56 protein-coding genes and 1 pseudogene (2 of these 57 cut by a window edge) are annotated in these 57,671 nt (G+C 42.5%); 22 read left to right on the top strand and 35 right to left on the bottom strand.

Going from position 1 to position 57,671, the window contains the following annotated elements; genetic code table 11:
* The 3 genes from F957_RS04320 to F957_RS04330 all read left to right on the top strand — a co-directional run.
* On the top strand, positions 1-186 hold the 3' portion of the coding sequence (locus F957_RS04320) for a DUF4951 domain-containing protein (RefSeq protein ID WP_016542093.1). The gene continues 177 nt to the left of window position 1, outside the view; the window shows 186 of its 363 coding nt (coding positions 178-363); its start codon lies beyond the left edge, outside the window; the stop codon is at positions 184-186.
* A 138-nt stretch (positions 187-324) separates the two neighbouring features.
* Positions 325-762, top strand: a complete 438-nt coding sequence (locus F957_RS04325; protein ID WP_016542092.1) for a MarR family winged helix-turn-helix transcriptional regulator — start codon at positions 325-327, stop codon at positions 760-762.
* An 87-nt stretch (positions 763-849) separates the two neighbouring features.
* Positions 850-1,284 (top strand): organic hydroperoxide resistance protein, encoded by a 435-nt coding sequence (locus F957_RS04330; protein WP_016542091.1) that lies wholly within the window; start codon positions 850-852, stop codon positions 1,282-1,284.
* 67 nt (positions 1,285-1,351) lie between these two features.
* On the opposite strand, the gene gspE is transcribed toward F957_RS04330, so the two are convergent.
* Positions 1,352-2,842: a type II secretion system ATPase GspE gene (gspE, locus tag F957_RS04335; protein WP_016542090.1), complete on the bottom strand. Its 1,491-nt coding sequence runs from the start codon at positions 2,840-2,842 to the stop codon at positions 1,352-1,354.
* 93 nt (positions 2,843-2,935) lie between these two features.
* On the opposite strand from gspE, the gene F957_RS04340 reads away from it, so the two are divergent.
* Both F957_RS04340 and F957_RS04345 read left to right on the top strand, forming a co-directional pair.
* Complete coding sequence (locus F957_RS04340; RefSeq protein WP_004655616.1) at positions 2,936-3,757, top strand: hypothetical protein; 822 nt, start codon at positions 2,936-2,938, stop codon at positions 3,755-3,757.
* A gap of 9 nt (positions 3,758-3,766) precedes the next feature.
* Positions 3,767-4,684 carry a mechanosensitive ion channel family protein gene (locus tag F957_RS04345; RefSeq protein ID WP_016542089.1) on the top strand — a complete coding sequence of 306 codons (918 nt, stop codon included), beginning with the start codon at positions 3,767-3,769 and terminating at the stop codon, positions 4,682-4,684.
* Here the strand turns inward: F957_RS04345 and F957_RS04350 are convergent.
* Positions 4,681-7,533, bottom strand: a complete 2,853-nt coding sequence (locus F957_RS04350) for a DUF2339 domain-containing protein (RefSeq protein ID WP_016542088.1) — start codon at positions 7,531-7,533, stop codon at positions 4,681-4,683. The genes F957_RS04345 and F957_RS04350 overlap by 4 nt on opposite strands.
* Before the next feature lie 188 nt (positions 7,534-7,721).
* Here F957_RS04350 and polA point away from each other — a divergent pair, with 188 nt between their 5' ends.
* Positions 7,722-10,487, top strand: a complete 2,766-nt coding sequence (gene polA / locus F957_RS04355) for a DNA polymerase I (protein WP_016542087.1) — start codon at positions 7,722-7,724, stop codon at positions 10,485-10,487.
* Positions 10,488-10,630: 143 nt separating this feature from the next.
* Complete coding sequence (locus tag F957_RS04360) at positions 10,631-11,761, top strand: acyltransferase family protein (RefSeq protein WP_016542086.1); 1,131 nt, start codon at positions 10,631-10,633, stop codon at positions 11,759-11,761.
* A gap of 43 nt (positions 11,762-11,804) precedes the next feature.
* Here F957_RS04360 and F957_RS04365 read toward each other — a convergent pair whose 3' ends face one another.
* The 5 genes from F957_RS04365 to ppx are packed head-to-tail and all read right to left on the bottom strand — an operon-like array spanning position 11,805 to position 16,940.
* On the bottom strand, positions 11,805-12,374 hold the full coding sequence (locus tag F957_RS04365) for a YggT family protein (RefSeq protein ID WP_016542085.1): 570 nt from the start codon (positions 12,372-12,374) through the stop codon (positions 11,805-11,807).
* 16 nt (positions 12,375-12,390) lie between these two features.
* Positions 12,391-13,230 (bottom strand): pyrroline-5-carboxylate reductase, encoded by an 840-nt coding sequence (gene proC, locus F957_RS04370; protein WP_016542084.1) that lies wholly within the window; start codon positions 13,228-13,230, stop codon positions 12,391-12,393.
* Positions 13,231-13,233: 3 nt separating this feature from the next.
* Positions 13,234-14,505, bottom strand: a complete 1,272-nt coding sequence (gene tilS / locus F957_RS04375) for a tRNA lysidine(34) synthetase TilS (RefSeq protein WP_016542083.1) — start codon at positions 14,503-14,505, stop codon at positions 13,234-13,236.
* A 56-nt stretch (positions 14,506-14,561) separates the two neighbouring features.
* A complete protein-coding gene (locus tag F957_RS04380) occupies positions 14,562-15,386 on the bottom strand; it encodes an acetyl-CoA carboxylase carboxyltransferase subunit alpha (RefSeq protein WP_004655633.1) in 825 nt (274 codons plus the stop codon).
* Positions 15,387-15,419: 33 nt separating this feature from the next.
* Positions 15,420-16,940: an exopolyphosphatase gene (gene ppx, locus F957_RS04385; RefSeq protein ID WP_016542082.1), complete on the bottom strand. Its 1,521-nt coding sequence runs from the start codon at positions 16,938-16,940 to the stop codon at positions 15,420-15,422.
* 273 nt (positions 16,941-17,213) lie between these two features.
* Between ppx and trxA the strand changes: the two genes are divergently transcribed.
* From trxA to F957_RS04400, 3 genes are all read left to right on the top strand, one after another.
* On the top strand, positions 17,214-17,540 hold the full coding sequence (trxA, locus tag F957_RS04390) for a thioredoxin (RefSeq protein ID WP_004655637.1): 327 nt from the start codon (positions 17,214-17,216) through the stop codon (positions 17,538-17,540).
* 328 nt (positions 17,541-17,868) lie between these two features.
* Entirely contained in the window at positions 17,869-19,137 is a 1,269-nt protein-coding gene (gene rho, locus F957_RS04395; protein ID WP_004655640.1) for a transcription termination factor Rho, read from the top strand.
* A gap of 389 nt (positions 19,138-19,526) precedes the next feature.
* Positions 19,527-19,772, top strand: a complete 246-nt coding sequence (locus F957_RS04400) for a hypothetical protein (RefSeq protein ID WP_016542081.1) — start codon at positions 19,527-19,529, stop codon at positions 19,770-19,772.
* Between the two features lie 99 nt (positions 19,773-19,871).
* On the opposite strand, the gene F957_RS04405 is transcribed toward F957_RS04400, so the two are convergent.
* The 3 genes from F957_RS04405 to pheS are packed head-to-tail and all read right to left on the bottom strand — an operon-like array spanning position 19,872 to position 23,560.
* Positions 19,872-20,168 carry an integration host factor subunit alpha gene (locus F957_RS04405; RefSeq protein WP_000126166.1) on the bottom strand — a complete coding sequence of 99 codons (297 nt, stop codon included), beginning with the start codon at positions 20,166-20,168 and terminating at the stop codon, positions 19,872-19,874.
* The gene (gene pheT, locus F957_RS04410) at positions 20,165-22,546 is read right to left on the bottom strand and encodes a phenylalanine--tRNA ligase subunit beta (protein ID WP_016542080.1); all 2,382 of its coding nucleotides are present in this window, start codon (positions 22,544-22,546) and stop codon (positions 20,165-20,167) included. Before pheT ends, F957_RS04405 begins: the two co-directional genes overlap by 4 nt.
* Positions 22,547-22,579: 33 nt before the next feature.
* Positions 22,580-23,560, bottom strand: coding sequence for a phenylalanine--tRNA ligase subunit alpha (pheS, locus tag F957_RS04415; protein WP_005239606.1), 981 nt, complete (start codon positions 23,558-23,560; stop codon positions 22,580-22,582).
* 546 nt (positions 23,561-24,106) lie between these two features.
* Here pheS and F957_RS04420 point away from each other — a divergent pair.
* Positions 24,107-25,108 carry a hypothetical protein gene (locus F957_RS04420; RefSeq protein WP_016542079.1) on the top strand — a complete coding sequence of 334 codons (1,002 nt, stop codon included), beginning with the start codon at positions 24,107-24,109 and terminating at the stop codon, positions 25,106-25,108.
* 60 nt (positions 25,109-25,168) lie between these two features.
* Here F957_RS04420 and F957_RS04425 read toward each other — a convergent pair whose 3' ends face one another.
* Both F957_RS04425 and F957_RS04430 read right to left on the bottom strand, forming a co-directional pair.
* Entirely contained in the window at positions 25,169-25,366 is a 198-nt protein-coding gene (locus tag F957_RS04425; RefSeq protein ID WP_004655648.1) for a hypothetical protein, read from the bottom strand.
* A 105-nt stretch (positions 25,367-25,471) separates the two neighbouring features.
* Positions 25,472-25,848 (bottom strand): annotated as a pseudogene (locus F957_RS04430) (hypothetical protein).
* A gap of 52 nt (positions 25,849-25,900) precedes the next feature.
* On the opposite strand from F957_RS04430, the gene F957_RS04435 reads away from it, so the two are divergent.
* On the top strand, positions 25,901-27,070 hold the full coding sequence (locus tag F957_RS04435; RefSeq protein WP_016542077.1) for a hypothetical protein: 1,170 nt from the start codon (positions 25,901-25,903) through the stop codon (positions 27,068-27,070).
* A 25-nt stretch (positions 27,071-27,095) separates the two neighbouring features.
* Here the strand turns inward: F957_RS04435 and F957_RS04440 are convergent, their stop codons facing one another.
* The 3 genes from F957_RS04440 to rpmI form a co-directional block, all read right to left on the bottom strand.
* The gene (locus F957_RS04440; RefSeq protein WP_016542076.1) at positions 27,096-27,647 is read right to left on the bottom strand and encodes an NADAR family protein; all 552 of its coding nucleotides are present in this window, start codon (positions 27,645-27,647) and stop codon (positions 27,096-27,098) included.
* 93 nt (positions 27,648-27,740) lie between these two features.
* Positions 27,741-28,100 (bottom strand): 50S ribosomal protein L20, encoded by a 360-nt coding sequence (rplT, locus tag F957_RS04445; protein WP_004655655.1) that lies wholly within the window; start codon positions 28,098-28,100, stop codon positions 27,741-27,743.
* Between the two features lie 11 nt (positions 28,101-28,111).
* Positions 28,112-28,306 (bottom strand): 50S ribosomal protein L35, encoded by a 195-nt coding sequence (gene rpmI, locus F957_RS04450; RefSeq protein ID WP_004637967.1) that lies wholly within the window; start codon positions 28,304-28,306, stop codon positions 28,112-28,114.
* Positions 28,307-28,542: 236 nt separating this feature from the next.
* On the opposite strand from rpmI, the gene F957_RS04455 reads away from it, so the two are divergent.
* Positions 28,543-29,796, top strand: a complete 1,254-nt coding sequence (locus F957_RS04455) for an MFS transporter (protein ID WP_016542075.1) — start codon at positions 28,543-28,545, stop codon at positions 29,794-29,796.
* A 35-nt stretch (positions 29,797-29,831) separates the two neighbouring features.
* Here F957_RS04455 and F957_RS04460 read toward each other — a convergent pair whose 3' ends face one another.
* The 7 genes from F957_RS04460 to thrS all read right to left on the bottom strand — a co-directional run bounded on the left by F957_RS04460 (position 29,832) and on the right by thrS (position 35,444).
* Positions 29,832-30,257, bottom strand: a complete 426-nt coding sequence (locus F957_RS04460; protein WP_016542074.1) for a YqaA family protein — start codon at positions 30,255-30,257, stop codon at positions 29,832-29,834.
* Positions 30,258-30,321: 64 nt separating this feature from the next.
* Positions 30,322-31,173, bottom strand: a complete 852-nt coding sequence (locus tag F957_RS04465) for an arylamine N-acetyltransferase family protein (RefSeq protein ID WP_016542073.1) — start codon at positions 31,171-31,173, stop codon at positions 30,322-30,324.
* A 119-nt stretch (positions 31,174-31,292) separates the two neighbouring features.
* A complete protein-coding gene (locus F957_RS04470; protein WP_016660520.1) occupies positions 31,293-31,742 on the bottom strand; it encodes a hypothetical protein in 450 nt (149 codons plus the stop codon).
* Positions 31,739-32,359 carry a glutathione S-transferase N-terminal domain-containing protein gene (locus F957_RS04475; RefSeq protein WP_005239641.1) on the bottom strand — a complete coding sequence of 207 codons (621 nt, stop codon included), beginning with the start codon at positions 32,357-32,359 and terminating at the stop codon, positions 31,739-31,741. The genes F957_RS04470 and F957_RS04475 overlap by 4 nt, the downstream gene beginning before the upstream one ends.
* A gap of 126 nt (positions 32,360-32,485) precedes the next feature.
* The gene (locus tag F957_RS04480) at positions 32,486-32,806 is read right to left on the bottom strand and encodes a DUF7709 family protein (RefSeq protein ID WP_016542071.1); all 321 of its coding nucleotides are present in this window, start codon (positions 32,804-32,806) and stop codon (positions 32,486-32,488) included.
* Between the two features lie 158 nt (positions 32,807-32,964).
* The gene (gene infC, locus F957_RS04485; RefSeq protein ID WP_079281829.1) at positions 32,965-33,516 is read right to left on the bottom strand and encodes a translation initiation factor IF-3; all 552 of its coding nucleotides are present in this window, start codon (positions 33,514-33,516) and stop codon (positions 32,965-32,967) included.
* A gap of 5 nt (positions 33,517-33,521) precedes the next feature.
* Positions 33,522-35,444, bottom strand: coding sequence for a threonine--tRNA ligase (thrS, locus tag F957_RS04490; protein WP_005239645.1), 1,923 nt, complete (start codon positions 35,442-35,444; stop codon positions 33,522-33,524).
* Positions 35,445-35,709: 265 nt separating this feature from the next.
* On the opposite strand from thrS, the gene F957_RS04495 reads away from it, so the two are divergent.
* A complete protein-coding gene (locus F957_RS04495) occupies positions 35,710-37,353 on the top strand; it encodes an acyl-CoA synthetase (protein ID WP_016542070.1) in 1,644 nt (547 codons plus the stop codon).
* A gap of 53 nt (positions 37,354-37,406) precedes the next feature.
* Here the strand turns inward: F957_RS04495 and yjgA are convergent, their stop codons facing one another.
* From yjgA to mazG, 9 genes are all read right to left on the bottom strand, one after another.
* Positions 37,407-37,940, bottom strand: a complete 534-nt coding sequence (yjgA, locus tag F957_RS04500; RefSeq protein WP_005239647.1) for a ribosome biogenesis factor YjgA — start codon at positions 37,938-37,940, stop codon at positions 37,407-37,409.
* A 2-nt stretch (positions 37,941-37,942) separates the two neighbouring features.
* Positions 37,943-38,212 (bottom strand): HPr family phosphocarrier protein, encoded by a 270-nt coding sequence (locus F957_RS04505; protein WP_016542069.1) that lies wholly within the window; start codon positions 38,210-38,212, stop codon positions 37,943-37,945.
* Positions 38,209-39,060 (bottom strand): RNase adapter RapZ, encoded by an 852-nt coding sequence (gene rapZ, locus F957_RS04510; RefSeq protein ID WP_016542068.1) that lies wholly within the window; start codon positions 39,058-39,060, stop codon positions 38,209-38,211. The genes F957_RS04505 and rapZ overlap by 4 nt, the downstream gene beginning before the upstream one ends.
* A gap of 21 nt (positions 39,061-39,081) precedes the next feature.
* Complete coding sequence (gene panC, locus F957_RS04515; RefSeq protein WP_016542067.1) at positions 39,082-39,927, bottom strand: pantoate--beta-alanine ligase; 846 nt, start codon at positions 39,925-39,927, stop codon at positions 39,082-39,084.
* Positions 39,928-39,930: 3 nt separating this feature from the next.
* On the bottom strand, positions 39,931-40,740 hold the full coding sequence (gene panB / locus F957_RS04520) for a 3-methyl-2-oxobutanoate hydroxymethyltransferase (protein WP_004655682.1): 810 nt from the start codon (positions 40,738-40,740) through the stop codon (positions 39,931-39,933).
* 39 nt (positions 40,741-40,779) lie between these two features.
* Positions 40,780-41,268: a 2-amino-4-hydroxy-6-hydroxymethyldihydropteridine diphosphokinase gene (folK, locus tag F957_RS04525; protein ID WP_016542066.1), complete on the bottom strand. Its 489-nt coding sequence runs from the start codon at positions 41,266-41,268 to the stop codon at positions 40,780-40,782.
* Positions 41,265-42,719, bottom strand: coding sequence for a polynucleotide adenylyltransferase PcnB (gene pcnB / locus F957_RS04530; RefSeq protein ID WP_016542065.1), 1,455 nt, complete (start codon positions 42,717-42,719; stop codon positions 41,265-41,267). The genes folK and pcnB overlap by 4 nt, the downstream gene beginning before the upstream one ends.
* 140 nt (positions 42,720-42,859) lie before the next feature.
* On the bottom strand, positions 42,860-43,288 hold the full coding sequence (locus F957_RS04535; RefSeq protein WP_016542064.1) for a ComEA family DNA-binding protein: 429 nt from the start codon (positions 43,286-43,288) through the stop codon (positions 42,860-42,862).
* Positions 43,257-44,063 (bottom strand): nucleoside triphosphate pyrophosphohydrolase, encoded by an 807-nt coding sequence (gene mazG, locus F957_RS04540; RefSeq protein ID WP_016660519.1) that lies wholly within the window; start codon positions 44,061-44,063, stop codon positions 43,257-43,259. Before mazG ends, F957_RS04535 begins: the two co-directional genes overlap by 32 nt.
* Positions 44,064-44,164: 101 nt before the next feature.
* Here mazG and F957_RS04545 point away from each other — a divergent pair, with 101 nt between their 5' ends.
* On the top strand, positions 44,165-44,938 hold the full coding sequence (locus F957_RS04545; protein WP_016542062.1) for an SDR family oxidoreductase: 774 nt from the start codon (positions 44,165-44,167) through the stop codon (positions 44,936-44,938).
* 45 nt (positions 44,939-44,983) lie between these two features.
* Here the strand turns inward: F957_RS04545 and F957_RS04550 are convergent, their stop codons facing one another.
* The 4 genes from F957_RS04550 to cysM all read right to left on the bottom strand — a co-directional run bounded on the left by F957_RS04550 (position 44,984) and on the right by cysM (position 50,574).
* Complete coding sequence (locus F957_RS04550; protein WP_016542061.1) at positions 44,984-47,290, bottom strand: RelA/SpoT family protein; 2,307 nt, start codon at positions 47,288-47,290, stop codon at positions 44,984-44,986.
* 31 nt (positions 47,291-47,321) lie between these two features.
* The gene (rlmD, locus tag F957_RS04555; protein ID WP_016542060.1) at positions 47,322-48,731 is read right to left on the bottom strand and encodes a 23S rRNA (uracil(1939)-C(5))-methyltransferase RlmD; all 1,410 of its coding nucleotides are present in this window, start codon (positions 48,729-48,731) and stop codon (positions 47,322-47,324) included.
* A gap of 9 nt (positions 48,732-48,740) precedes the next feature.
* Entirely contained in the window at positions 48,741-49,562 is an 822-nt protein-coding gene (locus F957_RS04560) for a 3'-5' exonuclease (RefSeq protein WP_016542059.1), read from the bottom strand.
* Positions 49,563-49,650: 88 nt separating this feature from the next.
* A complete protein-coding gene (gene cysM / locus F957_RS04565) occupies positions 49,651-50,574 on the bottom strand; it encodes a cysteine synthase CysM (RefSeq protein ID WP_016542058.1) in 924 nt (307 codons plus the stop codon).
* Positions 50,575-50,723: 149 nt separating this feature from the next.
* On the opposite strand from cysM, the gene F957_RS04570 reads away from it, so the two are divergent.
* From F957_RS04570 to F957_RS04600, 7 genes are all read left to right on the top strand, one after another.
* A complete protein-coding gene (locus tag F957_RS04570) occupies positions 50,724-53,534 on the top strand; it encodes a GacS-like sensor histidine kinase (protein ID WP_016542057.1) in 2,811 nt (936 codons plus the stop codon).
* 75 nt (positions 53,535-53,609) lie between these two features.
* Positions 53,610-54,398, top strand: coding sequence for a crotonase/enoyl-CoA hydratase family protein (locus F957_RS04575; RefSeq protein ID WP_016542056.1), 789 nt, complete (start codon positions 53,610-53,612; stop codon positions 54,396-54,398).
* Positions 54,399-54,463: 65 nt separating this feature from the next.
* A complete protein-coding gene (locus F957_RS04580; RefSeq protein WP_016542055.1) occupies positions 54,464-54,871 on the top strand; it encodes a hypothetical protein in 408 nt (135 codons plus the stop codon).
* Positions 54,868-55,734, top strand: a complete 867-nt coding sequence (locus F957_RS04585) for an NAD(P)-dependent oxidoreductase (RefSeq protein WP_016542054.1) — start codon at positions 54,868-54,870, stop codon at positions 55,732-55,734. The genes F957_RS04580 and F957_RS04585 overlap by 4 nt, the downstream gene beginning before the upstream one ends.
* Positions 55,735-55,757: 23 nt before the next feature.
* Positions 55,758-56,552: a hydroxypyruvate isomerase family protein gene (locus F957_RS04590; protein ID WP_016542053.1), complete on the top strand. Its 795-nt coding sequence runs from the start codon at positions 55,758-55,760 to the stop codon at positions 56,550-56,552.
* A gap of 81 nt (positions 56,553-56,633) precedes the next feature.
* Positions 56,634-57,032 carry a ribosome silencing factor gene (gene rsfS / locus F957_RS04595; protein ID WP_004655709.1) on the top strand — a complete coding sequence of 133 codons (399 nt, stop codon included), beginning with the start codon at positions 56,634-56,636 and terminating at the stop codon, positions 57,030-57,032.
* Positions 57,033-57,209: 177 nt separating this feature from the next.
* A protein-coding gene (locus tag F957_RS04600) for an NUDIX hydrolase (protein WP_016542052.1) crosses the window boundary here: on the top strand, positions 57,210-57,671 show its 5' portion. Its footprint extends 159 nt past the window's final position; the window shows 462 of its 621 coding nt (coding positions 1-462); the start codon lies at positions 57,210-57,212; its stop codon lies beyond the right edge, outside the window.

Here is a 57,671-nt window from a genome sequence, read left to right as displayed (position 1 = left end):
GGTGCAAGACAAAGATTAAGTAATATTCGACGTGAAGATGTCGCAGTGATTAAACAAAAAGGGACGACCTTAGACATGATCAAAGCTTGGCAACAGCACTTCGAACTAGAAGCACAAAATAACCTCAGTAACCCAACTGCAATTTATAGAGCGCGACTGATGAAAAAAATTGCTGAGCTGTGGTAAGCACCCGTTGAAATACCGCTTAGAGTGCATAAGTTTTTACGGCTTATGCTTTTTTGATTTGAATTGATACCTAAACTACTTAGGTAATCGATCAGACCACGATATACTGATCCTATTCAATTACCATTTGAGGGCTGCATGGGCGAAGAACATCCACAACTGTTATTAGACAATCAGTTATGTTTTCTGGTTTATTCGACCAACCTTGCCTTGCACCAAGTTTATCGCCAATTACTCACACCACTTGGCTTAACCTACCCCCAATATCTAGTAATGCTGGTGTTATGGGAAAAGGATCAGTTGTCCGTTTCTGACATCGGTGAACGGCTATTTTTAGAATCATCGACACTTACACCATTACTCAAAAAACTTGAAACAGCAGGCTTGATTAGCCGTAAACGTTCTCTTAAAGATGAGCGGCAAGTGATCATTGGGCTTACAACACAAGGACAGGCCTTACAATTACAAGCGGTTGATATTCCAAATCAATTGGCTCAAGCAGCATCCTGTTCACCCACAACACTATTGGCATTAAAAGATCAGCTTTCAGAACTTCGCAGCAATTTAAACAAATAAGTTTAAAATTTACACAACAGCAACTTGTTTTTTCATTTATATCGTGTACGATTTAATTGCATTCAATATTATTCAGGAATAATAATCATGTCTTTAGAAAAAGTGGTGTATCGTGCGAAAGCAAAAGCAACGGGTGGTCGTGATGGACGAGCAACTTCTTCTGACGGTGTTTTAGATGTTCAGTTAGGCGTCCCTAAAGAAATGGGCGGCGCTGGTGGTGCGGTTACCAATCCAGAACAACTGTTTGCAGCAGGCTATTCAGCCTGTTTCTTAGGTGCCATGAAGTTTGTTGCGAATCGCGATAAATTTAAAATCACCAAAGATGCCTATGTTGAAGGTGAAGTCGGTATTGGTCCAATTCCAAATGGTTTTGGTATCGAAGCGACTTTAAATGTGTATTTAATTGGCATGGAACAGGCAGAAGCTGAGCAATTGGTTGCTGCTGCACACATTGTCTGCCCTTATTCAAATGCAACCCGCGGCAATATTGATGTGAACTTTAATATTGTGACGACCGAATAAACATTCAGCTTTCCCAATAAAAAAACAGCATGGATGATCCATGCTGTTTTTTTATACCTGAATTTATTTATTCTTCGGCAGCTTCATTGGTGACACGAAGCACTTCTTCTAAAGTGGTCTTCCCAGCTAATACTTTAAGTAAACCATCATCACGAATCGAAGCAGCATGACGACGTGCATGATTTTCCAATTCATACTCAGCCGCATTGCCATGAACCAAACGGCGCATCGATTCATCTACGGGCACAATTTCATAAATTGCGGTTCGCCCACTAAAGCCGACATGTGAACATTTTTCGCAACCATGCGGCTCTGGTAGCTGCATATATTCATCCACTTTAAGGTGCTGGAACACTTGGCGCTCAAAATCATCAGCCTTACGCCAAGTGACACAATGCGGACATAAAGTTCGCACCAAACGTTGTGCAATGACCCCAATCAAAGAACTCGCCAATAAGAAAGGCTCAATTCCCATATCTTTCAGACGCGTCACCGCACCAATCGCAGTATTGGTATGCAGTGTTGACAAAACCAAGTGACCGGTTAAAGAAGCTTGCACCGCAATTTCAGCTGTTTCCAGATCACGAATCTCACCCACCATCACCACATCAGGATCTTGACGTAACATCGCCTTAAGCGCACGTGCAAAGGTCATATCAACTTTGGTATTGACTTGGGTCTGACCAATACCTTCCAACTGATATTCAATCGGATCTTCAGCGGTCAAAATATTACGAGTATTGTCATTCAGATCGGATAATGCCGCATATAAGGTGGTGGTTTTCCCCGAACCTGTTGGGCCTGTCACCAAAATAATGCCATGTGGACGATGAACCAATTGAGTTAGGCGTTCATAATCGTTCTGCATTAAACCTAAATGGGTCATGTTTAGACGCCCTGCTTGCTTATCCAGCAAACGCATCACTACACGTTCACCATGCGAAGACGGTAAAGTCGAAACACGCACATCCACTTCACGCCCTGCAAGACGCAATGAGATACGACCATCTTGCGGAATCCGCTTTTCGGCAATATCCAGTTTCGCCATAACTTTGATACGTGACACCAACAACGGTGCTAATTCGCGTCGCGGCTGTACAATTTCACGCAATTGTCCATCGACACGCAAGCGTACCGAGAGTTTTTTCTCAAAGGCTTCGATATGAATATCCGAGGCGCCTACCCGAATCGCTTCTGACAACAAGGCATTGATTAGACGCACGATCGGTGCATCGTCCTCCTGATCCATCAAGTCTTCAGCTTCAGGCACTTGATCTGCCAAGCTTAATAAGTCTGGATGATCTTCTAAGCCTGCTGCAACTTGCTGCGACTCCCCAGTATCCCCTGCATAACTGGAACTCAATAAGGCATGAAACTCTTGATCAGTACAAAGTTGATCATGAGCTGATTTCCCCAAAATTCGACGAGCTTCCTGCAAAGCAATACGCGCGGTGTCCTTGCGTCGTACAATAAAAACTTGATCGCCTTCATAACGTAACAAAACGCCATGTCGTTTAGCGAAACTATAAGGAATTTGTATTTGTTTAAGTATTTGCATCACACAAATAATGATAAAAGAAAGCAGTGAGTGTACTCTAAGCAGATTACAGCGTGAAGTCTGTTTAGCATACTCACACAGGAATTTTGCATCTTGTCTCAAAATAATCAATATGAAGCGCCACATTCCAATACTTTGAAATGGTGGGGCGAACAACAATTTGAAATCCAGCAAACCAAAGCTTGGCAATTCGGTTCATTACTGTTTCGTCTGACACGCGGAATTAAAGAGTGGCGTTTGGAATATCATCGCCCACAATCTCAGCACGACTACGAGCAGCAATGGAAAATCCTGAACGATACTGAGTTTGCCATGCCGCCCCCAGCAAAAATTGAACGCTATATGTTTCATAAGACCAATAGTAGCTTTCATTTGATGCCTCGTTTGGCTGATCGTTCGGTGGTGATTCGACCAGTTGATCCAATTTATATTCCTGCGGGTCAACGCGGCACCTTATATATCAGTACGCCATTATGGATTGCAGGGATGGTGGATGGGCTCTCTGAACCTTTATTTGATATCCCTGTGATTCAACCCAAGGACACATGGTTTGGTAAAGATCCGCAGAATGGCGAGATTTGCTATGCTACTTCTGTCGATGGCCGTATTGATTTGAATCTACTTAAACCACGTGCTTTCCGAGCAGTGACACCGATTGAATTCCACAATACTAGTCATCACCAGTTACGCTTTGACCGGATGAATGTGCCCGTCCCTGCACTGCCTTTATTTTATAGTGAGAGTACAGGTCGCTTATGGACCTCACAAATCAAAGTCTATTACGAAGGTACCGATCATCCCGCACGTATCCGAATTGAAAACAAAACGCCAAGCCCTGCGGGTGAAGTGATTTATGTGCATCCACCCCGCGCCCCAGGGAGCACCTTATTTAATATGTTCGATTCATTCTTTTAAGGGGTTGCCATGCCAAATTCAAATATTCCCAAAGATGTTGCTGGCAGCCTAACAAGTGTGTTCACCAACATTAACTTTGAGCGACTTAGTGAAATCGTGGTCGCGATTATTTTATGTTTCATCGGCTTCCTGATTGCACGTTTGGTTTCAAATGCCTTTATCCGCACGGTAGGCAGTCGCTTTAATGCCCACCAACGCCTGTTATGGCGTCGAGGTATTTTTTACTTCATCTTCTTGCTGTTCATTATGACCAGCCTTAGAGAAGCAGGCTTTAAGCTCAGTGTATTTTTAGGTGCAGCTGGGATCTTAACGGTTGCCTTGGGTTTTGCCTCGCAAACCTCTGCCAGTAACTTGATCAGTGGCTTATTTTTAATTGGTGAAGGCTCTTTTGAAGTCGGTGATACCATTCAAATCACTTTAATTCGAGGTCAGACCATCGAAGGTGAAGTGATTTCAATTGATTTACTTTCGGTTAAATTGCTCACACTCGATAATGTCTATATTCGTTTACCGAATGAACAATTGATCCGAACCCCTGTGATGAACTTATCCAAATACCCGATACGGCGTATTCCAATCACCTTGGCGATTAACTTCCATGAAGACATTATTAAAGTGCGACATGTACTGTTAGAAGTGGCAGCCAAATACCCGCTGGTGATGGACGATCCCAAAGCCACCGTCACAGTGACGGCTTTTAGAGAATCCTCCATTGAGCTGTTATTTGCCGTATGGTGTCGTCAAGAAAACTCACTCAAAGTCCGCGATGAAATGCAGGAACGCATTCGTAATGGCTTTCTGGAAAATCAGATCGAAATTCCCGTACCGAAAATGGGTCTGATTGATCGACCCCTCCCTTTAGAGAATGATGAAGTCGATCAATATGCCAATCAAAAAGAACTTAAAAAAGAACAGAAAGAGAGTTAACTTTCTTTCTTGGTTTCACTTAATGCAGGTGGCAATGGCGCTAGATAAGCAATCACCAACATGACCGCACCAGAACCAATAAATGAAATCACACGGGTTAAGGTGCCGCTTTGCGATAAATCTAATAACAACAGTTTCGCTACCACAATGCCTAACAAAGCTGCACCGACAAACCAGATTTGTCGGATGTGGCGGCGACTGGAAAAGGTCATCAGGATAAAGGCCAAGATCACCCAGAGCAGTGTCAAACTAAGTTGCACATCACCATTCGACCAAATTGCTGCGCTCCAGAATGGTGTTCCCAAATAATGGTGCATGGCTCGCACCACCACGCTACTCAACACCAACAAGCCAATGAGAATCGTGGTGACTTTAAAGCCCCATTCCATCGAACGCTCTGTACTAAAGTCATGCTGATAAATCACCCAGATCAGACCTGCAAACACCAGTAAAGACAGTAAGTCAGTGAAGTTAAGTAAAGGTAAGTAATAATATTGCTCAGCTGAATGCAGATCTAGACTGACTAAGACAAGCCACAATAAACTAAGACACCAAACAGGAGATTGCTGTAACAGCTGAGTATTTTTAGTAGCAAATAAAAAGATTGCAAAAAATACTGGAATTATGGCAAAACCAATCAATGGCATAATTGGGAAAAAAGCCAAACCTATAATCGCTAAATTGAGCCAAAAAATCGTTGCCCAAATCCCAAATCTACGCTGATCGACATCAATAACAATAGAAGCCAAAATAATCGTTGCCACAGAAAACTTTGCTTGCTGTAAACCTGTTGGCCAATGTAATTGCTGATAAATATTTACGGCGAAACTTTCAACATAAGCCAACGCAACCAGTGCACCAACAAATAATAGCTGCAAAGCACCCCATTGGGTTCGTGCATAACGCTTTACTACAAGACTAAAAACTGCAAGTAATCCACTTGCAATCATTAGATAAGGGCTCAAACCATGCCCTTGCCAATGTCGAAATTCAACCCCTGCAATCGCGCCTGAATATAGGCCAAGTACCAGAAATACACCACTCAGCATGCGTGCACTGAAATACTTCTCGACTTCTTGGTAATGTAATAAGTAAAAGGCCGAAATAAATTGAGCAAGTGCAAAAATCGCGGTACTTAAAATTGGGAAATGATCATTTGACCAAACTTGGAACAGTAATGCCACTGAGCTTAATAACACCAATGCCACACCAACATAACGGCTTAAACGATATCGTTCAGTCACGCCCCAGACAATCAGTGCCGTTCCCTGAATTACCCAGCCTGTTGAAGTCCAATGTGCCCCTTTGGCCAGTGGGAAAATCAAGGCAACGAAGACCACAGCCAGAATAAAGAAACTTTTTGCCAAGATTGATAATTGTGGATGCTGGCGTTTAATCCAGATATTTAAACTGATATAGACAATCGCAAGTGCAACCGCACCCCAAGTGAGGGCTTGCGTCGAGTTATGCATTAAATAAGCATGTAGCGAAAAGCCCAATACAGGCACACTAAAAATCAGACCAACATCTAAAATCGGTTGTAAACGTTCAGGGGGCTGAGCTGTTTGTTGCTGCGTATTTTGAGCACGTAACATCAGTTGGCTATAACGAATACTGAGCCAAATAAATAACGCCATATGTAACCAGAGAATGATATCCAAAGTATCAAACTGCGTGGTCTTGGCATAAATCCCAATTGTTGCCCCACCAATAAACATAGTGGCAAAGAACGCAATCTGATGCAGGATTTTCCAAGGTTGAATAAAGTTCAACGCTGCCACGGCCAAGTTAATGACAAAATAATAGCCAAACAAGAAAATCACATCAGGATGATTTTGTGGAATCACCAAGGGCGCTAGATAGGCCATGGTTAAAGCCAACATCGCTAAATATAAGGCTTGTTGCTTTAAACTCAGATAGACTGTCGCCGATAATAAAATCACAAATAAAACACTGGCCGTAGCTAAGCTGGCAATGACAGCGAAGTGGTGTGAGAAAATCAAGGTTAAGAAGATCACCGCTAGCCCTACACCTTGTAGAGCGACTGCAAATAATTGATTTTTCTTTTGCAGCAAATAGCCAGCAGCAGTAGTGACGACACCTGCAACTGCTATAAAACTCAGTTTCACGCCGAGGCTGAGTTGCCAATGTTCACTGGCAAAACGTAACAACAACACCACGCCAACCATAAGGACTGCAACGGCAACTCGGAGAATTGGATTACCGTGTATCATCCAGTCCAGTGCAGGTTGCCACCAAGCTGGATGTTTTGGCTCAGAAGGATGGGCAGCAGAGCTACAGTTCTGAAGTATTGGACTTTGAACTGATTCAGGTTGAGCCTGCATCCAAGCAGATTGTTGTTCAAAGTGAGAAGTGTTTGAAGCTGTTGTTTCAACTAATTCAACAGATTCATCAGTACTTGGAGCCTGTTGTTGAGTTTGAGTTGAAATATCAAGGCGTGCTGATTGGGTTGCATATTGCTCTAAATGCAGCAATCGGGTTTGAAAAGTACTAATGGTTTGAACCAAACACAAAAGCAATACCAATAACGCCCCACCCGCAAGCCACATCCATGTATTGGCATAGGCAAATAGCGCGATGAGTGCCGCACTGTATATCACAATTTTTTGTAGACCAATGCCTGCTGTCTGCACAAAATCGCTCGGTGCGGTCTGTTCAAGCTGAGACAAACGTTGATGTATTTCTGACAGAACGTGCACAATAACAACGGTCAATCCAATGCCAGCAGCAACAATTGTGCCTTGCCACTTCAATGCAATTGCAGCCGCAAGCAACACGGTCAAGCCAATTAAAACAACAATGAGTCCCTGTTTGTCTTTTTTATACATAGACTTATATCAATTATGACAGCTTCATTGCGGCTATCTTACTTGATCACTAGATAGGCAGGTATTGTTACATACAAAATACTGCAAATTTTAAACCACACAAGCAGCCGCTCTGCGTCCAGTTCAGATAAGACAGCCACCACTTTTTCACGTAAAATACCGAGTAATTTATAATTAGGATTTGCGCAATGCCACCTTTTGTCTTGGTTGACGGGTCTTATTTTTTATTTCGTGCTTTTCACGCCTTACCTCCATTAACCACGTCGACTGGCTTACATACCAATGCCATTCGGGGTGCAATCTCAGCAATTCAAAAACTGATGCGTCGTACCCAACCGACACATATGGCTGTGATTTTTGATACACCAGAGCCGACCTTTCGTCATAAATTATCGCCAATCTATAAAGGTGATCGCCCAAGCATGCCTGAGGAATTGTCACAACAAATTCCTTATCTGCACGCCTTGATCAAAGCACAAGGGATTCCCTTGTATTTTCTTGCGGGTGCAGAAGCGGATGACATTATTGGGACTTTAACCAAACGTGCTTTGGCTGAAGGTCATCATGTCCTCATCTCGACAGGTGACAAGGACATGGCGCAGTTGGTCAATGAACATGTCAAACTCGAAGACAGTTTTAAAGAACGTGTTTTAGATGAAGCTGGCGTTTTTGAAAAATTTGGAGTCCATCCACATCAAATCATTGATTATCTGACCCTCATGGGCGATGCGTCTGACGGTATTATGGGTGTTCCTGGCGTTGGTGCAAAAACAGCGGCAAAGCTGTTGAATGAATACGGCACACTCAACAATATCATTGCCAATGCTGATCAGCTCAAAGGTAAACTCAGCCAGAATATTAAAGATAATGTAGACAATATCAAAGTTGACCATCAATTGGCCAGTATTGTCTGTGATCTCGATCTTGCTTTGGATTGGCATGACCTGAAACTATCCAACCCAAATGTAGATCAGTTACGTGATCTCTATACCGAATTAGAATTTCGTAACCAATTACAATCATTAGACCATCCAAATAATCCGAATAGTTCTGCTTATCAACAAACCTCTCAAAGTATTGCCAAAGCGGAACAAAAAGCGGAACCTGTGGTTACCGAAGATCATGCCAATCTGTCTAGCCAAGATGATCAACTCGGTGAAGCTACCTATCATACCGTCCTGAATCAACAAGATTGGGATGTTTTATTGCAACGTATGCAGCAGGCCGATCATTTTGCGATTGACACAGAAACCACCAATCTGGATTATCGTTTTGCTGAACTGGTCGGTTTCTCGGTGGCGTTTGATGCCAAAGATGCTTATTACGTTCCTGTTGCCCACGATTATGAAGGTGCACCTGAACAGCTCAATCGCGAACAGATTCTTGCTCAAATCAAACCGATTCTTGAGAATGAGCAAGTCCGGAAAATTGGTCATCATCTTAAATACGATGCACATATCTTTGCCAATCACGGTATTACCCTTCAAGGTTGGTATTTTGATACCATGCTGGCTTCATATGTATTGAATGCTGCGGCAACGCGACATGGTATGGATGACGTTGCTCGGCTTTATCTCAGCCATTTGACCACGACCTTTGAACAAATCGCAGGTAAAGGGGCCAAACAAAAAACCTTTAATCAGATTGAGCTTGAAGTCGCAGCGCATTATGCCGCTGAAGATGCACATGTCACTTATCGTTTGTATGAAGTACTCGCAGCAAAACTGAAAGCCCATCCAGAACTGGTCAATATTCTACATAATATTGAAATGCCTGTCGCACGTGTCCTTACGGGCATGGAAGAAGATGGCATTAAGTTAGATCACGCTTTCCTTGATCAACTCAGTGTTGAATTCTCTAAAACCATACAGAGCCTTGAAGCTCAAGCAGCCGAATTGGCAGGTGAAGCCTTTAATGTCGCTTCACCCAAACAGGTCGGCGAGGTGCTGTTTGAAAAGCTCGGACTCAAAGGGGGCAAGAAAACTGCGACTGGCCAATACAGCACCAGTGAAAGTATTTTAGAAAAAATCGAACATCCATTGGCGGAAGTGATTCTTGAACATCGCAGCTTGGCAAAACTGAAAAATACCTATACCGATCGTTTGATTGAACAATCGCATGATACAACGCATCGTGTACATACCAGCTACCATCAGGCCTTAACTGCAACTGGACGTTTGTCTTCCACTGATCCAAACTTACAAAACATTCCAATCCGCACCCCAATTGGTCGTCAAATTCGTAAAGCCTTCATTGCACCTGAGGGTCGTGTGCTATTGGCTGCCGATTATTCACAAATCGAACTACGTTTGATGGCACATTTCTCTCAAGATGATGCGTTAGTGCACGCCTTCCAGCAAGGTCAGGATGTACATCGTCGTACCGCTGCTGAAGTACTTGGAATTGCCATTGAAGATGTCACCAATGATCAACGCCGCCAAGCCAAAGCGGTGAACTTTGGTCTACTCTATGGCATGTCTGAATTCGGTCTCACCCGTCAGCTCGGCTTTAGCCGTGAAGAATCGCGTAGCTATATCGCACGTTACTTCCAGCGTTATCCGGGTGTATTGGATTATATGGAGCGCACGCGCCAAATTGCACGCGAACAAGGTTTTGTGGAAACCATTTTAGGTCGTCGTTTATATACACCCGACATTATGGCCAGCAATAAAATGATCAAACAAGCGGCTGAACGTGCGGCCATCAATGCGCCACTACAAGGCAGCGCGGCGGATATCATTAAGTTGGCCATGATCGCAGTCGATAAAATGCTACCTAAAGATCAAGCCAAGCTCTTGCTACAGGTGCACGATGAATTGGTATTCGAGGCTGATGCCGCAATCGCAGATGAACTTTCAAAACAAATTGCTGAAGTGATGCAATCTGTATTAGAGATTTCAGTGCCATTTGTGGTTGAAGTTGGACAAGGTCTAAACTGGGACGCTGCCCACTAAGCACTTACGACCGCTCAATAAAAGTTTCTTGCAGACAGGGGGCAAAACTCCCCCTGCGCTACAAGAACGCACATAATAAAGAATATTCGATCAATAAAGAATCCTTGATAAAAATTAATCTTTATAGGAGAAGGGAATGCACAATGTCCTTTAATCAAGTTCAATTTAATCGCCATCACTCAATTGATTCACTGCGTTTTATTTCAATCTGCTTGGTGTTACTGCACCACTTTAATATCCCCTATAAACTGTTTGACACCTCAATTAACTTCCAAATTTTGGGTGAAAATATCACCACACTATTCGCTCGAAATGGCAACTATGGGGTCACCATGTTCTTTGTGATTTCTGGCTACTTAATCACTTCACACACCATCAAGCGCTGGGGTGCACTCAATCAAATCAATACGCGGGATTTTTATATTTCAAGATTTGCTCGCATCATGCCGACCTTGATTTTGCTGATCTGTCTGGTGAACTTGTTAGGGGCATTTGAGCTGAAACCCTTTATGACCCAAGCCCCAAACGGCATTATGGTGGCGCAATCAACGGTCAACTTGGCAGCACTAACCTTTTGGATGAACATCCTGATTATTGAAAATGGTTGGGTCAACTATGCACTTGGGGTGCTCTGGTCGTTATCAGTTGAAGAAGTGTTTTATCTTCTTTTTCCGCTGACAGCACTGCTATTTAAGAAAAAAAACTACTTTCTATTTGCCTGTGTTGCCCTGATTATATTTGCACCGTATTTTAGATATTTACATTATGCTGAAGAAAGTGGTGCCTACCTCTATCATTACTTCTCTAGTTTTGACGGGATTGCTTTTGGCTGTATTGCGGCACTGATCGCACCGCAGCTGAAATTCCAAGCCAAAACTTGGTTAGCACTGAAATATATCGCCATTGCGACCATGTTCATCATTTACTTTTCAGCACCGATTAAACAAAACTGTGTTTGGGGCATTAGTCTATTTGCACTTGCAACCGCCACTCTGATTCTAGCAAACATTGCCAATGAACACGCCATCACGCAGACACAACGTTTCAAGTGGTTACAGGAGATTGGCAAAAATAGTTATGAAATTTATTTATTCCATCTGATTATTTTAGGTACTTTTAAGCTGTTTTATACGCCTGCATTGACTGAGGGCAACATTAAGCTGGTTTTATTGTTGATTTATTTTTTGCTTGCGATTGGGCTAGGTGCTTTCATTGCACGCTATTTCTCCAATCCGTTAAATCGAGCAATTCGACAGCGCTGGATCAAGAAATAAAAAAATGGGCCTTATGCCCATTTTTTTATTGAATCAGATTTGCTTAAAGACCAGTTAAAAGCACTTTAGCCGCTTCATTCATCAGAATCTCAGCCACGTACAAAGCCAAGAACGCCAAGATTGGAGACAGGTCAATCATCCCCATGTTCGGCAATAAGCGACGGAATGGTGCAAGCAATGGTTCAGCCAATTCTTGAATCACTTCGATATAAGGTGAACGTGTCTGAGTAAACATCACCACCCAACTCAGGATAATGGTGGCAAAAATCAAATAACGACAGAAACGAATCAAGTCCTGAATCATAGTCACAAAGGTGGTGATCACCAGATACACCGCACTATGCGGCATCTGTCCAGACAAATACATCAGACCGAACATTTTCAGCAGATAGAGCACCATCAACAACGCAACCGCCGCTAAATTGACACGGCCCTTACCCACTGTTGGGAAAATACGGCTAAAAACATCTACAATCTTGGTGGCTTTCACGGTTGAAAGCACCACAGGATTGTATGGACTCACTGCCGCCAATTGCATTAAAAAACGGAAAAAGACCAATAAAATTGCAACATTGATCAAAACACCAAAAATTAGCGCAGAACTTGCACCCATAATTGTCTTATCCTACTTAAACCGATTTAGTCTTGTCACTCAACTCTTGTGCTAGCTCTTGGCTACGCTTCTGAGCTGCTGCAAGCGCTGCTTGAATATTTTGTGAAATCTGCGCACGATCAAACACTTCTAAAGCTGCTTGGGTTGTACCATTTGGAGAGGTCACATTTTTACGTAATTCTGCGGGAGAATTCGAGCTGGTAATCGCCATTTGGGCTGCACCTAACGCGGTTTGCAGCGTTAATGCAGTCGCGACTTTCTCATCTAAGCCCAAGTTTTTACCTGCACGGATCATACTTTCCATTAAATAGAAGAAATATGCAGGGCCCGAACCAGAGACTGCTGTGACCGCATCAATTTGAGCTTCCGTTTCAACCCAAATGGTTAAACCAGTTGCCGCTAAAATTTGACTGGTTAACTCGCGATCTTGAGCATTCACAGCATCAGATGCATAAATACCATGCGCACCTGTTTGTACCAATGCAGGCGTGTTCGGCATGACACGAACAATACGTTGACTACCACCAATTAAATCAGAAATGGTCTGAATTTCAGCACCCGCAATGATTGAAATGACCAGTTTATCTGACAATAGCCCTTTTAATGGTTGTAATACCGTTGCCAATACCTGTGGTTTTACCGCCAATACAACAACATCCGCATTTTTAATCGCTTCCACATTGTCTGTTGTGGTTTGAATGCTTTTTTCTTCTAAGATGTGACGAATTTGTTCTACAGGATCAGAAACCGTAATGCGGGTTGTGGGTAAACCACGAGACAGCAGTCCACCAATCAAGGCTTGCGCCATGTTACCGCCGCCAATAAAACAAATATTTTGATTCAATGTTGTCGCCATGTCCTACTCATCATGTGAAAAAGACTGCTGAAAAAAGTCATTACAGTCAGAAATTAAACTTGGTTGCCAACCGCCCTGCTCTAAATAATCAGATTGCGCCAACCAAAAACCCTTTGGGCTAAAAACCCCAAGCATAACATTATCTACAACTAATATTTGAATTGTATGACGTAACCAAGGCAAAATCTGCGCCTCTTGAATGGCTTTTTTCAATGGCCAATGACCAACACGTCCATATAGGTGAATTTTTTCACCCCCCTGTCGCAAAATAAGCGTCAACTCTCGATCCAACAATTGAGCTGAAAGCCCCATCGCTTGAGATTCAATCTTAAATTTCCCTGCTGCAAGCGCAAATGATTGCCACATTTGATAACGCTGTGTCTGTACTGGCAAAACAGGGGATCGTTTTTCTGCATAGAACTCATCATAGCTTAAACGATATAACGTCTTCTGATAGCGAACGAAATAATGTTGATTGAAATGCACAGTTGCTTGCGCATCAGGTTTTGCCAGAATTACTTCGTGTTGTAAGCGTTGCACCATGTCGAAACTGGGACGATATTGATCATTTCCTTTCATCCAAGCAGACAACAACTGACGTTGTCGAGCAGCCGAAAGTTGTGCCAATTCGATCAAATCGAGCTGATGATCGGTGGCACATTGTTGCCAATCTACTTGCAACACCTGATCCAGTATTTCAGCTGCATCTTGCATCAAATAACTGCTGCGTGTGACAGCCGCCTGCATTTTAGGAAAACGTTGTTGCAACATCGGCCAGAGCTGTTCTCGACACCATGCCCGATCATAATGGGTATCGTGATTACTTGGATCCGTCACATAGTCAAAACCAAGCTGCACGGTCCATTGCTCAATCTGATCACGACTGAGTTCCAGAAACGGTCGCCAAATGGTTATCTCTTGACGAACATCAAGCTGCTGCATAGCCGCAAGTCCATTGACCCCAGCCCCCGAGAATAACCGTAATAACAATGTTTCAGCTTGATCTTGCTGATGATGGGCTAACACCAAAATCTCATTGGATTTTAAATGCTGCCGATATGCTTGATAACGGGCATCACGCGCCTGTTGTTCTAAGTTTCCTGCCTCGACCGAGACTTTTTGGAGAATACAAGGAATATTGAGTACATCAGCATGCTGTTGAACCAGCCGCCCCCATTCATCACTCCTGCTTTGCAGTTGATGATCGATATAAATCGCACGGGTTCGGCTTGGAAAAAGTTCAGACATCAGATACAGCAACAGCATGGAATCCATGCCGCCGCTACACCCAATCAGGAATTGAGCTTGTTCAGAAAAATGCTGAGTTTGTGCTAAGACGCGATGCCTAAATTGCTGCTGCCAAACTTCATTAAACGTTGATAACGTGCATCGCATCGTTCTTGTGCATCCATCGGTTGCAATTCTTCTAGGGCTTGTTTTAACACATCTTTCAAATCATGCATGACTTTTTCAGGTTGCGTATGTGCCCCCTCACCTTCATCCACAACATATTCGACAATACCTAAAGCCTTAAGTTTGTCTGCGGTTAAAGCCAGCGCCTCACTCGCCTGAGCCGCTTTATCTGCAGTCTTCCACAAAATAGATGCACAGCCTTCAGGTGAAATCACCGAGTAAATACTATGTGACAGCATAATCACACGGTCAGCAACACCAATACCCAAAGCACCACCCGAACCACCTTCACCTAAAATGGTCGCAATCACCGGCACTTTCAAGCTTGAAAGTTGTGCCAAACTGGTCGCAATGGCTTCTGCCTGGCCACGTTCTTCTGCACCTACGCCTGGGTATGCACCCATAGTATCGACAAAAGTAAACACAGGTAAATTAAAACGCTCTGCCATATCAAGCAAACGTTGTGATTTACGATAACCTTCTGGGTTACACATCCCAAAGTTATGCTGTAACTTTTCACGGGTGCTACGGCCACGATGCTGGCCTACAACCATCACCGGTTGTCCATCAAAACGTGCCAAACCACCAATCATGGCACCGTCATCACCAAATAAACGGTCGCCATGAAGGGCATCAAATTCAGTAAAGATTTCACTGACATAATCTAGAAATTGCGGACGTTCAGGATGTCGTGCAATTTGAACCGTAGCCCAAGCCTTGGACTGAGTCGCTTTATTTTTCATAAGTCGTAGATAATCCCTAACGAGGATGTATTGTTAATCAACAAATTTGTCTGACTGAATATTTAACTCAATGTCCCAATGTTTAAATTGCACTTGCTCATCATGCAAATCTGCAACCAATAAAGGCCATTGTTTAGCATCACCAGAAACGCTGAGTTGCCATTGTTGATCATTTACAACACTTAGTTCAATGGCAGGAAGCATCTGATCACTACGACTATGGTTCAGCAAAACAGCAAGACGCAGTAATAGGCAAAGATAGAGTAAATGACTGCCTCCGACCTTTAAAACGTCATTTTTTGCATCTGCGCGTAACTTACGACGATGATGTGAAACCAAATGCGAAAGATGATTTTGATCAATTTGTGAGAAGCCCGGAATATCCGAATGTTGCAATAAATATGCGCCATGGCGATGGTAACCACCGTGGCTGATCGCCAAACCAATTTCATGCAAATAAGCTGCACGACGCAGTAAGTCACTGTCTTCAGTCGTTAAATTCAATGCATTTGCAACGCCGTCGAATAACTCTTGTGCTGTATTGACCACACGTTCAGCTTGTTTTGGATCAGCGTTATAACGCCCCATTAACGCTTGCACACTACGGTCACGAATATCTTCATGTTTAAAACGACCAAGCAAGTCATACATCACGCCTTCGCGTAATGCACCGTCAGAATATGCCAATTTATCGATATCTAAAACTTCAAAAATGGCATATAGAATCGCAAGACCGGCTGGCAAAACTGCTCGACGGTCTTCACGTAGACCATCAAAATCAATTTCAGAAATATGCTTAAATTTGAGCAAGCGCTCTTTTAATTTATATAAACCGTCACGGGTTAGGTTTTCTTGCTCATCACTTAAACCCAGATTCACTGCGATCTGACGACAGGCTTTAATTGTTCCACTCGAACCAACCACGGTATCCCAACCGACAGATTTATAAGTATTGGCAATGGCGGACATTTCTTTACGCGCTGCAACCACCGCTTTATCAAAGGCTTTACTGGTAATTTCACCATCTGGGAAATAGGTTTTACTATAGGCAACACAGCCCATTTGTAAGGATTCAGTATGTAGCGGTTCAAATTCCTCACCAATGATAAACTCGGTTGACCCCCCACCGATATCCACCACCAAGCGTCGACCGCCATTGGCCATGGTATGTGAAACACCGAGATAAATTAGACGTGCTTCTTCACGACCTGCAATAATTTCAATGGGTTTTGGTAAAATTTCGGCTGCTTTTTGGATAAATTCGTGACCATTCTTTGCTTGTCTTAACGCATTGGTTGCCACGATACGTAAACGATTCGGTTGCACTGAGCTCAAACGCCCAACAAAACGGGCTAAACATGCCAGTCCACGCTGCTGTGCAGCTTCAGTTAAATTCTTATTTTCATCAAGCCCAGCTGCTAACTGTACTTTTTCTGACATTGAAGCAACTTTCTTAACTTCACCGTGATCAACACGAGCGATTGCCAGATGGAAACTGTTCGATCCCATATCAATCGCAGCAAGTAATTCTTCATCAATCAGAAAATCAGACATTATTCATATAAACCCATGCTCAATTCACGCATTAGAGTAATTCACATGCTTACAATTTTAAAGTCATTTTAAGCAATAAAAGTCGCGTATTTTCGCTTTTCGTGCATAAATGATTGTAGAAGTCGATGATCAACATCGTGAGCATCCATTAGACTTTTCATTTTCAAACTTGAATAATCAGAACAAACCCTTACATTGAATAAAGTAGCAATGTAATATTCATCGTGATGATGATCAAATTCGCACTTTATTTCTTAAAATTGGAGCAACCTCATGTCTGCGACTATTGTTAATACAACTGATACAAACTTCCAAGCAGATGTTTTAGATGCTGAAACTCCTGTACTTGTTGATTTCTGGGCTGGCTGGTGTGCACCATGTAAAGCAATTGCACCTGTGCTTGAAGATTTATCCAATGAATATGCAGGTAAAGTAAAAATCGTTAAAGTTGACGTGACTGCATGTGAAGATACCGCTGTTAAATACAACATCCGTAATATTCCAGCATTATTGATGTTTAAAAATGGTGAAGTTGTTGCTCAACAAGTTGGCGCAGCACCACGTTCAAAGCTTGCCGCTTTCATTGACCAAAACATCTAATCCAATTGTTTAGAGTCAATAGAAGAAATACGCGATTCATTGAATCGCGTATTTCTTCGTAAAAATTGACAATTTGCTTGATTTCCTCTATATTTCTGGATCAAGAAGCTTTGAATGGAATCTACTTCATTGCGCTTCTTACAAGACACAAAACATAAGATCGCCGCTCGGCAATAAACAATTGTTTTCACATTTCTCTCTGAAACAATGAACCAGACTACTGAATCGTGGTTGTGTAAATACAATTACCTCAGCATGTATGTATGCGGTCGATTTTTATTCTTTCCCTAACGTAGTCCTCCACTTATTCCATTCTGTCTGACCACTTATGAACTTAACTGAACTCAAGAAAAAACCCATTGGCGAACTCATTAAAATTGCGGAGTTTATGGGCCTTGAAGGCATGGCACGTAACCGTAAACAAGATATTATTTTTGCCATTTTAAAACGCCATGCCATGAACGGCGAAGAAATCTTTGGTGATGGCGTTCTCGAAATTCTTTCTGATGGTTTTGGCTTCCTACGCTCTGCGGCTGGTTCATATTTAGCGGGACCAGATGACATCTATGTCAGCCCATCGCAAATTCGCCGTTTTAACTTACGTACCGGTGATACCATTACAGGTACGATTCGCCCACCAAAAGAAGGTGAACGTTATTTTGCTTTATTAAAAGTAAACCAAATTAACTACGATACACCTGAAAATTCACGTAATAAAATCTTATTTGAAAACCTCACACCTTTATTCCCGACTGAACAACTGGTCATGGAACTCGGTAATGGGACCACTGAAGATTTAACCTCTCGTGTTGTCGACTTAATTGCGCCAATCGGTAAAGGTCAACGTTCTATTATTGTTGCACCGCCAAAAGCGGGTAAAACAATGTTATTGCAAACCATTGCGCAGTCGATTGTTCGTAATAACCCTGAAGTATTCTTAATTGTGCTTTTAATTGACGAACGTCCTGAAGAAGTCACCGAAATGGAGCGTACTGTTCGTGGTGAAGTGATTGCATCTACATTTGATGAAGCACCTGCCCGTCACGTTCAAGTTGCTGAAATGGTCATTGAAAAAGCGAAACGTCTGGTTGAACACAAGAAGGATGTTGTGATTCTGCTTGACTCGATTACCCGTCTTGCACGCGCCTACAACACTGTCATCCCTTCATCAGGTAAGGTGTTAACAGGTGGTGTCGATGCACATGCTTTAGAACGTCCAAAACGTTTCTTTGGTGCTGCACGTAATATTGAAGAAGGTGGCTCACTCAGCATCATCTCAACAGCCTTGATTGAAACAGGCAGTAAGATGGATGATGTGATCTACGAAGAATTTAAAGGTACAGGTAACCAAGAGATTACCCTTGACCGTCGTATCGCAGAGAAACGCGTGTTCCCTGCTATGAACATCAAGAAATCAGGTACGCGCCGTGAAGAACGCCTCATGAGTGAAGAAAATCTACGTAAAGTTTGGATTTTACGTAAACTACTTCACCCAATGGACGAACTTGCAGCGATGGAATTCTTATTGGATCGGATGAAAGAAACCAAAACCAATGATGACTTCTTTGATCAAATGAAACGAAAAGCATCAACTTAAGCCTCAGTCAAAAAAGCTACCTTAATGGTAGCTTTTTTTATTTGGTTGACATGCTTACACAACATTTACATTTTTTAAAAAATTTCACTAAAAATACTATTTTATTGATTTATCTATATATTTACAAAATAACTCATTTTATTTCCGCAACTTACCGATTTAAATTTTATTATCCATAGTTATTTTCTATCAAAAAACAGCCAAATTCTGCCCATTTTTGTCGTTTTGTTGGACAGAACAGTAGTAATTCATGAATTGCTTTGATAGGATAGCTACAGACCAGTTAGGCTGCTCCCTGCGTTGTTACCTAAAGCGTTTAGGAATAATAAAAGCACAAACAGACTAACTCTAGGTTTTTTTTAATCTCACAATTTTATGAGAGTGATGCCATGTTATTCAAAAAATTCGCTGTTGCTGCTGCTATTGCTACTACTTTAGCTTTCGTTGGTTGTACTAAGAAAGAAGAAGCGCCAGCTACTGACGCTACTGCTGCTGCTTCTGAAGCTGTAGCTGCTGCTTCTGAAGCTACTACTGCTGCTGCTTCTGACGTTGTTGCTGCTGCTTCTGACGTTGCTGCTGCTGCTTCTGACGTTGCTGCTGCTGCTTCTGACGTTGCTGCTTCTGCTGCACAATAATCTAGTTTCTAGATTAGAAAAAAAAGAGAACCTTTCGGTTCTCTTTTTTTATGCCTATCGTTTACTCAAACCAAGAAGTTTAGGCATAAAAAAAGCAGATCAATCGATCTGCTCATTTCCAACACGCTGTCTAAATTTCTGACCCGCTCGGAACGTCACCACACGACGAGCAGAGATTGGAATCTCCTCACCCGTTTTTGGATTACGTCCTGGACGTTCACGTTTATCACGCAACTCAAAATTACCGAAGCCCGAAAGTTTGACTTGTTCACCCGCAATTAATGCTTGGCTGATTTCGTCAAAAAATAGCTCGACCATTTGTTTTGCTTCACGGCGATTTAAGCTAGTAAGCTCACTTAAATGGTCCGCCATATCTGCTTTTGTTAATGCTGTCATGAGGCCCTCAATGTCGCTTGGTAAGTGTCTTCCAACACTTGAATAATGTTATCCATACCAGATTTAATTTCAGCATCTTCAAGCGTACGAGTTGGATGTTGCCAGAGCACTGCAAAAGCTAAAGAGCGTTTGCCTTGTTCAACTCCTTGCCCCGTATACACATCGAACAACCATGCTGAGTCGAGTAACTCACCACCAGTTTGCTCAATTAACCGCTGAATATCTCTTACCTCAATATTATCAGAGATTAAAAGCGCAATATCACGTCTAACCGATGGAAAACGTGATAATTCTGTAAAATTAGATACATAAGATTGCAAAACTGCCTGCTGATCCAGTTCAGCCACCCAAGTTATACCCAAATCGAGTTCATTTTCCAAAGAAGGATGTAAGCGACCGAGATAACCAATCGACTGTCCATTCACTAAAATCTCAGCCGACTGACCTGGATGTAACCAAGCACGTTGCGTACAAACAAACTCAGCACCGATACGTCCCGCCGCCAAAATTTCTTCAACCTCACCTTTAAAATCAAAGAAATCCATTGCCTGCGGCTTCGCATGCCAAGACTCTGGCGTCCGCGAACCAACAGCGATTAATGCCAAGGTTGGAATCTGTTTTAGATCATGAATGCTTTGAGCATTCTGATAATCAAAACGTAAGCCTAACTCAAAGAAACGAACACGCTGCTGTTGACGGTTCAAATTGTACTGAACACAAGGAATCAAGCTTGATAACAAGGTGCTACGCATCGCCGCCAAATCACTTGAAATCGGATTGGCAAGCATGAGCGGCTGTACATTTGGATTCAATTGTTTTTCAAGTTTAGCATCGGCAAAGCTAAAACTAATTGCTTCTTGGTAGCCTAAAGTCACCGCAGTTTGACGTAATTGTGCAACTTCAAAACGATCTTGGTATTGCTCTAATTTCACATCAATTTTTGGCAAACTGATTTGGATATTGTCATAACCATGAATACGAGCAACTTCTTCAATCAGGTCTTGATAAATTGCCATATCATAGCGATGTGATGGTGGAACGATGCTCCACTCACCTTGTGCTTTGCTTTCCACCACACAGCCCAAACGTGTTAAGGCATCAGCAATAAAATCACCAGCAACTTGATAGCCCAACAGTTGGTCTACTTGTGCTTGTTTTAATGCAATCGCTTCACGCTTTGGCAATAAAGCAACTTGCTCAGCAACCGTAATTGGACCAAACTCACCACCAGCAAAGGCTTGAATCAGCTCTGAAGCACGATGCATGGCGATCATTGGCAATTCAAAGTCTACGCCACGTTCATAGCGCTGTGATGAGTCGGTATGTAAACCGAAACGACGAGCACGTCCTGCAATGGCTAAAGGTGCAAAGAATGCGCTTTCAAGAAAAATATCTTGAGTCTCATCAGTTACCGATGAATCCAACCCACCCATGATCCCTGCAATCGCCAATAGTTTTTGATCATCGGCGATCACCATCATGTCATCTTGCAATTCAACGTCTTGATCATTCAACAGCGTCAGTTTTTCTTGTGGCTGCGCTTGACGGACTTGAATCGAACCTTCGATTTTTGCCAAATCAAAGGCATGCATCGGTTGACCGAGTTCAAGTAACACATAGTTGGTAATATCCACCAAAATACTATGCGTACGAATACCTGAACGTGATAACGCTTGTTCCATCCATTCCGGTGTCGGCGCTTTCACATTGACATTTTTAACAATACGACCTAAATAACGAGGGGTACCTTCTGTACTGATGTTAACCGCTTTCTCATCAGCAATGCTTGCTGTAATAGCCTGAATCTTCGGCTCATTCACTTCAAGCTGGTTAATGACTGCAATTTCACGGGCAATACCACGAATACTAAAACAGTCACCACGGTTTGGCGTGATACTAATGTCAATCACATTGTCATCAAGTTTTAAATATTCACGAATATTCATTCCCACTGGCGCATCAGCAGGCAACTCTAACAAACCATCAATTTTGTCTTCTAAATCAATTTCAGAAGCACCACAGAGCATACCTTGTGACTCAACACCACGGAGTTTGCCTTTTTTAATTTTGAAATCACCAGGCAATACCGCACCAATCGTCGCAACAGGGGCTTTCATACCCACGCGAACATTGGGCGCACCGCATACGATCTGTAAGGGTTCACCAGAACCGATATTAATCGTAGTGACACGTAAACGATCTGCATCGGGATGTTGTTCAACGGTTAGAACCTCACCCACCACCACGCCTGTAAATGGTTTTGCTACAGGCGCTAACTCATCGACTTCTAAACCCAACATGGTCAATTGATCAGACAATGTATCGCTATCAATCGCTGGATTTACCCAGCTGCGTAACCAATTTTCACTAATTTTCATGTGTATAAACCTTCTTTAATCCTGAAAAACTGTTTAGGCAAACTGGCGTAAGAAACGCACATCATTTTGGTAGAACATACGCAAATCATTGATGCCATAACGCAACATTGCAAAACGCTCTACCCCTAGACCAAAGGCAAAGCCTTTGTATTTATCAGGATCAATTCCTGCAGCACGCAATACATTTGGATGCACCATGCCGCAGCCTAACACTTCTAACCAACGACCACGTTCATCCATGATATCCACTTCTGCGCTTGGCTCTGTGAATGGGAAGTAAGATGGACGGAAACGTACTTTTAAATCTTTTTCAAAGAATTCATTGAGTAAGTTAATCAATAAACCCTTTAACTCAGCAAAACTGGTATTTTCAGCAACGTACAGACCTTCGATCTGATGGAACATTGGCGAATGGGTTTGATCCGAGTCACAACGATAAACACGACCTGGACACACGATACGAATTGGCGGTTGACTGGTTTCCATGGTCCGAATTTGCACGCCTGAAGTATGTGTACGTAGCAAATGGGTTGCGTCAAAGTAGAAAGTGTCATGCATCGCACGGGCTGGGTGATGTCCAGGAATGTTTAAGGCTTCAAAGTTGTGATAGTCATCTTCAACTTCTGGACCGTGTGCGACTTGGAAACCAGCTTTAGTAAAGAATTGGCAAATACGCTCTTGTACTTGAGTAACAGGATGAATACTTCCCATGCGCTGACCGCGACCTGGTAAAGTAATATCAATAGTTTCACTTGCTAATTTTTTTGCAAGTTCAGCTTGTTGTAATGTCTGTTGACGCTCAGTCAAAGCTGTATTGATTGCTTCACGCACAGCGTGAATCGCAGCACCTTGTACTTTTCGCTCTTCAGGATCCATTTTTCCAAGTGCTTTCGACTGCTCTGCAAGCTGGCTTTTCTTCCCTGTAAATTGCACACGAACTTGATCGAGTGCGGCAAGGTCTTGAGCCGCTGCAATGGCAGCAAGCGCTTCAGTGGTCAGGGCTTCCAGTGACATAGTAACTCTCAAAGCAACAAAATATAGAAATATAATAAAACGCTATAGTTTATCAGCTTTTTACCTATTTTATGAAGCTAAACCGCTGTTTAAATAGCGTACTTTTTAAAGCTTAAATTTAAAGACAAATAACTAGATTTCCGCATCAATCCTTTAAATTTTCGTAAAAAAAGATCAATAATTGAATAAAATGTATAAGATACTAGGGTCTATTGACATTTCAACCATGCATTGCGTTATCGGCTAAAACGACATAAACAAGGCATGAAACGCAGACAATGGCAAATCCCTTGTCAAGTTTCATAACACAGTTTAGGGAGGTTTTAGCCATAACCTGAGCAAGATCAAAGTACTGCTTTGATCGCAGCGCAAGGACAGATGCGTTATCTTACGCAGCTACGGCGTTATGTCTTATTTATTTAGAATGGCTAAATTACATAAGACATGCCTTGTAGCATCAAAAAAATGTCCACTGTCGCAATGAGAGCTATAGCTCGTAAAGTGAAATATCAATAAACCCTAATTCGTCAATGAGAAAGAATAACGATGGCGCTTGATCAAATCTGGAAACAACAGCTTACACTTGTGACTTATGGCAATGAGTTTCTTGCAGGTGAACTCCATTTTAGCCACTGGATTGAACATCCGATTTTCAATCAAAATCGACTGCTTTTTAGGGACTTACTGTCTCAACACCTGTTGGCACAACATTTCCAGATTTGGCTTGAAGGCTTAAAAAAACAAGGGGTAAAAAAACTCAGCCTACATTTATCCAGCGTACTCAATGATGAACAGAATCCCAATGCCAATGTGGAATTGCTTCCCTTTGCGCATTTTATGGTGAGCCACCAAGGCAATAAAAAAACCGCGTGGATTTGTGGGCAAGAACTGGCTGAATGGGATAACAGTGATCAAGCCTTTGGTATACCGACATCTCAACAAACAACACTCCGCCAAGAAGTGTTTTGGCGTTACGAGTTGAATGATAAATTCGCGAAAAAAATTGATGCTGACTTACAGAAGGTGAATTGGAATCAGGTGGCTATTTTCTTGGAGAAAGAGTTGTTTGACAGCAAATATGCAGAACATTTCTCAGAACCAGAACAACAAGACCTTCCTTTCTATGGCTATGAGTTGGACTCAATCAGTCCACCAAACCAGCCACTCGCCTTGATTCCAACCGATTATCCTGCAGATTGTGCACATCGCCTGTTACATCGTACTCAAGCTTTGGCTGATTATTTACAACAACAAAGACTACATCCTTATACAATGACGGGTGAATTGCTCAGCCCTGAAGAACAAATCAATTTGCGAAACTTCTCCCAGAAGACCGATGATTTATTTGCCAAGCTGATTGTGAAAACAGCAAATCATTATCAAACGGCCCAGTTGACAGCTGAAGAACCTGAAATCATTGACCGAACGATGGAAATCCCGCATCAACTGGATAAAACCCAACAGCATAAGGTTGGTACATCAGGGGTCATTAAACTGATTATTTTGACTGTGATTATCTGTCTACTTGCTTATTATTTTGGTCTATAACAACAGACAGCATGCATAAAAAAACCTAGATCATGCCATCTAGGTTTTTATTTTATCGTTTTAGAAAGTCGGTCGAATTCTGATAATCACTTTATGCCCACCATCATGCTGATTGACAATGTGATGCACATTTTCAATTTCCCCTTCAACTTCAGCATCTGGGCCATAAAAAATTCGGATGGTTTCACCCTTTCTCGGCACAATACTCAGTTCTGTTTCAAATGCACCTTGTTGTAACCCTTCTACGCTCACTAACATATTTTGATCCTGATGCTGTTTTCTTTACTGTAAAAAGATTTCAGGCCAAAAGTCTAATCGAACATGTTTGGGTTATGTAATCATTAAATAAATCAATAAATTGTCTTACTCATCATAATCCAAATCATCTGCATCCATATTGATAAAATTAGGTTCAGGCGTTTGTTCAAATTGCACGGCGAGAATATCTACTTGTTGAAGTAAACAGGCTTTAGCGACACGATGCATCCCATCCATCACACGCCCTTGCGCACATAAAATAATTGGATAGCTCAGATCAGCATCTTGAATCAGTTGAACGTGCTCAATGATTTGTTGTGTTGTTGGAGATTGCTCTGAAAACCAATAGGCTTCGCTTAACTCTTGAATATCAGCCAGTAACACCTTCTTAGGCATCAAGTTTTGGTTAATTCAAGTAAATGATGAACATCCCAGATATATAGATCTTGTCCAATATTGCGAAAATGGTATTGTTTTCTCATCACTTTCCGATCACTCTATCTTCAATTCAAAATGATTATAATAGGAAGAAGAGTGTATCTCCATTTACCCAGAATTTACCGTCAAATCGCATTAGTCAGTTATGGAAATGAATTTTTAACTGGCGGCGTAGATTCCGAGCTTTTAGACCGCCATCCTTTACTCTTCACCCACTTTCCTATTTTACGAAATATTGAGCAAGGTAATTTACTGGCAGGCTCTGCTTCGCATTTTTTAACGTGTTTGAAATCACAAGGCCTAGAAAAAATCAGTTTACATTCGGCATCCGATCTCTCAAATTATTTGAGTGAATCAAAACTTTTTAATTTTACCCAAAGTGATGGTGACTTTTGCCTTGTCTGCCATTTTCCTCAACAACAGTTCAAAGCACTGGTCCATTGTGAAGAAAAATCACTTTGGCAAAGCTATGATAACGATGGATACCCATTATACTCAGACTACAACAACTACCATGACAGCGTTGAAAACTATGTGTTAATCGATCTTCCTGTCGCAGCCATTGCCAGTATTGCTGAAGATTTAAAACCTATTTCCTGGCAAAGCTTTTTCAATGAATATCAAGAACAAATCTATGATTTTGCAGTGGCTCGACGCTTTGGAAGTTACCCTGTTCCGTTGACTGATAATAATTGCTATGAAGGCGATATGTATCAAATAGAAGAACAGTTCCCAGTATTGCCCTATAATCTGAAAAAGAATTATGCCAGTATTTTAATGCTCAATGCTGCTCGCTTAAAAAGTCGCTTTGACAATGAATCTCATATCAAAAATGACAATGGCGATTACTGGCACATGTCTGAAACAGAAAAACTAGAATTTGAAAAAGCACGTAATACACTCGAAGAATTCCACGTACTTATCCTAAAATATACGGCCAACCAATATCAGAACTCAAATATCAGTCATCAGCATGAACAGCACACTGCCTTTAAATTTTCTCCAAAACCTTTAGATCCTATCGACTTTTCAACCACCCCTCCCGCATTAGCAGAGCATGAAACCACTTCATCCGTTGAACCCCAACCCCGTCTTCATTGGTCAGGAATCATAAAATTTCTATGGTCTATGCTATGGTGTTATTGTGCTTTATGGACCTTAGCTTATTTCGCAGTTGTTTGGGGCAATCTGTTTATACTGATTCTTGCTTTTATCTATGCCATATATAGAGTACTTAAAAAATTAGCCGATGAAAAAGACCACTAAAAAAGCGGTCTTTTTCATTTTGTGCCTATAGCAACTGAGCGCGCACTTGCATGAGTGCAAAACCAAGTAAGTTTAATCCCTGCCATTGGCTCGGGTCTTGGATATGCTGGTGATCTTGTGCCAACCCAATCCCCCAAATATTATCGACAGGCGATGCTTCAACCAAAATACGATCATGCGTGGCAAGTAAAAAATCTCTTAATTCTGGATAGTGTGAGAATTTAGCCAAGTTTGCTTGTACCACGATTTCAAAACGCTTGTCCTGCCACAGTTGTTCATCATAGTGCTGTACTTTCCGACCAAGCTGCTTTGCTTCATTCGGATGTGTGACCTTCAAAATCTGATTCAATATCTCTTCATCGTTAAAGAGTCGAGCTTTTTGCGCCATCATATAATGTTCTGCCGTGAGATATTCAACACCATCCTGTTCAAATGGCGATGGAAACCACTGGCTAAAACAACTTTTATCCACATGATTGTTTTGCTTTGGGGTATGTCCCCAGAAATATAAATATTTAAATTGACGCCCTTGTTGGATTTGTTGAATTAAATCATTTAAAAATTGTTCGTCTTGCATTATCTCTCTCTGATTATTATCTATTATTGAAAATCCAATTCATTAAAAATAAAAAAAGACCGCTAAAAAGCGGCCTTCTTTGAATCTCTAAGCTTATGCAGCTAATGCGCCTTTAGCTTTTTCAGCTAAAGCAGCAAATGCAATTGCATCATGCATAGCGATGTCAGCTAATACGCGACGGTCGATGATCACTTGAGCTTTTTTCAAGCCATCGATCATACGGCTGTATGACAAACCGTTTTGACGAGCACCAGCATTGATACGCGCAATCCATAAAGCACGGAATTGACGTTTCTTTTGACGGCGGTCACGGTAAGCGTATTGACCAGCTTTGATTACCGCTTGGAACGCTACGCGATAAACGCGTGAACGAGCACCATAGTAACCTTTAGCGCGAGCAAGAATTTTTTTGTGACGACGATGAGCCACTACACCACGTTTTACACGAGCCATTTATAATCTCCTTAGATGTATGGGCACATAGCACGAACTGATGCAACGTCACTTACGTGAACCATTACACAACCGCGCAATTGACGGATACGCTTAGCAGATTTTTTGGTCAAAATGTGGCGCTTGAATGCTTGTTTGCGCTTGAAACCGTTTGCAGTCGCTTTAAAGCGTTTAGCTGCACCACGGCGAGTTTTTAACTTAGCCATAGTAACCTCTTTTGGGCACCTGTTCGGCACGTTTGCACTATTGCAAATCAACCTGCAGGTAAGGAAGGCAGTATCATATAGTATCTCTACTCAAAACAAAAGCAAAATGCTCATTTTTTGACAGAAATAGCGCTGTTTTCAGCAAACGTTATTTCCCATAATTAATTCTCAAATTATGAGAAACATGCACAAAATCAGCGCATATAATAACAACAAATTCTTAAATCTCTATCTATATGAATATACAGAATGATGCTTTCGCCGCCTTGCGCTATCGGGATTTCTCTATCGTCACCCTCAATCAATTTTGCTTAACGCTGGCCATTTTGATTCAGGAAATTATTGTGGCGTATTCACTCTATCAAATCACGCGTGACCCTCTGACACTGGGTTTTATTGGTCTGGCAGAAGCAATTCCATTCATTACCCTATCCCTATGGGGGGGATATTTCGCGGATAAGCTGAATAAACAAAGCATTATGAAAGTCTGTTTATTCTTTTCCATTCCTTTGCCTTTGGTTCTTTGGGGTTTGTTCCATTTACATGGCTTAGAAAAAATTGGGATTAGCACGCTGTCTTGGGGCATCTATGCCGTCATATTCAGCTTAGGCACTATTCGCGGTTTTTACAATCCATCAGCAACCTCACTGAAGCCCTTTTTGATTCCACGCGAACTGTATGCCAATGGTGCCACTTGGACCACCATCGGCTGGCAAAGTGGTGTCATTATCGGGCCAATGTTGGGTGGTTTTATGTTGGCATTTCTTGGCCGAGAAAACAGTCTGTTTGCCGTAACCGCATTATTGGCAATCTGCTTTATTTTGATTAATTGCTTACAGAAACGCAGCTTTCCAAAAATGGAAACCGAGAATGTCTTGCAAAGTCTGACCGATGGCTTCCGCTTTATTTGGAAAACCAAAATTGTTTTATGGGCAATCTCACTGGACTTGGTATCGGTACTCTTTGGAGGCGTGATTGCACTGTTGCCGATTTTTGCTGAAGAAATCTTAAAAGTAGGTCCCGAAGGTCTTGGCTATTTACGTGCTGCCCCTTCAATTGGTGCCTTGATCACCATGATTGTCCTGACCAAGTTTCCGCCCATGCACCATGCGTGGCGTAATATGCTGTTGGCCGTCGCAGGCTTTGGTCTGTTTACCATTCTGTTCGCCTTCTCGAACCATATGTGGCTGTCGCTCTTTGCTTTAGCCATGACTGGTGCTTGTGACAGTGTTTCCGTGGTGGTTCGCCAAACCATCTTGCAAATTTTCCCACCTGAAAATATGCGAGGCCGTGTCGCAGCAGTGAATGGGATGTTCGTTTCTTCAAGTAATGAACTGGGGGCTTTTGAATCAGGTCTTGCAGCCAAATACCTCGGTACTATTACGGCAACCATTCTGGGTGGATGTATGACCCTTGCTGTAGTGAGTTATTGTTGGTTGAAAACCAATGACTTATTTACCGTTGATATTACCAAAGGAACGGAGCAATAAACTGAATGGGAAAGCTCATCTCACCTTTCCCATTTTTAAAAAATTCCTAAATAGAGTGCGTATAAAGTGAGATAACGTCCACCTTTAGCAATCGTGACAATCAACAAGAATCGCCAAAAGTTCTCTTTCATCAACCCAGCAATCAAGGTAATGGGGTCACCAATCACGGGCGTCCAACTCAGTAGCAGCGAATAAAAACCATATTTATGATAAATCTGTTGTGCTTGCAGCAACCGTTGCTCTGAAACAGGAAACCATGTCTTATCTTTAAAATGTTCAATTTTCAGTCCAAGCCACCAATTCACACAGGAACCCAAGACATTACCAATGGTCGCAACCAAAATTAGATAAAAAGGATTGGAAAGTCCTTGTACCAATAATGTCATTAATACCGCTTCAGACTGTAACGGCAATAAGGTCGCAGCACCAAAGGCTGAGAGAAATAATAAAAAATAGGACATCAAAACAGGATTCACTCAAACTAGGATCAGCACATCATCAAGAGCAGACCATATAACGTGAACACTATGGATTCAAGGCTAATTTTGCCCAAGCTGCTTTAAGCTGCTGTTGCGAAATATTCATTCGAAATACGGTTTTAATCACATGCTCAAACGCGTCAAAAGTGGATAACTCTTTTTTCTCCGATTGTCCTTTGCCATGAATTCGAAGTACACCATCTTTGAGTGTCGTACGTGCATCATTGTTGGCTCTAAACAACATTAAATGCTGGGTAAATAAGGATTCATGTGAGGTGGAAATATACCAATTGGCAACCAAGGCATCTGCGTCTGCAATCTGCTGTTCGGGATTCATCGCATAGACATTCACCCACTGATCATGAAGACAGACTTGCAGCATATATGTCATTTCCGTCAGCACTGTCGCATCCAGACCACTCTGTGCAGCCTCAACAAATCTAAATGGTTCTAGCGGTGTTTGCTGTGTTTCACCGATCAAATCAAGTGATAAAACCGTGGTTGGGGTCATTCCGCCAAACCCAGGATCATACAAAAATAAGTGCTGATCAATACGAACCACTGTGACCAAATGCGTCCGAACAGGCGTACTGATCGGCGTACTCTGATAATAGACCCGCCCCAGCACGTTATAGGCTTCATAGCCCAATTCAGTCAGTGCGATTCTGGTCAAGCTACTCTGTTCAAGGCAATAGCCTTCGCGTCCATCAAGCAATAATTTCTGAGCAAGTTGATTCGGTGCTAAAGAAACCTCCTCTCCAAGAAAAGAGGAAAAATTACCAAAAGGAATCGTTTGTACATGGAGGTTTAACAAAAGCTTTAAGTTTGCCAAAGTCGGTAAAAACTCACCTTCAAAACCAAGCTTGTCTAAATAAAGGGCTGATATTTGAGTTTGCATGATACGTTATCTTTTTGAACTTAAAGCATCGTAGCTTGAACACACACTGATCAGATGAAAAATTACACAATTATAAAACAGCCCTTCTTTCAACAATAAAGATATGGTTTTGCCAAGGATTAGTTTTTGCTTTTAGTTGCTCTCGATCGAATAGAAAAATGCATGACTGAAACAATGAATGGAAAAAGAAATGCGATCCAAAAAGCCAGATCAGACTTAAGCATTTTTTGATACCAGGTCAGCTGTATTTCACCCGCAGAGACTGCTGCCCAGTCAATAGACACAGTTAGGTCAAGATAAATGTATAACACTAAATATACACTTAAAAATCCAACAAACACCCCTGTACTGAAATATGAGTTTCCAGTTTCAAGCTGCAACCAAGCAAATAAAGATGAAAAAATTAAACTGAGACTTCCAATAAAGGCGAAAACAATAAACCCAAAAATATCAATTCCAAGCAAATACTGCATGAGGCTGCATGAAATTGCCGTTATCAACAACAATCCCATCGCAATCACCCAATGTTTGAAGTAGCAACGCCATCCTATCTTTTGATTCAGACTCATCCCACTTTGATCGATAAGGCTTTTTGTATCGCAGGACGAGCAGTAAGACGTTCAATGTAGTCTTTCACATATGGATAGTCTTCGAGTTGAATACCTTGCCATTCATAACGCAATGCCCAAGGCAAGATTGCCATATCGGCAATCGAGTATTCACCCGCCACAAACTTTTGCCCAATCAACTGCTTATTTAAAACAGTATAAAGTCGTTTGGTTTCATTGATATAACGCTCAATGGCATAAGGAATTCGTTCGGGTGCGAATTTATTGAAATGATGATTTTGTCCCAGCATTGGACCAAAACCGCCCATTTGCCACATCAACCATTGTTCCACCTCAACCCGCTCTTGTTCATCTGTTGGATAGAACAGGCCCGTTTTCCGACCTAAATATTGTAAGATTGCACCAGACTCAAACACTGAAATCGGCTCGCCTCGTGGGCCATTTTGATCAACAATTGCTGGAATTTTATTATTGGGAGAAATTCTTAGAAAATCTGGTTGAAACTGATCGTTTTCTAAAATATTGATGGGGAAAATCTGATAGTCGAGTCCCATTTCCTCTAAAGCAATTGTTATTTTATGCCCATTGGGTGTACCCCAATAATATAAGTCAATCATTTATATTGTCCTGTTCATCATTATCTTGACTGTTGTTGCGTTATAGCACATTTCGTCAATATCGATCAGCAAATAAGCACGAAAAGAAACAATAAAGCCGTGTTTTCAAAGATAATGTTATGAGATTCAAGCTTGGCTTTCTAAGAACTCCTTGGCCTTTTCACCGACAAATTTACGACCCGCATTACGACCATTGATCCACTCATCGACAGAGAATAAATCAAACATTCCGACTTTAAATAAGGTCGGCACAGCTAAAATCAATTCGTCTTCGACCGCACCGCGAACGCCTGCATTATAGAGATTGATATTATGCAGCATGGTGGCAACTGTTCCTGTTTGGACACGACTACCATCTTTGAGTTTAACTTGAGGCAGAACCTCACCGTCTTGTACTACTTTTTGATTAATTTCGGAGAGTTGTTCTGTACCTGTAATTGTTGACATATCCTGTTCCTATTTTTAAGTTTTGTCATGTTTCATTTACCCTATCATATTTTGATTCAGATGCTGGTTGATGACACTTATAAAATTTTTAATGAAATAATGCAGTATTGTAGACATAAAAAAGCACCGCCTATTGCGGTGCTTTTTTTAAGAAAAAATTACTTTTTCTTTTTCGGACCAAGTAACATGCCCATCTGACGGCCTTCCATCTTCGGAGCTTGTTCAACAACACCAAACTCAGCAACGTCAGCTTCAATTTTTTGTAATTGAGCTAAACCAAGCTGTTGGTGTGCCATCTCACGACCACGGAAACGCAAAGTGATTTTCACCTTATTTCCTTCTTCAAGGAAACGTAAAATTGCACGCAATTTTACTTGGTAATCACCTACGTCCGTCGCTGGACGTAACTTGATTTCTTTCACTTGCACTTGATGCTGTTTTTTCTTCGCATCTTTTTGCTTCTGTTTCAAGTCAAATAAGTGCTTGTTGTAGTCCATGATCTTACAAACAGGAGGTTCTGCATTCGCCACAATCTCAACAAGGTCAAGATTAGCTTCTTCTGCAGCACGCAATGCTTCATTTAATGAAACAACACCTTTTTGTTCCCCATCTGCAGCGACGAGGCGTACTTCTTTCGCACGGATCTCATCGTTAATTGCAGGACGGTTACTTTTAGCACCTTGTTGTTGGTTACGGTCAGGCTGTTTAATCTTTATTACTCCACGATATACCGGCCACGTTCGGCAACGGCAGATTTCACTAAGTCAATAAATGCATCTACTGACATAGTACCTAAATTTTTTCCTGAGCGAGTACGCACATTAACTGTACCTTCTTCAACTTCTCGATCACCGAGAACCAGAAGGTAAGGAATACGCTCTAGGGTACGCTCACGAATCTTAAATCCGATCTTTTCATTTCTCAAGTCAGAAATGGCACGAAGACCATTTTCTTTGAGTTTTGCGACCACTTGTTCACTTGCTTCCGCTTGTGAATCGGTAATATTCATCACACAAGCTTGGATTGGTGCAAGCCAAGGTGGCATGAAACCCGCATAGTGTTCAATTAGTATACCAATAAAACGCTCGAAACTGCCAAGAATTGCACGATGCAACATGACTGGCTGATCACGATCATTGTCTTCAGTGACATAAGACGCGTCTAAACGGATTGGCAAGTTGAAGTCACATTGAATTGTACCGCACTGCCAGATACGGCCTAAGCAGTCTTTCAATGAGAATTCAATTTTCGGGCCATAGAATGCACCCTCACCTGGTTGTAAGTCCCAAGCCAAGCCAGCATCATCTAAAGCATCCGCCAAAGATTTTTCAGCCAAGTCCCAAAGTGCATCATCTCCAACACGTTTTTCTGGACGTGTAGACAATTTCATTTGTACTTCTTCAAAGCCAAAGTCTTTATAAACATCTAAAGTCAGTTTAATAAAGTCAGCCACTTCTTTACCAATCTGTTCTTTGGTACAGAAAATGTGCGCATCATCTTGAGTAAAGCCGCGAACACGCATAATGCCATGTAAAGAACCTGATGGCTCGTTACGGTGGCAAGAACCAAACTCCGCCAAGCGAATTGGTAAGTCACGGTAAGATTTCAAACCTTGGTTAAACACTTGCACGTGACATGGGCAGTTCATTGGCTTCACTGCATAGTTACGGCTTTCGGAATGCGTCGTAAACATGTTTTCAGCATAGTTTGCCGCATGCCCAGACTTTTCCCACAAAGTGAAATCAACAATCTGTGGTGTCTTGATTTCTTGGTAACCATTGTCTTGCTGAACTTTACGCATGTATTGTTCAAGCACTTGGTAAATGGTCCAGCCGTTCGGATGCCAGAACACCATACCTGGTGCTTCTTCTTGCATATGGAACAGGTCTAAAGCTTTACCAATTTTACGGTGGTCACGCTTTTCAGCTTCTTCAATGCGTTTGATATAAGCAGCTAACTGCTTTTTGTCCGCCCAAGCCGTACCATAAATACGCTGTAGCTGTTCATTCTTCGCATCACCACGCCAGTAAGCACCAGAGATTTTAGTGAGTTTGAATGATTTCAAGAATTTAGTGTTGGGTACGTGCGGACCACGGCACATATCCAAATAATCTTGATGGTAGTACAAGCCCATTTGTGTTTCGTTCGGCATGTCTGCAATCAAGCGTAATTTGTATTCTTCGCCACGTGCTGTGAATTCTGCAATCACTTCATCACGTGGAGTCATCTTTTTGATGACGTCATAATCTTGGTCGATGAGCTTTTTCATGCGCTCTTCGACTGCTGCCATATCATCCAAAGTAAATGGACGTGGCATCCAGATGTCATAGTAGAAACCTTCTTCGATCACTGGACCGATCACCATTTTCGCTTCTGGGAACAATTGCTTAACTGCATGTCCAACCAAGTGCGCACAAGAGTGACGAATGATTTCTAAGCCTTCTTCATCTTTAGGGGTAATAATCTGAACTGTTGCATCTTCTGTGATTAAATCACAAGCATCCACCAAACGATCATTGATACGGCCAGCAACTGTATTTTTTGCAAGACCCGGACCAATGCTCTGAGCAAGTTCCATCACGGAAATCGGATGATCAAACTGTTTCTGATCACCATTTGGTAAAGTAATGATTGGCATAATAAAATCCTTAAGGAGTGATGCCCTATACGAAGGAGCATATCACCGCGAGATTATGTATTGAGGCGCAGCCTCAAAAGATAAAAAACGGCGGATAAAAAAGTATCCAAGATTTTACACGGGTTTAGCTGTGGATGAAACCTCTGAACCAGAAAAACCCTAGATCAGTCGAGATTCATCTCCGACTAAAGCCTAAATGCTTTAGACTCAATGTCAGACTAGCTTAATAGTAATCAATGAAAAGAACAGAAAGGAAGCAATACACATGGTCAGTGCATATGATGAATTACCCAAAACCCCCGCCAATTTTGTGGCCTTGTCTCCGCTACGTTATTTAGAACGCGCAGCTTATATTTACCCACAGCAAGCGGCGATTATTCATGCTGATCGTCAGATTACTTGGCAACAGACGTATCAGCGTTGTCGTCAATTTGCACACCAATTAACAAATTTGGGCATCCAAAAAAACGATACTGTTTCAGTGCTCTTACCCAACATCCCCGCCATGATTGAAGCGCATTTTGCGGTACCAATGGCGGGTGCAGTACTGAATACCTTAAATACTCGCCTCGATGCCAAAACCATTGCTTTTATGCTCGAACATGCAGAAGCCAAAGTCCTGCTGGTTGATCCTGAGTTTCGCCAAGTTGCAGCAGAAGCACTCACGCTGGTACCACAAGACATCATCGTGATTGATGTCTTTGATACCGAATTTGAAGGCGAACAGATTGCGCTTGGACAATATGAGTATGAATCATGGTTAGCCCACGGTGATCCTGAGTTTGAATGGCTACTGCCGCAAGATGAATGGGATGCAATTAGCCTGAGTTATACCTCGGGTACGACAGGCAATCCTAAAGGTGTGGTCTACCATCACCGTGGTGCTTATTTGAATGCAGCCAGTAATATCCTAGCCTGCGGCATGAAGCCTCGTGCGGTGTACCTTTGGACCTTACCACTGTTTCATTGCAATGGTTGGTGCTTTGCTTGGTCAATTGCTGCCAGTGGCGGTACCAATATTTGTTTGCGTCGCGTCGATCCCGCATTAATTTTCAAATACATCGCAGTATATAAAGTGGATTATTTCTGTGGTGCGCCAATTGTGCTGTCCATGCTGATCAACGCACCAAGCGAACAGAGAGCGGCTTTTGAGCATGATGTTGAAGTCATGGTCGCAGGTGCCGCACCACCTGTGGCAATCATTGAGGGCATGCGCAATATCGGCATTAACGTCAATCATGTTTATGGCTTGACTGAAACCTATGGCCCTTCCGCACTATGTGCTTCTCAAGCAGGTTGGAGTGATTTATCCATTCAGGAACAAGCACAACTCCACTCTCGCCAAGGTGTACCTTATCCACTACAGGATAGTATGCGGGTACTTGATCCAGAAACGATGCAACCCGTCCCCAATGATGGACAGACCATGGGAGAAATTATGTTCCGTGGCAACATCGTGATGAAAGGCTATTTAAAGAACCCTCAAGCCACAGCAGAAGCCTTTAAAGGTGGATGGTTTCATACGGGTGATTTAGCCGTCAGTCATGCAGATGGCTATGCCAAGATTACCGATCGCTCCAAAGATATTATTATTTCGGGTGGCGAAAATATTTCATCCTTAGAGGTTGAAGATGTGCTATATCGCCATCCTGCGGTGCTCACAGCGGCCGTGGTCGCTAAACCTGACGCACGCTGGCAAGAAGTGCCCTGCGCCTTTATTGAACTGAAACAAGGCGCATCCGTCTCTGCCGAAGAAATCATTGCGCATTGTCAGAAAGAACTGGCTCGCTTTAAAGTTCCCAAAGATGTGGTGATTACTGAGATTCCCAAGACCTCAACAGGAAAGTTGCAGAAATTTATTTTAAGAGAATGGGCAAAGGAACGGGCAAGCAGCGAGTTTGGAAGCTAGTACTCGTATAAAAAAAGAAGTTTCCTCGGAAACTTCTTTTTTTAACGTTCTAATTACTGTTCAGATAACAATGCGACCTGTTGTACATAGTTCACAAATTTGCGTTTTGACGCCTCTAACTCTTCTTCACTGACTTGCTGTTTGATGTCACGGTGAATTCGCAATACATGCTGACGTAAGGTATGACGTTCCGACGCATTAAACACTTTGCTAAATTCATTAATGATTGGATCACCTTGATCAATCATACGATCCACCCAACGCATCAATTGCATTTGTTTTTTCGCGCCTTGTTGCGGCGTGAGATAAGACAAAATGGTGGTTTCATCTTCATTGCGCAACAACTTACCAACACGTTGAAACTGACGACGACGTGCTTCAAATGAACTGATTTTTTGCACTTCAAGCAATGCATCAATTAAACGTTCATCGACAGGAAGTTTTTGAATCTGCTTGGGGTTTAGTTGAGCCAATTGCTCGCCCAAAGCGGCCATGCGTTGTACGGCTTTCTTTTGCTCGGTTCGACTCGCACGCCCGTCTAATGACTCAAAATCTTCATCGGTATAACGTTGGGGACCACGTGCCACTATTACTCTGCCTCATAAAATTTTGCTGCGAACAGCGTTTGAATTTCTTCCAGTGCTTGCTCTTCATCAGCACCTTCGATGACCAATCTTAATGTGGTGCCCTTACCTGCACCCAACATCAACAATGACATAATATTTTTTGCATCAACCAACTTATCGCCCTTGCCAATTTGAATTGAAGAACGGAACTTGGTCGTCACTTCGATCAGTTTACCAGATGCACGCGCATGTAAGCCGAGTTTATTAATTACATCAATTGTTGTGTCTATCATGACCAGTGCTTCATTTCTCTATGTAAGATTTGGACAGCCCATTTTGCCTCAAGGGCGTGTTTGAGTCTATCCACGATATAAACTGAACGATGCTGCCCACCAGTACATCCCACCGAAATGGTCATGTAATGGCGATGCCCTTCTGCAAAAGCAGGTAACCACTTTTCGAGGAAAGTATAAATATCTTCAAACATCTCATTGGTTTGTTGACTGCCTTCCAAAAAGCGGCGTACAGGTTCATCTAAACCTGAAAAACGGCGTAATTCTAAATCCCAATGCGGATTTGGTAAATGCCGTACGTCAAATACATAATCTGCATCCAATGGAATTCCATGCTTATAACCAAAGGACTGTAAAATGACGATCAAATTATCGGATTGCCCAAGCTTGGACAATAAAATATGTTTTAAATCATGAACACTTTTATCGGTCGTATCAATATGCACTGTAGAACGAAATTGTATCGGAATTAAAAGCTGTTTCTCTTCCTGAATACATTGCAACAAACTATTAAAGCGACTTGCCAAAGGATGAGGACGGCGAGATGCACTAAAACGTGCAATTAAATCCTGATCCTGTGTGGTCAGATAAATAATGTCAACTGTACCATGTCGCTGTAATTGCTGAAAAACATGATCAAACTCTTGCATATCGGCGCGGGTACTTCGAATATCGACCCCGAGTGCGAGCTGCTCCAGATTATTCTCATGATCCAGTTTTGCCACAATTTCAGGCAATAACGCCAAAGGTAAGTTATCTATACAATAATAGCCTAAATCTTCAAGCACTTGTAATGCAGAGGACTTTCCTGAACCGGATTGACCTGTAACGATAAGAATACGCTTCATGGCGTTTTGCCCTTCATTTTTTTATGTTTTAAAGTCGATTTGTAGGTTGTCAATCAACCGTGTTGAACCAAGCTTGGCCGCAATAAATAGCACCAAGTTTTGATCAAACTGCTGAATAGGTTGCAAGTTGGTTTGTCGAGCTTCCACATAATCCACAACAAAACCCGCCTGTGTCAATTGAGCCGAGATATTTGCTAACACTTGTGACAAAGCTTGCCCTTCATGTAGTTGCTGTTCAGCTTGCTTAAGCAATTGGTAAATCGTCGGTGCAACAGTACGTTGCTGTTCAGTCAAATAACCATTACGCGAGCTTAAAGCAAGACCATCTTCAGCACGGACAATGGGCACACCAATCACTTCCAATGACATATTTAAGTCTTGCACCAACTGACGAATCACCGCCAATTGCTGATAGTCCTTTTGACCAAAGAAAGCAAAATCTGGTTGGACGATATTGAATAGTTTGGTCACCACAACCGCAACACCATCAAAATGACCGGGACGTGATTTTCCGCACAAGTCATCGGTAATTTGACCGACACTGATGTTGGTCAATCGTGGTTGCGTGCCATACATTTGCTCAACCGTCGGGGCGAAAATAATATCGCAACCGACATCTGCCAATAAACGGCTATCTTGCTCTAAAGTCCGCGGATAACTGTCAAAATCTTCGCCTGCACCAAATTGAATTGGGTTGACGAAAATACTGACCACGACCACATCACATAGTTTTTTAGCTTCACGCACTAAAGTCAAATGGCCTTCGTGCAAGTTCCCCATGGTCGGTACAAAACCAATCAATTTTTTTGAGCTACGCGCAGGTGCCAATGACGCAGTTAAGCCTTGTATTGTTGTTTCAGTTTTCATGAATTAAAGCTCAACTTGAAAAGTATGTTCCTTGGCTGGGAACGACTGATCTTGCACTGCGGCATGATACGATTTAAACGCATCAACAATTGCAGTTTCACCTGCTTGCTCTTTCATAAAGTTGCGAACAAAACGTGCCACGCGACCAAAGGTCAAACCAAGCATGTCCTGTACCACCAGCACTTGACCATCTGTTTCATTGCCCGCACCAATCCCAATCACTGGCGTATTCGGGAATAATTCAGCAATTTCTTTACCGAGCTGAGCTGGAACACATTCAAGCAATAATACCGCAGCACCTGCATCAACTACTGCTTGGCAATCCGCAATCAATTGATCTGCTGCTTCGCGTGTTCTTGCTTGTAGTTTATAACCACCAAACACATGTACAGATTGCGGGGTTAAGCCTAAATGTACACATACCGGAATCCCATTACGGGTTAACACGGTAACCAGTTCACTGAGCCAAGCCCCACCTTCGATTTTGACCATTTGTGCGCCGACTTGCATCACCGTCTTGGCATTTTTCAAGCCATCTTCAAGTGTGGCATAGCTCATGAATGGCAAATCAGTCATGATTAAGGCATGCGCATTACCACGGCGTACAGCAGCGGTATGGTAAGCCATATCTTCAACGGTGACAGGAAGTGTAGAGTCTCTGCCTTGAATCGCCATTCCTAGAGAGTCGCCGATTAAAATCGTATCAATTTCAGCCAATTCCATCGCTTTCGCCATACTTGCATCATAGCAAGTAAGACATGAGAACTTGCGTCCTTCGGCTTTAAACTTTCTTAAGTCACTTAGACTAATCATGATGATGTCCTCTACAGGCGTTTCCAGAACGAAACAGTCTTAAGCGGTTGCCCAAGACTGGTCTGCTATTACAGTCAAGTTTGCTTGCTGCACCAGTTCTAAATCTTTTAATGAATGACCATTTAATTGCAAATGAGCATCTAAATCCAATAAGGGAAGCAATACAAAATCACGTTGTAAAATACCAATATGCGGCACGGTTAAACGTTCATTTTGGATCTGCTCTTGACCATAGATCAGTAAATCCAGATCAAGGGTACGCTCTCCCCAACGTCGTAAACGGACACGCCCAGACTCTTGCTCAAATTGTTGCAATTGATCAAGTAAAGCAAGCGGTGCTAATGTAGTGTCCAGTTGAACAACGGCATTTAAATAGTGAGGTTGGTCTTGCGGCCCCATCGGTGGACTTTGATAAAGTCGTGATACCTGTACAGTTCCCAAGGTCGCGAGCTTCGCAACAGCCTCACTCAGAATCTGCTGCGAATCGCCTAAGTTACTGCCTAGACCGATATAACTGCGAATGGTCATTGGGTTGGCCCAAAAACAACTTGGCTAAGATCACGTTGAACGCGTTTACGCTTGAGAATCGGGTGGTCCGCATTGATTTGACCTGAAGCCGCAGTTGCTTTTTCAATAAAACGACTGCTTGATTCATCCGCTCTGACACGTTCTTTCTTGGCACGACGGCTTCTTGGTTCAGGTACATTGACCAAAGGCTCAATTTCAGCGGTCTTCGGCTCATCAACTTCAACAGCTTTACGACGCGTCTTACTACGTTGACGGTTGTATTGACGAATCGCGGCCTCTTTTTGATCGGTGGTCATTTCTTGGTAGGTTTCCCACCAAACGCCCATACCTTCAGTACTGCTATCACCTGACTTCTCACGCAACAGCAAAAAGTCAAAGCCTGCACGGAAACGTGCATGCCCAGCCAAAGCTTCAATTTGCTGTGGTTTTGGATTGAGCAAACGGGTTTGCATTTCCCAAACTTCACGAATAAAAGTTTCAGCAAAACGCGGAATGATGGTTCGCGTCGCTTGACGCTTCAACACATCCAAACCTGCTTGTGCACGCGCTTCTGCGGGCACAACCCCTTTGTTCAAATAGAAATCACAGCGTTCCAAGAACGGTTTCCATAACAATACTGCATAGAAAAATGCAGGATTGATGGTTTTACCAATTTGAATGCGTTGATCGGTATTCCGTGCTGCACGGTCGATAAAAGCGGTCAGGTTCGGTGGGATTTCAGCAAACAACTGTTTCCAAACACCAAACTCAATCAACATCGGTAATACACGGGTGAGATGTCCCATGGTGAATAGCTTTTGCGACTCATCATATAAACGATGTGGTGAAACATCACGCAACAGTTGCGTCATCTCAGGATCAAACACATCAAGAATCGATTGATCGATCTGGAAATTTAATTTTGCCGCAAATCGCAAAGCACGCAACATGCGCACAGGATCTTCTTCAAAGCGCTGTGCAGGCTCGCCCAAAAAGCGTAAGGTCCGCGTATTGATATCATCCACCGCATGGCAGAAATCAAGCACGATGCCTTTACGTGGCTGGTAATACAAGGTATTGATCGAAAAATCTCGACGAGCAAAGTCTTGCTCAATCGTTCCCCAGTTATTATCACGAAGAATCATCCCAGAGGCACTGGTGACTGCTTTTTTCGGTGGGGCACGGAAGGTCGCAACCTCAATCAGTTCGCGACCAGAATATACATGTGCTAACTCAAAACGTCGTCCGATAATTCGGCAACGTCGACCAAAAACCTCTTTCACTTGGGCTGGTGTAGCATTAGTAACCGCGTCAAAATCCTTTGGATTAAGACCTAACATCATGTCTCGAACACCACCACCCACAATATATGCTTCGTAGCCTGCTTTAGTCAGACTATCGATCACATCTAAAATTGAGGAAGGAAGTTGAGTTGTGGACAAACCACATTTTGACGCACGCAAAGTTTGCAAAAGACACTGTCTCCTACGTCAGGACGTAAATAACAATTTGTCGCTAATCATAGCTCTAACACACACAAAGGGCAATTTATTCTGTTGGAAGTTTCAACAGTTCAGTCTATCTAATCAATCCGTTTTTTACATTTTCAAGTTTACAACATGAGCTTGCTCTTATTTTTCTCAAGTAGTTTAGGCCCAATCCCTTTGATATTCATTAATTCATCAATGCTTTTAAAAGCACCATTTTTTTGCCGATACTCCATAATCGCCTGTGCCTTTTTTTCACCCACACCACTTAACATCTGTAATTGCTGTAAATTCGCTTGATTCAAGCTGATTTTATCGCCCTGAATATTTACAGATGATGACACTTGCTTTGAAGCGTGTTGCTGGCTTGGACGAGCCAAGTAATAGTTATTGTTCTGCTGTTGCGCCAATTGCTGATCACGTGCTTGCTGCTGCGCCTTCCACTGCTGATAAGATTGATCAAATTGCTGTGCGTGGAGGTGTGTAGCACCTCCCAAACAGAGAATAAAGCCTATAAAAAAATTAAGTTTGCTGCGGAGATGCGGCAACTTCATTGTCTTTCTCCTGAGATTTTAATTGTCGTTTGGCTTGCTCCCAAAGTTCATCCATTTCGGCCAAACTCATGTCTTGCAAGTCCTTCTGTTGTTGTTGAGCTTGTTGTTCTATAAACGCAAAACGGCTTCTAAATTTATGGATGGTTGCCAGTAGTGCGGTCTCACTGGACACCCCCAACTTTCGCCCCACATTAATTAAAGAAAATAAACAATCACCGAACTCTTCTTGAATATGATCAACATTTTGACTTTTTATCGCCTGTTGTAATTCTTCTAACTCTTCATCTAATTTGGCATAAGCATCATCCACACTTTCAAAATCAAAGCCTAATTGGGCTGCTTTGTGCTGAATTTCATGTGATTGCACCAATGCAGGCGCATGTTTAATCTCATCTAACCTTGATCCTATCTTACCTTGTTTTTCTTGTTGTTTGATTTGTTTCCACAAGTCACTCACTTGTTCAGACGTTAGATTTTGATATTTTTCGGCCTCAAAAACATGAGGATGGCGACGAATTAATTTTTCACTAATGGCTTCCACCACATCTTGAAAATTAAATAATCCTTTTTCATCAAACATTTGAGATTGAAAGACCACTTGCAATAATAAGTCGCCCAGTTCATTGCGGATTTCATCCACCTCACCCGAGCGAATTGCAGCCTCAACTTCATATGCCTCTTCAATGGCATATCGTGTCAAACTTTCTGGTGTTTGTTGTTGATCCCACGGGCATTTTTGTCTTAATTCCTGCATGATTGCCAATAATTTTTCCACGATCATCTCCAAACCCAAACAAGCAAATTGTTGCAGCACCAAGCTGCATATGCGTAATATACACGCACGCAAAAATTATCAATATAAAGCAAGGGAAAGTCATGCCATATAGTGTTTTTATTAGTGGCGCCGCACAAGGAATTGGCGCTGAAATTGCACGTCTTTTTCATCAAAAAGGCTTTAAAGTCGGAATTTATGACATCAATGAAGAACAAGCACAGGCTTTAGCTGCAGAACTTGGAGTACATGCCAAAGCAGGTTACCTCGATGTGAGTAATTACGACCAATGGCAAACTGCATTGCAAGAATTTAAAAGTTGGGCCGGTGAACTCAACATTTTGATTAATAATGCAGGAATTCTCTATTCTGGCGCATTTGAAAATACTTCGATCCAATCGCATCACAGCACCATTGATATTAATGTTAAGGGTGTTCTCAATGGCTGTCACACCGCCCTAGTACATCTACAACAAGCCAGCTTTGCCCGAGTCATTAACCTGTCCTCAGCATCCGCGATTTATGGTCAAGCTGATTTAGCATCTTACTCTGCCAGCAAATTTGCAGTTCGAGGCTTAACCGAAGCTTTGGATGTCGAATGGCAAAAATACAATATTCGTGTCTTAGACGTCATGCCGTTGTTTGTACAAACCAATATGGTCAAAGATATGGATGCAGGCAGTATTCAAAATATTGGCGTGGATCTCACTCCTGCCGATGTGGCAAAACAAGTGCTGCATTTGGCACAACAAAAAGACCATGCCTTGCTTCCAACCCACACCCCTGTTGGGATAAAAACCAAACTGATGTATCAGTTATCGAGCATGAGCCCGCAATTTTTAAATCGTCTCACCAATATCTTTTTAGCGAAACGTTAGACACAAAAAAGCTGCATCGAGATGCAGCTTTTTTATACTTATGCTCTAACTTCCTTGAACCAAACGTCTGGCACTGATAATCCCTGGTTGCTGCTCTAAACGAGCCAGCAAACGTGACAACTGCGCTAAACCTTTGACTTCAATCAATAACTTCATATTGGCAATACCATCTGCCTCAGAAATGGTATTGACCTGACGAATATTGATTTGGTCTGAGAAAATCACCTGTGTCAGATCTTTGAGTAAACCACGACGATCATAGGCTTCTACCACGATCTGCACACTCTGACCGCGGGTTGGCTGCATTTCCCAATCGGCTTCAACCGCACGCTCAGGTTCTTGCGTGGTCATACGTAAATAATCAGGACACGCAATCTTGTGAATGCTGACACCACGGTTCAAAGTGATATAGCCGCCAATCGACTCACCATGTACAGGCTGACAACATTGTGCAATATGCAACTCAACATTATCCAACCCATCAATCAAAATCCCATGCGCCGATAAGGTATGGCTAGCACGTGGATTTAACGCAGGTTTTAACACCAGTTCTGGCTCGTCCTGATCCAAGTGCATCTGACGATTTACTTGATTCATCAAGGCATGCAGACTGATATCACCACTGACCAATGCAACCAGAATGTCATCGCCTGCTTTCAGATTAAAATGCGATGAATAATCTTTCAGGTCGATACTTTTCGGGTGAATTGCTAAACGGGCCAACTCTTTATTGAGTAACTCACGCCCAACTTCAACATTCTTACTGCGATCTTGTTGTCTAAACCAATGACGAAGCTTGTCACGTGCACGCGCAGTCTTGATATAGCCCAGCGAGTTTACCAACCAGTCACGGTTCGGTTCTCGATCTTTCTTGGTTAAAATCTCAACCTGTTCACCTGTCTTTAAGGTGTAGGTTAAAGGCACATAACGTTGGTTTACACGTGCCGCATAACACTTATTGCCGACTTCGGTATGCACATGATACGCAAAGTCTAAAACGGTTGAACCCCGTGGTAATTCTTTGATATCCCCATCACGGCTAAACACATAGATCTTTTCAAAATTCTCAAAATCTTGAATTTGATCAATGCCATTCGATTCTTCATCTTCACCATGCGGTGTGGTTTCAGTACGCTCTTGATAGTGCTCAAGCACAGCACGTAATGAATGTAAGCGATCATTAAAGGAATGATCGGTATTCTTAGCACCTTCTTTATAGTTAAAGTGCGAGCACACCCCCAGTTCCGCTTCGTTATGCATCTCAAAGGTACGAATTTGCACTTCCAGAGATTTATTCTCAGCAATCACTGCGGTATGCAATGAACGATAACCATTGGCCTTCGGATTAGTCACATAGTCATCAAACTGGTTCGGAATATGACGCCATATCTGATGTACGATGCCCAAAGCGTGATAACAATCTGGGACACTTTTCACCAAAACACGTACAGCACGAATATCGTAAAGCTGATCGAAGCTCAGATTTTTACTTTTCATTTTTCGATAAATCGAATAAATGTGCTTCACACGCCCGGTGATTTCGGCCTGAATATCATAAGCCGCCAATTCAGTTTTCAATTTATCGATGACAAACTGAATATACTGTTCACGCTCCAAACGCTTCTCATTGAGCAAAGAGGCAATCTCTTTATAGCGTTCTGGGGCTAAATAACGAAAAGCAAGATCTTCCAATTCCCACTTGAGTTGGGCAATCCCTAAACGATGCGCCAGTGGTGAATAAATGGTGAGAATTTCACGCGCAACACGTTCCTGACGTTCTTTACTTGCGGTTGCCAATTCACGCAGCGCATAGGTTCGCTCTGCCAGTTTGATCAATACAACCCGCACATCTTCCGTCACCGAAATCAGCATTTTATAAATGCCGTTTAAGTGTTCACGCTGGTTATTATTAAAGTGATCTTCTAAACGTTTGTTCTTTTCAATCAACTCAGACAGTTTACCCATCGCAAGTGTGCCCTTCACCAGGCCCAAAACTTGCTCGCCAAACTGTTGTTGGATGTCCTCTAAGGTAATCAACCCCTCACGTACACTCCGATATAACACCGCCGCTGAAAGCGTGTCTTCATCGACATGTAAATGGGCCAAAATATCCGCCATACCAATCCCGGTACTAAAGGTATTGATACGATGATTTCCCGTCGCTTGTAACTCTTTTGCTAAGGTCAGCTCCGCAACTTGTTGAAGTTGCTTCAGCTCTGCCCCATCCAAAATACCACGCACTCGATCTAGCCAAGAGACTAGACTACTTTGCGCTTCAGCGGCATGTTCTACAGTCGCTTCCTCAGACAACTCTTGAAGTCGTCCAGGTAACTGCTCACGTACTGTGACCATACCTTTCTCCTCTGGATATGTAACTCATTTTTTAATCGTTTATCTCTTCGATTTTTTCAAGCCGCTCAACTTTTTCAAACAGGGCAATCGATTCAACATGTTCAGTATGCGTAAACATGTCCATGACTGCTGCTTTCTTCAGTTGATAGCCATATTGTGCCAGTACACCTGCATCCCTTGCCAGTGTTGATGGGTTACATGATACATAAACGATTCTTTTGGCTCCAAAATTAGGTACATATTGCATGACTTCAAATGCACCTGACCGTGGAGGATCAATTAATAATGCATCAAATCCTTGTTTCGCCCAAGAATGATGCGAAAAGTCTTTTGTTAAATCTTGTGAAAAGAACACCGCCTGAGACAAATGATTTGCTTGCGCATTCTCAGTTGCTCTGTTGACCATCTCATCACTTGCTTCAACACCGACCACTTGACCTACCTCACCCACACAACGTGCAATCGGGAGTGAAAAATTACCTAACCCACAGAATAGGTCCAGTACTCTTTCCCCTTTCTGTAACTGAAGCAATTCACATGCCAAGTGAATCATCTGTGCATTTACCCCACTATTGACTTGAGTAAAGTCTAAGGGTGAAAACGCGAATTTGACGGCAAAATCATCCAAACTGTAATGCAAACGCATTGCCGCTTGTGAATCATCCACGCGATGTAAGCTATCTGCCCCTTTTGGCTGCAAATATAACTGCCATCCTTTGAGTAACGTAAATTGACGTAATTGGTTGACATCCGACACATTTAATTCATCTAAGTGGCGAATTAATAATGCAACCTCGCTGTCGCCCATTGCCAATTCTATATGACCAATATGCGCTTTGCCTGTAAGACTTTCGAGTAGTTTTTTAAGTTCTGGTAAACATTCAGATAAAGTTTGATCCAGCACATTACACTGCTGAATTGCAGTTAAATGATTGCTGTGGTGCTCACGAAAGCCCATCACCAATCGATTTTGCTTGGCAATATAGCGCACCCCAATTCGAGCACGACGACGGTAATCTGCCTTGACCGAACGAATCGGATCGAGCCATTGTTCAGGTTGTAATCCCGCAAAATGTTCTAAATGCGATTTTAAAACGTTTTGTTTTAACACAATCTGTTCATCAGGATGAATATGCTGCAAGCTACAGCCACCACACACCCCAAAATGTGGACAAATCGGATCAACTCGCCCTTTCGCTGGCTCACTCTCCAGCTTAATCATATCCGCTTCTTCTAAGCGTGAAGTTTGATTGCTAATCTTGGCCTGCACCGTTTCACCAACAAGGGCATAACGGATAAAAACTTTCTTGCCGTGTTTTTCTTTAGGATGATCTGGATGCGTTCCATAATGCGCAATGCCTCGCCCCTCATGAGAAAATGCCTCGATCTGAAAGGTATAGCTTGGATATTGCGTTGGACGTTGTTTCGCTTTGTGTTTCAAAAGATGAACCTAATTTTTTGGCGCAAAAGTATCTGCGGTGAATACAGTATATTGCGATGTTTGCTGCCATACCTGTAAAAAATCTGTTTGTTGCGTTTGCGTTTGTAAATAATCAATGGTGGATTGAACTAAATACTGATGATCTTTTTGATTCAACTGGCCTTTGAGCAACAACCAGCGAAGATAGACCAACCACGTATTCAATACATCACCTTCGCAATAGCTGGTCAATTCTAACCATTGTTTGTTACGAACATATTCAGGCACATGATAGCCTGTTTCACCACGCTTACCTGGAAAACCAAGTAAACAGGCAATATCATCCAGTTTCTGGAAATTACGACCATTAAACATTGCCATCACATCCATCAAATCGACATGACGATGGTGATAACGGTTCTGATAGTTGTTAAAGCGTTTTTGCTGATCAATTTCACCTTGATCAAACAAGCTTGGTGCAGACAAGCCATGGTACATGGCACGAAACAGAATCACAGGCAAATCAAATTGCGAGCCATTCCAGCTGACCAGCGTCGGCTGCTTCTTGTCAAAGATCGATAAGAATTTTGCCAACATCTCAGCTTCGCTGTTCTGTTCCTGGCTAAATGAAAACAGACGATAACCTTTTTCATCAATCCATAAACCAGAAATACAGACGATTTCATGCAGCGGCAAACGTTGAAAGTCCATCCCCGACTCTTGGCGACGAATTTTGGTGAGCGCCTGCTCTACATCTGCTTCGGGTAAATCAAGATGATAAAGATGCGCACCTGCTTTTAAATCGGTCAGGGTCTCAATATCAAAAACTAAAATTGGAAAACGTAAATTCATCTTAAAATCTCTTTAGATCCCTCCCAACCTTCCTTTTATAAAGGGAGGAGTTCCCCCTCTTTTTTAAAGAGGGGGTTAGGGGGAGATTCTAATCTTGAACTGAGAATAATCCCGTCGATAAATAACGATCACCACGATCACAGATAATGCAGACAATCACCGCGTCTGGCTGTTCTTCTGCAATTTTAATCGACGCCCATACTGCACCACCAGAAGACGTTCCCGCACTGATACCTTCAGTACGCGCCAGCTTACGCATGGTTTTCTCCGCTTCAATCTGTGGAATATCAATGATGCGATCGACACGGCTGCGATCAAAGATAGTCGGCAAATATTCTTCTGGCCAACGGCGAATCCCCGCAATGCTTGAACCATCTGAAGGCTGTAAGCCCACAATTTGAATATCAGGATTTTGCTCTTTCAGATATTTAGAGACCCCCATGATGGTTCCCGTTGTCCCCATCGAGCTGACAAAATGGGTAATCTTTCCACCTGTCTGCTTCCAAATTTCAGGGCCTGTGGTGAGGTAATGTGCCTCGACATTATCAGGGTTACCAAATTGATTCAGCACAAAGCCTTTGCCTTCAGCCTGCATTTGTAAAGCAAGGTCACGTGCACCTTCCATGCCTTGCTGCTGAGTGACTTCAATCAGCTCTGCACCATAAGCCAACATTGCATCTTTACGCTCTTGGCTCATGTTGTTCGGCATGATCAGCTTCATTTTATAGCCGCGCATGGCTGCAACCATCGCCAACGCAATCCCAGTGTTGCCACTGGTCGCTTCGATCAAGGTATCCCCAGGTTGAATTTGTCCACGCTTTTCCGCTTGAACAATCATGTTATAGGCAGGGCGATCTTTCACCGATCCTGCTGGATTATTACCTTCTAATTTTGCTAATACCGTGGCTTGGGTATGACACGCTAAACGTTGCAAACGCACCAAAGGGGTTTTACCGACATAGTAATCCAGTAAAAATTCATCTGCTAAAAAATCAGTTTGCGTATTCGTCATGATCGACACCGATATTAAGGTGGCGACTATTGTATGAAAAAAACAGAAATACTGCACCATTTCACTCTGCTTTTTATTGGCAAGCAGATGTCTTCGCTTATCATAAAGCATGCTAAGATGTTGCGCAGAATGATAAATCTGACCGAACTATGTCAAATTTCAATAAGACCATATCGAAACGCTTACGCCTCAATCATGCCTATGGGCAATTGATTGCACTGATTTTAGTGCCGATTGCCATCTTGACAGGTGTTGGCATTCTTTGGGTTTTATCCGAAACGACCAGCTCTGCCAAATCACAACAACGCTCTGATGCTTCTGCAATTTTGGCACGTTACCATCAAACTGCGAATGATCTATTAAAACTGGTCCAAGAACAGCCCGATCAATATGATCGTGCTCAAAACATCATGCAGAAAATGTTTGATGAAAAAAACCTACAGCGTGCGGTACTAATTGACAGTCGCGGCCAAACTTATTTAAGTGTTGGCTACCAAAACAATCGCTTTTGGCCGAATTTCCCAGAAAACAGTAACTTCTTTGGCCCAATTTCGCATAATCACAACAGCATTTATGGTTCGAAACTCGACAGTGGCGACCCTAACGCTGTTTGGCTAATGATTGAATTAGACAATCAACCCCTCGAATTGGCTCGCTATAAAATTCTACTGTCCCTGGTTGTGACGGGACTGATCACCATACTGATTCTCTTGTTCTGTTTAAACGTGTTCTCTCGTCGCTGGCTCGCACCGTTGTATGAAATTCGCATGCAAATGCAACGCCTCAACGCCGACACCCTTGATCAGCATATTGTGGTGAACAGTACAGGTGAACTGCGTTTACTCCAGCGTGATATTGCCAATGTAGTGAAACGCCTACACTTTAGTTTCTTAGAATTAAAAGAACATACTGAACAAACCGAAGAAGACTTACGTCGAACACTGGACACCTTAGAAGTCCAGAACATTACCTACCGCCAAGCACGTGACCAAGCGATTTCATCGAATCAATCCAAGTCTGTGTTTTTGGCCAACATCAGCCATGAACTCAGAACACCACTCAACAGTATTGATGGCTTTATTCACTTATTACTGCGTCAGCAAAACCTGAGCAATGAGCAAAACCTCTACCTGCAAACCATCCGAAAATCATCAGCACATCTATTGGCACTGATTAATGACGTGTTGGATTTCTCTAAAATTGATGCAGGCAAACTTGAGCTCGAAACTGCACCCTTTGACCTTGAAGAAGCCATTTTTGATGTGATGGATATGCTCTCGCCATTGGCAGCGCAAAAGCATATCAATATGGCCTTCTACTATGCAGAAAATATTCCAAAGCATGTGGTCGGTGATGCGCTACGCTTTAAGCAGATCCTGACCAATCTGATTTCCAATGCGATCAAGTTCACCCCTGATGGGGAAATTATTGTCCGTGTGCGTATGGAAGATGATGAAATCGGACAATGCTTACTGCATTTTAGTGTACAAGACAGCGGTATTGGGTTGAGTGGTACAGATCGCAAAAAGTTATTTGAATCGTTCTCCCAGGGGGATGCGTCGGTAACACGTCAATTCGGTGGAACAGGACTTGGTCTTGCCATTTCCAAACAGTTGGTGCATTTGATGCATGGACAAATTGGCTTTGAGGACAACCAAGAACGCGCGCCAACTGAAAAAGGCTCAACCTTCTGGTTTACCGCTTCATTTAAAGTGGAAGAACAAGATGAGTTTGTTGAACATCCACGTTTCGACCATTTGCAAGTGGTGTCTTATCTCGCCCATCCTGCAACAGCCAGCGTACTGCGTTCATATTTAGAGAATTATCATGTCTCTCATATTGAGACCCAATCCATTCTGGATTTATTCAGTCGCTTAAATCATCTGAATCAACAAGAAAACACATGGTTGATTGTCGACCATAGTGGTGATACCGAAGCTTTACTCAAAGAAATTCGTCAACGTTATCATGGCAATTTGGCGGTTTATGGCTATCAGATGAGTCTTGAGCCCAACATGCTGAATGAGTATCGTGCACGTCCATTGTATCAACCGCTAAGTCGTCGTGAGTTGGTACAACTACTCGGCAATCAACCTGTTTTCGAGCAAGAGCCTGAAGACTTTAACGGTCAGGGGTTGCATGTCTTGGCGGTGGATGATCACCTACCAAACTTAATTGTGCTTGAAGCCTTGCTCGGTGAGTTGAATGTCACCACCACCAAAGCGTTGAGTGGACAAAAGGCCATCGACATTATCCAAGAACGGATCGAGCAAAAGTCTCCACCTTTTGACTTGGTGTTTATGGATATTCAAATGCCGGTCATGTCTGGGATTGATACTACGCGTGCCATTCGTTCGCTCGAATCCACACTGGATTCAGGCATGCAACTGCCGATCATTGCACTCACCGCACATGCATTGGCGGATGAAAAACAAAAGCTACTCAAAGTTGGTATGAATGACTATGTGACCAAGCCAATCCAGATGGAGCAAATCATTCAGATACTAACTCATTGGACCAAAAACAATTTCACGACTCAACCAGCAACAACCGAGCCGAAGCGCCCAACCGAATCAATTGATCCACAAATTCTGAACTGGCAACAAAGTGTACAGCTTGCAGCCAACAAAGAGGATTTGGCACAAGACTTATTGAATATGCTGGTCGATAGCTTTGATACTGAACTGGCTGAAATGCAGCAATTGATTGAGATGGAAGATTTCCCTCAACTGGAACATGTGCTACATCGTCTCTATGGTGCAACCCGCTATGTCGGCACGCCGAACTTGCAGCAAGTGTCCGGTGAGTTTGAGCAATTTGTCTCGACCCTACGCAAAGAACGTCGTAAGGCTGATGATGTGTTTATCCGTGAAACCAATCATCGTTTCAATGAGCTCAGCACGGCGATTGAACAGGTTCGACAGGCGGCTAATTTGATCTTGCATAGCTACGATAATTAACGTGACTGCCCTGTCATGTTTCAATGCAGGGACTCATGTTATGCTGCCAAATCAAACACAATAAGAGTAAGGCAGATGGCACTTTTACGCGTTGAAAAGAACAATGGAATCGCAACAGTTTCCCTAAACCGTCCAGATAAACGTAATGCAATGAGCTTTGCCTTACTCAAAGAACTGGTGGCAACTGCAAAAAAAATTGAAAAAGATCGTTCAATCCGTTGTGTCATTCTTACGGGTGAAGCACAGGTCTTTAGTGCAGGCATCGACCTTTCTGATTTAAACAATCCTAAAAATACCGCTTTTGCAGCATGGGAACTGATCAAACCTGGGCAAAGTCTATTTCAAAAAGCATTCTTGATTTGGCAGAACCTACCAATCCCTGTGATTGCAGCAATAGAAGGCTATTGCTTCGGTGCTGGGATGCAATTGGCTCTTGCTGCCGATATCCGCATCGCAACACCAAACACGCAAATGTCGATTATGGAAAGCCGTTGGGGCCTTGTACCTGACATGGGTCTCACCCGTTCACTCAAAGGTCTGATTGGGGTCGATTTGGCTAAAGAGCTGACACTCACTGCACGTATCTTTGATGCTGAATATGCCAAACAAATTGGTCTAGTCACCCATTTAGACAATGATCCATTAGCGAAAGCAAACATCATTGCGGAAGAAATTTTACAACGCTCGCCAGATGCCATTATGGCAGCCAAACGTGTCCTAGATGCGATGGAACACCAACCGGAAAAAGCATTACGTTTAGAAAAACTTTGGCAACTCAAGCTACTCTTGGGTAAAAACAGCAGTCTGGCCCGCAAAAAGGACAAGAACCCTGAAGTTCAATTCTTACCACGTCAATACAAATAATCATAGACATTGAATATCAGATCATTTGAAATCTGATATTCAACTTCTTAAATAATTATCAACTTATGTTTCATTCTAAAATAATCAGCTTAATCATATTCTTTTCCTGTGCACAAACGGTTTATGCGACTCAATGGATTGAGGTTCCTGCCAAAGAGAATGCTTGTAATATTCATGTTTTTTATGATCAAACTTCCGCTCAAAAAAACATTCTGCTCGAAAAATATGATTTTAGTGAAATGAAAGCATGCGATGAAATTTATAAAGGTCAGGCTTACTTAACCTATAAAAGCAAGATGAATTGCATTACCCATGAATTCAGTCCAATAGAACAAACTTTTTATGCAAAGGATGGAAGTCATAAAAATTATCCTGAACGCTTCAATAGTTCTGTTCAACCGATCCCCAATAGTACGCCAGACCGCTTACTTACCGAAGCTTGCCGAATAAAAAAAGGAAATACATCTCCATGATCTTGAATCAAAAAACACCAATCGCTTTCTTGGGTATGGGTTTAATGGGTACACGGATGGCCAGCCGACTCTTACAAGCAGGTTATCCTGTGGCGGTCTGGAACCGTAGTCCGCTCGCATGTGAACCTTTGCAGCAGCAAGGTGCATTACACTTAAAGCTCGATGACATCGGCAGCTATCCTGTTATTTTGACCTGTTTAGCCGATGATCAAGCGGTGCAAAATGTTTTCACCCAAATTCAACCTTATTTGAAAGCTGAGCAGATCATCGTTGATTTCTCTAGCTTATCGGTGTCTGCAACACAGCAATTGGCTCAATCTGCTCAACAACAACAAGTCACGTGGATTGACTCACCCGTATCAGGCGGAACCATGGGAGCTGAACAAGGTACACTGGTGATTTTTGCAGGAGGTGATGCGAAGACGATCGAGCAACTCACCCCGATTTACAATGTACTTTCACAGCGTGTCACCCGTATGGGAACATCAGGTACCGGACAAGCGACTAAAATTTGTAATCAATTAATTGTTGCCGCCAATAGTACCCTGATTGCAGAAGCAGTCGCTCTTGCCGATCAAGCAGGCGTCGACACTGCCTTACTCGCACCTGCACTCGCTGGCGGTTTTGCAGACTCAAAACCCTTTCAAATCCTTGCGCCGCGTATGGCAACACATACTTTTGAACCCGTACAATGGAAGGTGCAAACTCTATCAAAAGATTTAAACAATGCCCTACTTCTGGCACAAAGTTTTAACTTAAAGATACCCGTAGCACAAAAAGCTCTATTACAGTTACAAGCTCACCAAGAAAATGGCTTTGCTGATAAGGATTTAGCGACTATCATCAAAATTACACAACAATAATTATTGATTCAGGGAGTCTGAAAATGAGCCATCTTGCAGTCAATTTATCCATGATCTTTACTGAAGTGCCTTTAATCGAGCGTTTCGCCTTAGCGCACGCTCACGGTTTTCAGCATGTAGAAATTCAATTCCCCTATGAACTCGATGTGATTGATATTCGAACTCAACTTGAGCAACACAATCTTTCCCTCGGCCTGATTAATGTCCCTGCAGGTGACTTGATGCAAGGCGGCAATGGACTTGCAGGTGTGCCAGGGCGAGAAATTGAATTCCACCAAGCACTTGAACTGGCTATACGCTATGCGACCGCACTGGATGTGCCACGTGTGAATATTCTAGCAGGAAAACAACCGCTGGATGCTGATCTGCTGCCTTGTCTCAACACGCTTGCAAGCAATCTAAAACTGGCGTGTCACATGCTGACTGAACAAGGTATTGAACCTGTGTTTGAAATGATTAATGGCACCGATATGCCACGCTTCTTGGTTCAGAACATTGCCCAAGCCCAAGAAATGCTGGAAGCCATCAATCATCCTGCCCTAAAAATGCAATATGACTGTTACCACATGGCAATGATGGGTGAAGATGTATTAGCGGGATTACAGGAAAATATCGATCAGATTGGGCACATCCAATTTGCCGACTGTCCAGACCGCCATGAACCTGATACTGGAAATATCCCCTACAAACAAATCTTTGACTGGTTACAGCAAAGTGACTACCAAGGTCTTATTGCAGCGGAATACAGACCAAAAATTCAGTCAGATCAATCTTTTGCATGGAAAAATAAGTATTTTTCCAATGATGTGAATACATAAACTGTTACTGCTAAAATTTGAACTTTTTAGAGAAAAACGGTATATTTGATGATGAGTAATTGTCAGGAAAATATACCCTCTATGAATTTAGAACCATCGCCCAGCGCTTCTAATTCTCACGACCTAAAAATCAAAACAGCGAACAAAGATGTACAAGCGTGCCTAAACGTTGTACATGAAGCTCTCACTGATGTAAAAGCCAAAGATATTCTTGAACTTGACGTAAGTACGATCAGTAATGTTGCCGATGCAATTGTGATTGCAAGCGGTACGTCGACTCGTCATGTTAAAGCCCTTGCAGACAATGTTGCTGATGAAGCACGTAAAGCAGGTTTCCGCCCAATCGGTGTCGAAGGTGAACGCGATGCTGAGTGGATCTTAATCGACCTCGGTTTTGTTGTGGTACATGTGATGTTACCAACCGCGCGTAAGTTCTACGACTTAGAAAGCTTATGGCGTGCACCCGAATCTGTAGCGTAAAGCTCCTCAAAAAAAGCGACCGAATAGGTCGCTTTTTTTATAGCGAATTCAAGTCAAAAATAGCTCTAAACAAGAACACCTAACAAGCCGATTTAGCCCTAAATTTCCGACCATTCGTTGTAAAATATAATCGCAGTGCTAGTATTAAATCCTCTCTTCAAGTACAGCTAGAATAAAATGAAAGATTCAGCCGCATGGATTGAAACACTCCATAAGATTACTGGATTGGCTCAATCAGGTTTGCACTATAGCAAAGATGTATACGATAAAGAGCGTTATGAGCAATTACTTGATCATGTCCGCACCCTGATTGAATTAAAAGAAATTGATACCACTCATTTTATCCCCGATGTACTGCAGGATATTGGCTATGCAACACCCAAAATCGATGTGCGTGCTGTTGTCTTTAAGGACAATAAACTGCTATTAGCCAAAGAGACACAGGATGGCTTATGGTCTATTCCTGGAGGTTGGGCGGATGTTGGCTATTCCGCTGCAGAAAATGCTGAAAAAGAAGTCCTTGAGGAAACAGGATTAGAGGTGAAGGCGGTTAAACTCCTCGCACTCACAGATCGTAGAAAACACCCTCACCCCGCCATGTTCTTGCACGTATATAAAGCCTTTTTTTGGTGTGAACTG

The organism is Acinetobacter gyllenbergii CIP 110306 = MTCC 11365, assembly GCF_000413855.1.
Taxonomy (GTDB): Bacteria; Pseudomonadota; Gammaproteobacteria; order Pseudomonadales; family Moraxellaceae; genus Acinetobacter; species Acinetobacter gyllenbergii.
Note: the sequence above shows the minus strand (reverse complement) of the source record. Positions and strands in the feature narration are given on the sequence as shown.

Coding starts and splice junctions, on each gene's coding strand:
- F957_RS04325 (WP_016542092.1), top strand. CDS start 325: ATGGGCGAAGAACATCCACAACTGTTATTAGACAATCAGTTATGTTTT.
- F957_RS04330 (WP_016542091.1), top strand. CDS start 850: ATGTCTTTAGAAAAAGTGGTGTATCGTGCGAAAGCAAAAGCAACGGGT.
- gspE (WP_016542090.1), bottom strand. CDS start 2,842: ATGCAAATACTTAAACAAATACAAATTCCTTATAGTTTCGCTAAACGA.
- F957_RS04345 (WP_016542089.1), top strand. CDS start 3,767: ATGCCAAATTCAAATATTCCCAAAGATGTTGCTGGCAGCCTAACAAGT.
- F957_RS04350 (WP_016542088.1), bottom strand. CDS start 7,533: ATGTATAAAAAAGACAAACAGGGACTCATTGTTGTTTTAATTGGCTTG.
- polA (WP_016542087.1), top strand. CDS start 7,722: ATGCCACCTTTTGTCTTGGTTGACGGGTCTTATTTTTTATTTCGTGCT.
- F957_RS04360 (WP_016542086.1), top strand. CDS start 10,631: ATGTCCTTTAATCAAGTTCAATTTAATCGCCATCACTCAATTGATTCA.
- F957_RS04365 (WP_016542085.1), bottom strand. CDS start 12,374: ATGGGTGCAAGTTCTGCGCTAATTTTTGGTGTTTTGATCAATGTTGCA.
- proC (WP_016542084.1), bottom strand. CDS start 13,230: ATGGCGACAACATTGAATCAAAATATTTGTTTTATTGGCGGCGGTAAC.
- tilS (WP_016542083.1), bottom strand. CDS start 14,505: ATGGATTCCATGCTGTTGCTGTATCTGATGTCTGAACTTTTTCCAAGC.
- F957_RS04380 (WP_004655633.1), bottom strand. CDS start 15,386: ATGAAAAATAAAGCGACTCAGTCCAAGGCTTGGGCTACGGTTCAAATT.
- ppx (WP_016542082.1), bottom strand. CDS start 16,940: ATGTCTGATTTTCTGATTGATGAAGAATTACTTGCTGCGATTGATATG.
- trxA (WP_004655637.1), top strand. CDS start 17,214: ATGTCTGCGACTATTGTTAATACAACTGATACAAACTTCCAAGCAGAT.
- rho (WP_004655640.1), top strand. CDS start 17,869: ATGAACTTAACTGAACTCAAGAAAAAACCCATTGGCGAACTCATTAAA.
- F957_RS04400 (WP_016542081.1), top strand. CDS start 19,527: ATGTTATTCAAAAAATTCGCTGTTGCTGCTGCTATTGCTACTACTTTA.
- F957_RS04405 (WP_000126166.1), bottom strand. CDS start 20,168: ATGACAGCATTAACAAAAGCAGATATGGCGGACCATTTAAGTGAGCTT.
- pheT (WP_016542080.1), bottom strand. CDS start 22,546: ATGAAAATTAGTGAAAATTGGTTACGCAGCTGGGTAAATCCAGCGATT.
- pheS (WP_005239606.1), bottom strand. CDS start 23,560: ATGTCACTGGAAGCCCTGACCACTGAAGCGCTTGCTGCCATTGCAGCG.
- F957_RS04420 (WP_016542079.1), top strand. CDS start 24,107: ATGGCGCTTGATCAAATCTGGAAACAACAGCTTACACTTGTGACTTAT.
- F957_RS04425 (WP_004655648.1), bottom strand. CDS start 25,366: ATGTTAGTGAGCGTAGAAGGGTTACAACAAGGTGCATTTGAAACAGAA.
- F957_RS04440 (WP_016542076.1), bottom strand. CDS start 27,647: ATGCAAGACGAACAATTTTTAAATGATTTAATTCAACAAATCCAACAA.
- rplT (WP_004655655.1), bottom strand. CDS start 28,100: ATGGCTCGTGTAAAACGTGGTGTAGTGGCTCATCGTCGTCACAAAAAA.
- rpmI (WP_004637967.1), bottom strand. CDS start 28,306: ATGGCTAAGTTAAAAACTCGCCGTGGTGCAGCTAAACGCTTTAAAGCG.
- F957_RS04455 (WP_016542075.1), top strand. CDS start 28,543: ATGAATATACAGAATGATGCTTTCGCCGCCTTGCGCTATCGGGATTTC.
- F957_RS04460 (WP_016542074.1), bottom strand. CDS start 30,257: ATGTCCTATTTTTTATTATTTCTCTCAGCCTTTGGTGCTGCGACCTTA.
- F957_RS04465 (WP_016542073.1), bottom strand. CDS start 31,173: ATGCAAACTCAAATATCAGCCCTTTATTTAGACAAGCTTGGTTTTGAA.
- F957_RS04470 (WP_016660520.1), bottom strand. CDS start 31,742: ATGAGTCTGAATCAAAAGATAGGATGGCGTTGCTACTTCAAACATTGG.
- F957_RS04475 (WP_005239641.1), bottom strand. CDS start 32,359: ATGATTGACTTATATTATTGGGGTACACCCAATGGGCATAAAATAACA.
- F957_RS04480 (WP_016542071.1), bottom strand. CDS start 32,806: ATGTCAACAATTACAGGTACAGAACAACTCTCCGAAATTAATCAAAAA.
- thrS (WP_005239645.1), bottom strand. CDS start 35,444: ATGCCAATCATTACTTTACCAAATGGTGATCAGAAACAGTTTGATCAT.
- F957_RS04495 (WP_016542070.1), top strand. CDS start 35,710: ATGGTCAGTGCATATGATGAATTACCCAAAACCCCCGCCAATTTTGTG.
- F957_RS04505 (WP_016542069.1), bottom strand. CDS start 38,212: ATGATAGACACAACAATTGATGTAATTAATAAACTCGGCTTACATGCG.
- rapZ (WP_016542068.1), bottom strand. CDS start 39,060: ATGAAGCGTATTCTTATCGTTACAGGTCAATCCGGTTCAGGAAAGTCC.
- panC (WP_016542067.1), bottom strand. CDS start 39,927: ATGAAAACTGAAACAACAATACAAGGCTTAACTGCGTCATTGGCACCT.
- panB (WP_004655682.1), bottom strand. CDS start 40,740: ATGATTAGTCTAAGTGACTTAAGAAAGTTTAAAGCCGAAGGACGCAAG.
- folK (WP_016542066.1), bottom strand. CDS start 41,268: ATGACCATTCGCAGTTATATCGGTCTAGGCAGTAACTTAGGCGATTCG.
- F957_RS04535 (WP_016542064.1), bottom strand. CDS start 43,288: ATGAAGTTGCCGCATCTCCGCAGCAAACTTAATTTTTTTATAGGCTTT.
- F957_RS04545 (WP_016542062.1), top strand. CDS start 44,165: ATGCCATATAGTGTTTTTATTAGTGGCGCCGCACAAGGAATTGGCGCT.
- F957_RS04550 (WP_016542061.1), bottom strand. CDS start 47,290: ATGGTCACAGTACGTGAGCAGTTACCTGGACGACTTCAAGAGTTGTCT.
- F957_RS04560 (WP_016542059.1), bottom strand. CDS start 49,562: ATGAATTTACGTTTTCCAATTTTAGTTTTTGATATTGAGACCCTGACC.
- cysM (WP_016542058.1), bottom strand. CDS start 50,574: ATGACGAATACGCAAACTGATTTTTTAGCAGATGAATTTTTACTGGAT.
- F957_RS04570 (WP_016542057.1), top strand. CDS start 50,724: ATGTCAAATTTCAATAAGACCATATCGAAACGCTTACGCCTCAATCAT.
- F957_RS04575 (WP_016542056.1), top strand. CDS start 53,610: ATGGCACTTTTACGCGTTGAAAAGAACAATGGAATCGCAACAGTTTCC.
- F957_RS04580 (WP_016542055.1), top strand. CDS start 54,464: ATGTTTCATTCTAAAATAATCAGCTTAATCATATTCTTTTCCTGTGCA.
- F957_RS04585 (WP_016542054.1), top strand. CDS start 54,868: ATGATCTTGAATCAAAAAACACCAATCGCTTTCTTGGGTATGGGTTTA.
- F957_RS04590 (WP_016542053.1), top strand. CDS start 55,758: ATGAGCCATCTTGCAGTCAATTTATCCATGATCTTTACTGAAGTGCCT.
- rsfS (WP_004655709.1), top strand. CDS start 56,634: ATGAATTTAGAACCATCGCCCAGCGCTTCTAATTCTCACGACCTAAAA.